The 56,489-nt window shown below is 74.8% G+C and carries 49 protein-coding genes (2 of these 49 running past the window's edge); 22 read left to right on the top strand and 27 right to left on the bottom strand.

From position 1 onward, the window contains the following. Positions 1 to 158: the 5' end (the start) of a roadblock/LC7 domain-containing protein gene (locus K7472_RS12540; protein WP_222977160.1), read on the bottom strand. The gene continues 247 nt to the left of window position 1, outside the view; the window shows 158 of its 405 coding nt (coding positions 1–158); it begins with the start codon at positions 156 to 158; the stop codon falls past the left edge of the window. Beyond that, positions 155 to 2,917 carry a nitrate- and nitrite sensing domain-containing protein gene (locus K7472_RS12535; protein WP_308013879.1) on the bottom strand — a complete coding sequence of 921 codons (2,763 nt, stop codon included), beginning with the start codon at positions 2,915 to 2,917 and terminating at the stop codon, positions 155 to 157. Before K7472_RS12535 ends, K7472_RS12540 begins: the two co-directional genes overlap by 4 nt. Before the next feature lie 411 nt (positions 2,918 to 3,328). Between K7472_RS12535 and K7472_RS12530 the strand changes: the two genes are divergently transcribed. After that, positions 3,329 to 3,865, top strand: coding sequence for a hypothetical protein (locus K7472_RS12530; RefSeq protein WP_252395474.1), 537 nt, complete (start codon positions 3,329 to 3,331; stop codon positions 3,863 to 3,865). 22 nt (positions 3,866 to 3,887) lie between these two features. Here K7472_RS12530 and K7472_RS12525 read toward each other — a convergent pair whose 3' ends face one another. From K7472_RS12525 to K7472_RS12495, 7 genes are all read right to left on the bottom strand, one after another. Next, positions 3,888 to 8,558 carry a hypothetical protein gene (locus K7472_RS12525; RefSeq protein ID WP_222977157.1) on the bottom strand — a complete coding sequence of 1,557 codons (4,671 nt, stop codon included), beginning with the start codon at positions 8,556 to 8,558 and terminating at the stop codon, positions 3,888 to 3,890. Positions 8,559 to 8,630: 72 nt separating this feature from the next. Further along, positions 8,631 to 9,512 (bottom strand): hypothetical protein, encoded by an 882-nt coding sequence (locus K7472_RS12520; RefSeq protein ID WP_222977156.1) that lies wholly within the window; start codon positions 9,510 to 9,512, stop codon positions 8,631 to 8,633. Next, positions 9,509 to 11,083, bottom strand: coding sequence for a hypothetical protein (locus K7472_RS12515; protein WP_252395527.1), 1,575 nt, complete (start codon positions 11,081 to 11,083; stop codon positions 9,509 to 9,511). Before K7472_RS12515 ends, K7472_RS12520 begins: the two co-directional genes overlap by 4 nt. A 164-nt stretch (positions 11,084 to 11,247) precedes the next feature. Then, the gene (gene pcp / locus K7472_RS12510) at positions 11,248 to 11,892 is read right to left on the bottom strand and encodes a pyroglutamyl-peptidase I (protein WP_222977155.1); all 645 of its coding nucleotides are present in this window, start codon (positions 11,890 to 11,892) and stop codon (positions 11,248 to 11,250) included. 73 nt (positions 11,893 to 11,965) lie between these two features. Next, positions 11,966 to 12,934: a DUF979 domain-containing protein gene (locus K7472_RS12505; protein WP_222977154.1), complete on the bottom strand. Its 969-nt coding sequence runs from the start codon at positions 12,932 to 12,934 to the stop codon at positions 11,966 to 11,968. Beyond that, positions 12,931 to 13,650 carry a DUF969 domain-containing protein gene (locus K7472_RS12500; protein ID WP_222977153.1) on the bottom strand — a complete coding sequence of 240 codons (720 nt, stop codon included), beginning with the start codon at positions 13,648 to 13,650 and terminating at the stop codon, positions 12,931 to 12,933. The genes K7472_RS12505 and K7472_RS12500 overlap by 4 nt, the downstream gene beginning before the upstream one ends. A 157-nt stretch (positions 13,651 to 13,807) precedes the next feature. Beyond that, on the bottom strand, positions 13,808 to 14,530 hold the full coding sequence (locus tag K7472_RS12495; protein ID WP_222977151.1) for a GntR family transcriptional regulator: 723 nt from the start codon (positions 14,528 to 14,530) through the stop codon (positions 13,808 to 13,810). A gap of 139 nt (positions 14,531 to 14,669) precedes the next feature. On the opposite strand from K7472_RS12495, the gene K7472_RS12490 reads away from it, so the two are divergent. The 3 genes from K7472_RS12490 to K7472_RS12480 are packed head-to-tail and all read left to right on the top strand — an operon-like array spanning position 14,670 to position 17,172. Continuing rightward, positions 14,670 to 15,449, top strand: coding sequence for a LamB/YcsF family protein (locus tag K7472_RS12490; RefSeq protein WP_222977150.1), 780 nt, complete (start codon positions 14,670 to 14,672; stop codon positions 15,447 to 15,449). 59 nt (positions 15,450 to 15,508) lie between these two features. Next, a complete protein-coding gene (locus tag K7472_RS12485; protein ID WP_222977221.1) occupies positions 15,509 to 16,168 on the top strand; it encodes a 5-oxoprolinase subunit B family protein in 660 nt (219 codons plus the stop codon). A gap of 20 nt (positions 16,169 to 16,188) precedes the next feature. Then, a complete protein-coding gene (locus tag K7472_RS12480) occupies positions 16,189 to 17,172 on the top strand; it encodes a 5-oxoprolinase subunit C family protein (protein WP_222977149.1) in 984 nt (327 codons plus the stop codon). Here K7472_RS12480 and K7472_RS12475 read toward each other — a convergent pair. Together K7472_RS12475 and K7472_RS12470 are read right to left on the bottom strand one after the other, a co-directional pair. Continuing rightward, complete coding sequence (locus K7472_RS12475; protein ID WP_222977148.1) at positions 17,151 to 20,756, bottom strand: hydantoinase B/oxoprolinase family protein; 3,606 nt, start codon at positions 20,754 to 20,756, stop codon at positions 17,151 to 17,153. The two genes, K7472_RS12480 and K7472_RS12475, sit on opposite strands and share 22 nt — an antisense overlap. 94 nt (positions 20,757 to 20,850) lie before the next feature. Further along, the gene (locus K7472_RS12470; protein ID WP_222977147.1) at positions 20,851 to 22,269 is read right to left on the bottom strand and encodes a HEAT repeat domain-containing protein; all 1,419 of its coding nucleotides are present in this window, start codon (positions 22,267 to 22,269) and stop codon (positions 20,851 to 20,853) included. Positions 22,270 to 22,824: 555 nt separating this feature from the next. Between K7472_RS12470 and K7472_RS12465 the strand changes: the two genes are divergently transcribed. Further along, positions 22,825 to 24,273 carry a PP2C family protein-serine/threonine phosphatase gene (locus K7472_RS12465; protein WP_222977146.1) on the top strand — a complete coding sequence of 483 codons (1,449 nt, stop codon included), beginning with the start codon at positions 22,825 to 22,827 and terminating at the stop codon, positions 24,271 to 24,273. Between the two features lie 6 nt (positions 24,274 to 24,279). Here the strand turns inward: K7472_RS12465 and K7472_RS12460 are convergent, their stop codons facing one another. Beyond that, entirely contained in the window at positions 24,280 to 25,770 is a 1,491-nt protein-coding gene (locus K7472_RS12460) for a DNA-binding protein NsdB (RefSeq protein ID WP_222977145.1), read from the bottom strand. A gap of 371 nt (positions 25,771 to 26,141) precedes the next feature. On the opposite strand from K7472_RS12460, the gene K7472_RS12455 reads away from it, so the two are divergent. Both K7472_RS12455 and K7472_RS12450 read left to right on the top strand, forming a co-directional pair. Next, entirely contained in the window at positions 26,142 to 27,323 is a 1,182-nt protein-coding gene (locus K7472_RS12455; protein WP_222977143.1) for an aminoglycoside phosphotransferase family protein, read from the top strand. A 123-nt stretch (positions 27,324 to 27,446) separates the two neighbouring features. Then, positions 27,447 to 29,483: an N-acetylmuramoyl-L-alanine amidase gene (locus K7472_RS12450; protein WP_372457953.1), complete on the top strand. Its 2,037-nt coding sequence runs from the start codon at positions 27,447 to 27,449 to the stop codon at positions 29,481 to 29,483. Positions 29,484 to 29,519: 36 nt separating this feature from the next. Here K7472_RS12450 and K7472_RS12445 read toward each other — a convergent pair whose 3' ends face one another. Beyond that, on the bottom strand, positions 29,520 to 30,020 hold the full coding sequence (locus K7472_RS12445) for a hypothetical protein (RefSeq protein ID WP_222977141.1): 501 nt from the start codon (positions 30,018 to 30,020) through the stop codon (positions 29,520 to 29,522). A gap of 216 nt (positions 30,021 to 30,236) precedes the next feature. Between K7472_RS12445 and K7472_RS12440 the strand changes: the two genes are divergently transcribed. Further along, a complete protein-coding gene (locus K7472_RS12440) occupies positions 30,237 to 30,728 on the top strand; it encodes a DUF2867 domain-containing protein (RefSeq protein ID WP_252395473.1) in 492 nt (163 codons plus the stop codon). 65 nt (positions 30,729 to 30,793) lie between these two features. Here K7472_RS12440 and K7472_RS12435 read toward each other — a convergent pair whose 3' ends face one another. The 3 genes from K7472_RS12435 to K7472_RS12425 form a co-directional block, all read right to left on the bottom strand. After that, positions 30,794 to 31,033 (bottom strand): DUF397 domain-containing protein, encoded by a 240-nt coding sequence (locus K7472_RS12435; protein WP_109453830.1) that lies wholly within the window; start codon positions 31,031 to 31,033, stop codon positions 30,794 to 30,796. Between the two features lie 191 nt (positions 31,034 to 31,224). Continuing rightward, positions 31,225 to 32,340, bottom strand: a complete 1,116-nt coding sequence (locus tag K7472_RS12430; RefSeq protein ID WP_222977139.1) for a serine/threonine-protein kinase — start codon at positions 32,338 to 32,340, stop codon at positions 31,225 to 31,227. Between the two features lie 83 nt (positions 32,341 to 32,423). Continuing rightward, positions 32,424 to 33,299 (bottom strand): oxygenase MpaB family protein, encoded by an 876-nt coding sequence (locus K7472_RS12425; RefSeq protein WP_222977137.1) that lies wholly within the window; start codon positions 33,297 to 33,299, stop codon positions 32,424 to 32,426. 254 nt (positions 33,300 to 33,553) lie between these two features. Here K7472_RS12425 and dhaK point away from each other — a divergent pair, with 254 nt between their 5' ends. The 3 genes from dhaK to K7472_RS12410 all read left to right on the top strand — a co-directional run bounded on the left by dhaK (position 33,554) and on the right by K7472_RS12410 (position 35,748). Beyond that, positions 33,554 to 34,546 (top strand): dihydroxyacetone kinase subunit DhaK, encoded by a 993-nt coding sequence (dhaK, locus tag K7472_RS12420; RefSeq protein ID WP_222977135.1) that lies wholly within the window; start codon positions 33,554 to 33,556, stop codon positions 34,544 to 34,546. A 93-nt stretch (positions 34,547 to 34,639) separates the two neighbouring features. Beyond that, positions 34,640 to 35,317 carry a dihydroxyacetone kinase subunit DhaL gene (gene dhaL / locus K7472_RS12415; protein ID WP_222977134.1) on the top strand — a complete coding sequence of 226 codons (678 nt, stop codon included), beginning with the start codon at positions 34,640 to 34,642 and terminating at the stop codon, positions 35,315 to 35,317. Continuing rightward, a complete protein-coding gene (locus K7472_RS12410) occupies positions 35,314 to 35,748 on the top strand; it encodes a PTS-dependent dihydroxyacetone kinase phosphotransferase subunit DhaM (protein WP_222977132.1) in 435 nt (144 codons plus the stop codon). The genes dhaL and K7472_RS12410 overlap by 4 nt, the downstream gene beginning before the upstream one ends. Positions 35,749 to 35,812: 64 nt before the next feature. On the opposite strand, the gene K7472_RS12405 is transcribed toward K7472_RS12410, so the two are convergent. The 4 genes from K7472_RS12405 to K7472_RS12390 all read right to left on the bottom strand — a co-directional run bounded on the left by K7472_RS12405 (position 35,813) and on the right by K7472_RS12390 (position 38,738). Next, the gene (locus K7472_RS12405) at positions 35,813 to 36,616 is read right to left on the bottom strand and encodes a 3-hydroxybutyrate dehydrogenase (RefSeq protein WP_222977130.1); all 804 of its coding nucleotides are present in this window, start codon (positions 36,614 to 36,616) and stop codon (positions 35,813 to 35,815) included. A 49-nt stretch (positions 36,617 to 36,665) separates the two neighbouring features. Continuing rightward, positions 36,666 to 37,148, bottom strand: a complete 483-nt coding sequence (locus tag K7472_RS12400; protein ID WP_222977129.1) for an NUDIX hydrolase — start codon at positions 37,146 to 37,148, stop codon at positions 36,666 to 36,668. Between the two features lie 107 nt (positions 37,149 to 37,255). After that, on the bottom strand, positions 37,256 to 37,843 hold the full coding sequence (locus tag K7472_RS12395; protein ID WP_222977128.1) for a hypothetical protein: 588 nt from the start codon (positions 37,841 to 37,843) through the stop codon (positions 37,256 to 37,258). Positions 37,844 to 37,928: 85 nt separating this feature from the next. Beyond that, complete coding sequence (locus K7472_RS12390) at positions 37,929 to 38,738, bottom strand: glutamate racemase (RefSeq protein WP_222977127.1); 810 nt, start codon at positions 38,736 to 38,738, stop codon at positions 37,929 to 37,931. 224 nt (positions 38,739 to 38,962) lie between these two features. Here K7472_RS12390 and K7472_RS12385 point away from each other — a divergent pair, with 224 nt between their 5' ends. Beyond that, positions 38,963 to 40,165 (top strand): glycosyltransferase, encoded by a 1,203-nt coding sequence (locus K7472_RS12385; RefSeq protein WP_222977126.1) that lies wholly within the window; start codon positions 38,963 to 38,965, stop codon positions 40,163 to 40,165. Between the two features lie 19 nt (positions 40,166 to 40,184). Here the strand turns inward: K7472_RS12385 and K7472_RS12380 are convergent, their stop codons facing one another. After that, on the bottom strand, positions 40,185 to 41,429 hold the full coding sequence (locus K7472_RS12380) for a TerD family protein (RefSeq protein WP_222977125.1): 1,245 nt from the start codon (positions 41,427 to 41,429) through the stop codon (positions 40,185 to 40,187). 342 nt (positions 41,430 to 41,771) lie between these two features. Between K7472_RS12380 and K7472_RS12375 the strand changes: the two genes are divergently transcribed. The 6 genes from K7472_RS12375 to K7472_RS12350 all read left to right on the top strand — a co-directional run bounded on the left by K7472_RS12375 (position 41,772) and on the right by K7472_RS12350 (position 48,233). After that, positions 41,772 to 42,284: a DUF6643 family protein gene (locus tag K7472_RS12375; RefSeq protein WP_222977123.1), complete on the top strand. Its 513-nt coding sequence runs from the start codon at positions 41,772 to 41,774 to the stop codon at positions 42,282 to 42,284. Between the two features lie 88 nt (positions 42,285 to 42,372). Then, positions 42,373 to 43,212, top strand: a complete 840-nt coding sequence (locus K7472_RS12370; protein WP_222977121.1) for an MOSC domain-containing protein — start codon at positions 42,373 to 42,375, stop codon at positions 43,210 to 43,212. Positions 43,213 to 43,386: 174 nt separating this feature from the next. Further along, positions 43,387 to 43,989, top strand: coding sequence for an Rv1733c family protein (locus tag K7472_RS12365; RefSeq protein WP_222977119.1), 603 nt, complete (start codon positions 43,387 to 43,389; stop codon positions 43,987 to 43,989). A 185-nt stretch (positions 43,990 to 44,174) separates the two neighbouring features. Continuing rightward, positions 44,175 to 46,637, top strand: a complete 2,463-nt coding sequence (locus K7472_RS12360) for a right-handed parallel beta-helix repeat-containing protein (RefSeq protein WP_222977117.1) — start codon at positions 44,175 to 44,177, stop codon at positions 46,635 to 46,637. Between the two features lie 180 nt (positions 46,638 to 46,817). Next, on the top strand, positions 46,818 to 47,666 hold the full coding sequence (locus K7472_RS12355) for a DeoR/GlpR family DNA-binding transcription regulator (RefSeq protein WP_222977115.1): 849 nt from the start codon (positions 46,818 to 46,820) through the stop codon (positions 47,664 to 47,666). Between the two features lie 87 nt (positions 47,667 to 47,753). Next, positions 47,754 to 48,233 (top strand): SRPBCC family protein, encoded by a 480-nt coding sequence (locus K7472_RS12350; RefSeq protein WP_222977113.1) that lies wholly within the window; start codon positions 47,754 to 47,756, stop codon positions 48,231 to 48,233. A gap of 27 nt (positions 48,234 to 48,260) precedes the next feature. Here K7472_RS12350 and cds1 read toward each other — a convergent pair whose 3' ends face one another. Next, on the bottom strand, positions 48,261 to 49,412 hold the full coding sequence (cds1, locus tag K7472_RS12345; protein WP_222977111.1) for an L-cysteine desulfhydrase Cds1: 1,152 nt from the start codon (positions 49,410 to 49,412) through the stop codon (positions 48,261 to 48,263). A gap of 176 nt (positions 49,413 to 49,588) precedes the next feature. On the opposite strand from cds1, the gene K7472_RS12340 reads away from it, so the two are divergent. Together K7472_RS12340 and K7472_RS12335 are read left to right on the top strand one after the other, a co-directional pair. Continuing rightward, positions 49,589 to 49,945, top strand: coding sequence for a hypothetical protein (locus K7472_RS12340; protein ID WP_222977224.1), 357 nt, complete (start codon positions 49,589 to 49,591; stop codon positions 49,943 to 49,945). 214 nt (positions 49,946 to 50,159) lie between these two features. Then, entirely contained in the window at positions 50,160 to 50,675 is a 516-nt protein-coding gene (locus K7472_RS12335; protein ID WP_222977218.1) for an ATP-binding protein, read from the top strand. A gap of 306 nt (positions 50,676 to 50,981) precedes the next feature. On the opposite strand, the gene K7472_RS12330 is transcribed toward K7472_RS12335, so the two are convergent. Then, on the bottom strand, positions 50,982 to 51,290 hold the full coding sequence (locus K7472_RS12330; protein WP_222977109.1) for an SHOCT domain-containing protein: 309 nt from the start codon (positions 51,288 to 51,290) through the stop codon (positions 50,982 to 50,984). A 156-nt stretch (positions 51,291 to 51,446) separates the two neighbouring features. Continuing rightward, positions 51,447 to 52,673, bottom strand: coding sequence for an ROK family protein (locus K7472_RS12325; RefSeq protein WP_222977107.1), 1,227 nt, complete (start codon positions 52,671 to 52,673; stop codon positions 51,447 to 51,449). A 202-nt stretch (positions 52,674 to 52,875) separates the two neighbouring features. Between K7472_RS12325 and K7472_RS33690 the strand changes: the two genes are divergently transcribed. Continuing rightward, the gene (locus tag K7472_RS33690; protein ID WP_222977105.1) at positions 52,876 to 53,220 is read left to right on the top strand and encodes a DUF6332 family protein; all 345 of its coding nucleotides are present in this window, start codon (positions 52,876 to 52,878) and stop codon (positions 53,218 to 53,220) included. Here K7472_RS33690 and K7472_RS12315 read toward each other — a convergent pair. From K7472_RS12315 to K7472_RS12305, 3 genes are all read right to left on the bottom strand, one after another. After that, positions 53,138 to 53,803, bottom strand: a complete 666-nt coding sequence (locus K7472_RS12315; protein WP_222977103.1) for a response regulator — start codon at positions 53,801 to 53,803, stop codon at positions 53,138 to 53,140. The genes K7472_RS33690 and K7472_RS12315 overlap by 83 nt on opposite strands. After that, positions 53,800 to 55,218 carry a sensor histidine kinase gene (locus K7472_RS12310; protein ID WP_222977101.1) on the bottom strand — a complete coding sequence of 473 codons (1,419 nt, stop codon included), beginning with the start codon at positions 55,216 to 55,218 and terminating at the stop codon, positions 53,800 to 53,802. Before K7472_RS12310 ends, K7472_RS12315 begins: the two co-directional genes overlap by 4 nt. A 193-nt stretch (positions 55,219 to 55,411) precedes the next feature. Then, positions 55,412 to 56,104, bottom strand: a complete 693-nt coding sequence (locus tag K7472_RS12305) for a TetR/AcrR family transcriptional regulator (RefSeq protein ID WP_222977099.1) — start codon at positions 56,102 to 56,104, stop codon at positions 55,412 to 55,414. A 179-nt stretch (positions 56,105 to 56,283) separates the two neighbouring features. On the opposite strand from K7472_RS12305, the gene K7472_RS12300 reads away from it, so the two are divergent. Continuing rightward, positions 56,284 to 56,489 carry the start of a nitroreductase/quinone reductase family protein gene (locus K7472_RS12300; RefSeq protein WP_222977097.1) on the top strand. Its footprint extends 277 nt past the window's final position, so the window shows 206 of its 483 coding nt (coding positions 1–206); its start codon is at positions 56,284 to 56,286; its stop codon lies beyond the right edge, outside the window.

The raw sequence follows: 56,489 nt of genomic DNA, 5'->3' as shown, positions 1-56,489 counted from the left end.
GCCAGGTGCTCGGAGTCCTCACGGGTGAGGTCCTTGGAGGCGCCGGTGGCCAGCCCGTCGCCGGAGAGCACCAGCGCCTTGCGGATGCTGGCCACCCTGTCGACCAGATCGTCCAGCAGCCAGTTCAGTTCGCCCTTCGGGCCCGTTGGCGCGGTCATCGACCGTCCCCCTCCGATGTCGTTCCTGTCGCGTCGCCGCCGGGGTCGCCGGGGGCGTCCGCACGGTCGGGTGTGGTGCCTGTGGTGCCTGTGGTGCTCGACGGGCCGGGGCCCGGCGCGTCCTCGTCGGCCTCGGCCCGGCCGCGTTGCCAGCCACGCTGCAACGAGGCCATGCGGGACCGCAGTTCGTCGGCGTCGCGGTCCGCTCCCGCCGGTTCCTGGGGAGCCGGCTGCCGGGTCTGCGTGGTGTCGTCGGCGCGCAGTTGCGGGGCGAGGCTGGCTTGGCGCACCCGCTTGGGCAGGCCGCCGCCGACCGGTGCCCCGGCGCCGGAGTCGGTGGCCGGGCGGTCCGCGTCGGCGCGGGGCCGGGCCGCCTGGGCCGGGACGCGCCTCCTGCGGCGCGGCAGCGGCGCGTCGTCCGGGGCGGGCCGCGCGGCGGGGCGGCCGTCGTCGTGGCGTTCGCCGCGCGGGGCGGGCACGGTGGCGTCCTCGGCCTGCTGGTGCTGCTCGGCGAGGCCCGCGTCGGCGCTGTCGGGGTGATCGCCGGTGCGGTTGCCGGGGTGACTGGCGGTGCCGGCACCGTCGGCGTCGGGCCGGTCGAAACGGCGGGCGGTGCGCGGCGGGCGGCGGCGCGGCAGCCGTGCCGCACCGGTGTCGTCGCGGGCGTGTGCGTCGTCGTCCCCGAGGGCGTCGGTGTCACCGGGCGAGCCGGGCAGCATGCCCCACTCGCGGAACGCCTCGCGCGACGCTCCGGCGGCCTCCACCCTGGCGGTCCTGACGGGCAGCACGATCTCGTCCGGCACGCCGTCGGCGTCGCCGACCCCGAGGGCGGGGCGGGCCTGACGGGCGGTGTGCTCGGCGCCGTCGGGAAGCGCCTGCTCGCCGGTGGCCGCGTCGTCGCCGGCCTCGGTCAGCAGCGCGGTCGGCACGAGGACGACCGCGGTGGTGCCTCCGTAGGGCGACGGGCGCAGCGAGACGCGCACACCCTGCCGCTGGGCGAGGCGGCTGACGACGAACAGGCCGAGGCGGTCGGTGTCCGACAGCTCGAACTCGGGCGTCTCGGCGAGCCGGAGGTTGGCGTCGAGCAGCGCCTCCGGGGTCATGCCGAGGCCGCGGTCGTCGATCTCCAGCACGTAGCCGTTGGCGACGTGCTGCCCGTGCACCTGGACGGTGGTGTGCGGAGGTGAGAAGACCGTGGCGTTCTCGACGAGTTCGGCCAGCAGGTGGGTGAGGTCGCCGACCGCGGGGCCCGCCACCGCGAGCCGGGGCAGCCGTCGCACCTCGATGCGTTCGTAGTCCTCGACCTCGGCGACGGCCGCGCGCACCACGTCCATCAGGGGCACAGGCTTGCGCCACTGCCGGGAGGGGGCGGCGCCGGAGAGGATGACCAGGCCCTCGGCGTGCCGCCGCATGCGGGTGGTCATGTGGTCGAGCTTGAACAGGTCGGCGAGTTCCTCACCGGCCTCGGTGCGGCGTTCCATCGCGTCGAGCAGGGTGAGCTGGCGGTGCAGCAGGACCTGGTTGCGGCGGGCGAGGTTGACGAAGACGTCGGAGACGCCGCGGCGCATGTCGGCCTGGCGCACGGCGGCCTCGACGGCGGCGCGCTGGAGGGTGTTGAGCGCCTTGCCCACGGCGCCCATCTCGTCGTCCGGGAACTCCAGGCGCGGCACCTCGGTCTCGATGTCGACGTCCTCGCCCGCGGCCAGCCGCCGCATGACGCGTGGCAGCCGGGTGCCGGACGCCTCCTGGGCCTCCTTGCGCAGCGCGGACAGGTCGCGGGCCAGGCCGCGGCCGACGCGGAAGGAGACGACGACGGAGATCACGACGGCCAGCAGACCGAAGCCGCCCGCGACGCCCGCGCGGACCAGGACGCCGACGGCGTAGGGGTGCACGCGCTGCTTGTAGTCGTCGCCCGCCTGCCGGTCCAGCGACGACAGGTCGGACAGCACGGAGGAGGCCGTGGTGCGCCAGTCGGCGGCGGTCACCTGGCGGGTGGCGTCCGACGGTTGCGCGTCGAGGACGCGTTCCTCGTCGTCGTGGAGCGCCTGCCCGGTGCTGGAGCGCCAGTAGTCGTCGAAGAGCGCGGCGTCGGCGGCGGTGAGCAGCTGCGGGTAGGTCGCGTAGATCAGGCGCTGTTCGGACACCGCGTCGGAGAAGGCGCGCTGGTCGGCGCGGGTCATCCGTCCGGCGACCAGCGCGGCCGAGTACAGGGAGTCCTCGCGGCTGACCGCCTCGCGGGCCATCGACAGCTGGGTGAGCACCCGTGACTGGCGGTCGAGTTGCACGTTCTGCAACGGGTTCAGGCCCAGGAAGAAGGTGAAGTACGGGTCGACGAAGCCGTTGTACGAGGCGTACGCGGCGGACGGCGACAGCTTGCCCGAGGCCACCTGGGAGCGCAGGCCCTGCAACTGGGAGGCCTGTGCGAGGAGCGCGTCGAGGCGTCGGCGCGAGTCGGGGTCGAGCTGCTGGGGGATGTGCTGGGAGCGGCTGTTGGTCCGTACCACCGCGATCGCGTTGTCGGTGTGCTGCCCGGCGGCGCGCAGGTCGGCCAGGGCGCCCGCGTCGTGCGGGTCGGCCAGGAAGACCATGGCGTCCTTGCGCTCGGTGGACAGCGCCTCGACGGCGTCCTCGACCGGGTAGCCGACGCGGTCGGTCACGTGCGCGACGTCCATCAGACGGACCACTCCACCGACCGAGATCATGGCGGCGAACGCCCAGAGCGCGATCAGCGACACCAAGGGCACCAGCAGCAGCGCCACGATCTTCCGACGGATCGGTTTACCGCGAAAGCGCATGGCCTCCCCAACGTCGGCCCCGAACAGGGGCGGTGGACCGTCAAACGGCGCGAGCCTACTACTGCCGGGTGACCAACTCGAATGCAAGTCCGCGCACTTGAGGCGCTTGACCAGGCCGTAATGTCATGATTCAGGCAGGGATAGCGGGTTTTACCGTGTGACGGACCGCGAGCGGCCCCGGACCGCTCTATGATCTTCACGGCGGCGAGTGGCTGAAAACGCACCCCCGCGCGGGAACCGGAACGGCTCGCCGATCGTGCGTCAGTACGGGAGGATCTTCCGGAATACCGGGGCGGAAACCGGGCAGTCACCCGTCAGCCGGGCGGTCCGCCCACGGAACATATCGGTCCGTATCCCCGAGGGGAGCGCAGCACCATGGACACCGAGTCGCGCCTCAGCACGCCCCGCGGCGCCACCGCGGCCCACGACGCCGGGGATTCGGCCGATCAGGCGCCGACGCGGAGGCGATCGGACGGTACGTCGCCTTCGGGACGGACGGCGGTGCGCGGCGCGGGTCCCGGGCTGTGGACCGAGAACCGGGTGGGCACCGCGAGAATGCCCGACCCGGTGCGCACCGCGGCGGTCCGCGCGGCCCTCATAGCCTCCGTCACCCTCATCGAGGCCGTGGTCGCCATGTTCGGCACCCTGGCCGGCGCCTGGGTCGCCGCTCCCGCGCTGCTGGCCACCGTGCTGTCCACGGTGGTCTCCACCTGGGCGGTGGTGGACGTGTGGGTGACCCGCCAGGTGTGGAACCAGCGGCACGGCGTGGTCTCCAGCCCCAGCAGCGCCGCCCGCGCGCTGCGCCGCGAACGGCGCCGCGAGCGCCGGGCGGCCCGGTCCTCGCGATCGTCGCGGTCGGCGGACCGGCCACGGGAGGACCGCGTCCGCGGCCACGTGGTCTCGCGCGCCTGAACCCCCCGGCGCGCCGTGCCCGTTATCCGGTGACCTCCGCGGGCCTGCGGAACATCCGGGTCGCGGTGATCTCCCCGTGCACCGGCTCGCCGTCCGGGTCGGGCTGCGGCAGTCCGGGGCGCAGGTGCTCCTCGACGCTGATGTACTTCAGGCCCGCCCGCAGGTCCGCGTCGTTGCGCAGCCGTACGACGAGGGGGAACTCGGCCAGCGCCGTCGTGTCGAACAGGCCGGTGGTGTAGATCAGCTGCACGCCCAGCGCGTCGGCGACCGCGCGCTGCAACTCCAGCAGGTACGTGGCGTTGGCCCGGCCGATGGGGTTGTCCAGGAAGAGCGTGCCCGCGTGGCGCTGCCGGTCGCGGCCGCTGTCGTTGCTGCGCAGCGCCGCCATCGTGCAGTACAGCGCGATGGCGGCGGTCAGCAGCTGGCCGCCGGAGAAGACGTCGCCCATCTGCCCGACCGGCACCCGCTCGGCGCGCAGCACGGCGTCCGGCTTGAGGATCTCCACCGCCACGCCGCGCGGCTCAAGGGCCGCGGCCACGCCGCGCAGCAGCAGCGTCATGCCGTCCCTGCGCAGGTCGGAGTTCTTGCGCACGGCGGCCCTCGTGGCCTCGTCGATGACCTCGCCGAGCCGCTCCACGAGGTGCGCGTGGTCGGGGTCCTCGAAGCGGATGCGCAGGAACTCCTGGCCCGACCACTCCCCCAGTCCCTCGGGCAGCCGGGACAGCCGCTGCGCAGAGCGCAGGGTGGCGAGCGACGCCTCGACCAGGCCGCGCAGCCGGTCCACGATGCTGTCGCGGTTGCGTTCCAGCTGCGCCAGCTCGTCGGTGAGGACCCGCAGCCGGGGGGCGAACGCGGCGGCCCAGGCGGCGGCGTGCTCGGGCAGCGCGGAGCCGGGCAGTTCGCGGATCTGCTGGCGGGCCGGGGTGCGTACCTGCTCGTAGCGGGTGGCGTTGGCGTGCCGCACCAACTGGTCGCACGCTTCCCGCAGTTGGGCCTCGGCGGCGGACAGGTCGGCGGCGCAGCCGCGCAGCGAGCGGCGGGCCTCCGCGGCGGCCTGCCGGGCCTCCTCGGGACCGCCCGGGTAGGGCTCGGGCGGCTCGGCGTCAGCGCCGTCCTGCGCGTTGTCCCGCAGCAGGTCGCGCAGGAGGGCCGCGGTCTCCTCGAACGCGCCGGCCGCGTCCTGCGCGGCGCGGTGCGCGTACTGGAGGTGGGCGTGCCGCTCGCGGGCCTGCTCCAGCGCCTCGTCCCGGGCGGCCAGTTCGGTGCCGACGGTGCGCAGCAGGGCCTGCGCCCGCTCCGCGTCCTCGGGGACCAGGTCCTCGGGCAGCTCGGCGTGCGCCTCGCCGTCGGCGGGGGCCAGGCGTTCGGCCTCGCCGCGCAGACGGCCCAGGTGTTCGCTGGCGGCTCCCGCGCGGGTCTCGATGCGCTGCACCAGCGCCTCGGCGCGGGCGGCTGCCGCCTGCCGGGACGGGCCGTCCGCGCCGTCCGGGCCTTCGAGCAGCTGGGCGGCGCGGGTGCGGACCTTGTTGGTGAGGCGGTCGAGTTCGGCGAGGGTGGCGCTCTCCTCGCTCTCCGCGCGGGCCTGTTCGGCCCGCAGGTCCGCGCCGACGCCGACCTTCTCGTACACCTGGGAGGCGGCCCGGTACGCCTCGCGCAGCGCGGGCAGCGGGGCGTCGACCGGGGCGCCGTCGTCGGGCTCGCCCTCGGGGGCCCCGGCGATCTCGGCGCGTTCGGCGCGCAGCGCCCGTACGGTGCGGCGGGCGTCGTCGGCGGCGCGCTGGGCGGCGCGGCGGTCCTCGTCGCAGGAACGGGCCCGGGTCAGGCACGCTTCGGCGCGTTCCTGCGCCTCGGCGGCCTCCTCGGCGAGTTCACGGGTCCTGCGCTGCCATCCGGCCCGCTCGCGCAGCCGGAACGCCAGCCCGGCGAGCGCGTCGGCGCGGCGGCGGGCGCGCTGGGCGGCGTCCTGGCGTTCGGCCTCGGCGCCGGTGGCCGCGGTGGCCGTCTCGTCGGCCTCGGCGCGCCGGGCGCGGGCGTCGGTGAGCGTCTGCTGCGCCACGGCCACCGCGTCGCGGGCGCCGGTCACGGCGGCGGCCAGCTCGTCGAGCCGGCCGGGCGGGCAGGAGGAGCGCCACGAGCCGAGCCGGGCGGCGAGTTCGCGATCGTGGCCGAGGCGCGCGGCCAGCTTCCGGATCTCCTCGTCGCGTCGCGCGGCGCGCGTGCGCAGCGCCTGCCGTTCGCCGTCGGCGGCCTGTTCGTCGTGCATGGCCGGGTTCGGCGGTACGAGGAAGACGTCGGCGGGCGAGTCGCCGGGGGTCGGGGCGAGCAGGGCGGCCGAGGTGCCGACCGCGACGGTGGACCGGGGCAGCAGCGCGGCCTGGGCCAGGATCTCGCGGGCCCGCTGGTGGGTGCCGGGGTCGGTGACCACGACGCCGTCGACCAGTTCGGGGCGGGCGGCCAGCACGGCGGCGTGGTCGGCCGGGTCGACCGCCTGGGCGAGGTAGCGCCAGCCGGGCAGCGCGGGCACGCCGTGCTCGCCGAGGTACTCGACGGTCGCCAGCACGTCGGGGCCGGGCGGCAACAGTCCGCCGTCGCCGAGGGCGGCGAGGATGCGGGAGTCGTCGGCGGCCGAGGTGCGCAGTTCGAACAGCTGGCGCTCGGCGGCGGCCACGCTCCCGCCGAGCAGTTCGCGCAGGGTCTCCGCGCAGCGGTCCAACTCCTCGACGGTGAGGGGCCCTTCGGCGGTGCGGCGGCGGACGGCGGGCGCGGACGGCGGGGTGGCCGCGTCGTCGGCCGTGTGCTCGGGCGAGTCGCCGCGCGGGGCGGGGATGTCCGGGGCGGGGCGGACGGCGGGCGGCAGGCTGAGGAGTTCGGCGAGCCGGTCGGCGCCGGTCAGTGCCTCGGCGGTGCGGTGCTCGGCGGCGTGCGCGGTCTCGGCGGCGGCCAGTGCGTCGGCGGCCCGGTGGGCGGCGAGTTCGGCGCGGCTCTCCTCGGCTGCGGCCTCCTTGGCCCGCTCGGTGGCGGTGCGGGCCGCGTCGCGGGCGGTCTCCCAGGCGGCGACGGCGGTCTTCTCCGCGTCGCTGGCCTCCAGCGCGGCCCGGGCGGGGTCGGCGTCGGGCGCGGCGTCGTCCAGCCAGCCGGCCCGTACCGCCTCGGCGGTCTCCTGCTCGACCTCGGCCAGCCGCTGCTGGAGGTGGCCCATCTCGCTGCGGGCGCGCTGGGCGGCGGTCGCGGCGGCGGTGGCGTCGCGGTGTGCACTGTCGGACTCGGACTGAAGGGTGACGCTGCGCTCCTCCTCCTCGTCCGCGTGCCGCTCGGCGCGGTCGGCGGCGGCGGCGAGGGCGCGCACCAGGTCGGTGGCGGCCTTGGCGCGGGCGGCCAGCGCGGGCGCGGCATCGCGTTCGGCGTCGCGGATGGCGGCGGCCACCCTGGCCGAGCGGTCGGCGGCGGCCCGGTGGCGCAGCACGGTCTCGGCGGCCTGCCAGGCGGAGTGCAGGGTGCGGGCGTCGACCAGCTCGCGGCGCAACGCGGCCGCGTCCTTCTCGGCGGCCGCCAGGCTCAACGAGGCGTGGCGGTAGGCGAGTTCGGCGCTGACGGAGGCGGTGCGGGCACGGGCCGCGGAGGCGTCGGTGACTCCTTGCGCGGCGTCGGTGACCTGCCGGTCGAGGTCGGCGGCGCGGCCGCGTTCCACGGTGGCGCGGGCCGAGAGCCGACGGGCCAGCTCACGGGTGCGCTGCTCGGAGCGGGTGTGCACCGACCGGGCGCGGTCGCGCTGCTCGGTGACCTCGGTGATGCGTTCCAGGTGTTCCAGCGAGCCCGCGGTGAAGTCGCGTTCGGCGGTGAGTTCGGCGCGGCGGCCCAGCTTGTTGGCGAAGCCGTGCACGAGGTCGGCGAGCCCGTCGGTGTCGCGGGTGTCGGTGACGGCGCGCAGCAGCAGGTCGGTGAAGTCGGAGTCCTTCTTGACCGCGAACAGGCCTGCGGCCTCGCCCTCGTCGGCGTTCATCTCCCGCTGGTAGCGGAAGAGTTCGGGGTCGAGTCCCAGGTCGCCCAGGTGCTCGTTCCAGCGGTCGTGGATCTCCTCCCAGACCACCTCCAGGTGCGGGTACGCCTTGCCCGCGTCGGTGACCGCGTCCCGGAAGCCCTTCATGGTGCGGCGGCGCCCGCGCGCCCCGGAGACGCCCTCGGCGGCCGGGCGGACGGTGGCGGCCTCGGCGACCGGCAGCGAGTCCAGCGACAGGCCGGGGCCGGGCCGGAAGGAGTACCAGGCCTCGGCGAACTTCCGCGGGTCGGAGGAGACCTGGCGGCCGCGCCACTCGCTGGCCTTGCCGACGACGACGAGTTCACCGGTGACGGTGTGCTGCCACTCCAGCGCCACGTGGCCGCAGTCGTCGGCGAGCAGGAACTTGCGCAGCACGCCGGAGCTGGCGCCGCCGAGGGTGTTGCGGTGACCGGGCAGCATGACCGAGAAGATCAGCTTCAGCAGCACCGACTTGCCGCCGCCGTTCTCCAGGAACAGCACGCCCGCGGGCGCGGGGCGGCGCGGCGGGCCGACCGGCTCGTCCTCGAAGAACTCCGCCTGCGCGGGCGCGGGGCGCGGCACCGGGTCGCCGACGCCCCGCAGGTCCAGCACGGTGTCGGCGTAGCGCGCGCCGGCCGGTCCGATGGAGTAGAGGCGGACCCGGGACAGCTCGTACATGGCGGCTCTCGTTGTCGTGGTGCGTGCGGGGTTCGGGGCGGGCGGGGTGCGACGCGGGTGGTGTCGGGCCGGTCAGGAGTGGAACGGCAGGCCCGCGTCGGCGACCAGGTCGAGGTCGGCGGCGTCGTCGTCGGGCGGCAGCAGGGTCGCCGAGCCGTCGCCGACCGGGACCACGCCCAGCTCCAGCAGTTCGGCCATCGCGGCGCTGCCGGCCAGGTCGCGCACCTGGAGCTGGTAGCGGGCGGTGGTGCGGTACGTGCCGCCGGACTCGTCGCCGGTGCGTTGCAGGAAGCCGGAGTCGACCAGGAAGCCCACCGCCTTGCCGACGATGCCGGTGGTCGAACCGGCCAGTCTGCGGGCGTCCTTGGTGGCGCCGGTGGCGCTGCGCCGCGCGTAGACCCGCCAGGCGGCCTCCAGGCCGGGGGCGTCGGTGGCCGGGTCGGTGTTCTCCCCGGTCTCCTCGGCGCGCTCCTCCAGCCTGCGGCAGGCCTGCCGTACGAAGGCGTCCACGCCGTTGACGGTGATGCGGCCGATGTAGCCGTCGTCGGCCAGGTCGGCGGGGCGCGGGAAGGCCATGGCGGCGACCGCGAGATGGGCCAGGCCGTGCAGGAAGCGGTCGGTGGAGTCGGAGGCGGCGCGCCGCGAGTAGTCGCCCATGCGCACGGCGAACACCGAGTCCTCGGCGGCGGCCACCGCCATGCCGGCACGCGGCGAGACCTCCAGCACGACCAGCCCCAGCCCGGCCGCGACCGCGTCGGCGAGCCGGGCGAACGCCGGGTCCTCGCGGTGGCGCCGGATCAGTTCGGCGTATTCGGCGTCCCGGGCGGGCAGCAGCTTGGGCTGGAGGCCGAAGGCGACGAGCCGGGCGGCGTCCGCCGTGTCGGCCGGGGTGACGGCCGCCGAGGGGCGGTGCTGCTCCGGTTCCCGCTCCGCTGGGTACTCTGCCTCGCTCACCTGGGGTCTTCCTCCTGCTTCGCGGTCGTCGCGGTGCGCTGCGCCGACGCCGCCCGTGGTGTACCGGCGCGGTGGGCCGCGCCCTCTCCCGCCGTGCGCTCGGCGGCCATGCCCGCGGCGTCGAGCAGGGCCGCGCCGACGATCAGGTCGGCGCCGCCGAACTCCGGGTCGTCCAGCGGTGTGCCGTCGTCCACGGCGAACAGCAGCCTGCGCTCGCCCTGCCGGTACGCGGTGCCGACCGGCGGGCTCGCGGCGTGCACCGCCAGCAGGGCCACCAGGTACGGCAGTTCGCTGTCGCGGCGGCGGGCCTCGGCGAGCAGGCCGGAGAGCCTGCGCGGCGCGTCGTGCGGCAGGTCGAGCAACTCCAGGGCGGCTTCGAGCTGTTCGTCGCTGAAGCGGCTGTCCTCCGGGGTCGCCACCAGATCCGGTTCCGGCATCTCGGCGCCGAGGTGCTCGCGTTCGACGGGCGGCGTCAGCAGCGCGTCCACGAGGTCGCCGACGCGGACGGCCGCAGGGGTGCGCTGGCCGGTGCCGCGGGCGAAGAACGCGTCGGTGACGCGCACGGCGCGTTCGACCGGCAGCGGCAGCACCGGGGCGATCAGCTGCCCGTACAGGTCGAGTCCGGCGCGCGCGGGCGGGGTGGCGAAGGCCTGCCGGTCCTGCTCGGCGCGGAAGAGCGGCCCGGCCTCCAGCAGCCGGGACTGCAACTGGGTGTGGCGGCGGATGCAGTCCTTGACGATGTCCACGAGTTCGGCGGCGCGGCGCTTGTGGTCGGGCTCGGTGGCCTCGTCGCGGGCCTTGCGGATGTTGGTGAGGATCGCGTTCTCGTGGCGGTAGCGGTCGGCCACGTGGTCGAGCGCCTCGTTGATCATGTCGGGGACCGTGCGCAGCCAGTCGACGGCCCGCACGTCGCGCCGGGTCGCCTCCAGGGCGCGGCGCAGCGTCTCCGCGTACTGCACGGTGCGGTAGCGGGCCTGCTCGGCGGCGAGCTGGGCGTCGGCGAGGCGGCCGCGGTTGATCAGCACCTCCAGCTTGACCTCGGCGGCGATCTGGGCGCTGGTGACGTCGGTGTCGAGGGCGCCGACCAGGACGTTGACGGCTTCGTCGGTGGTGCGCAGGTAGACGCTGCCGCCGGGTCCCGGGACCTCCTCGATCAGCTTGAAGTCGTAGTCGCGGCGCACGTAGGCACCGTCGGTGCCGAACGTGCCGTAGACGGCGCGGAAGCCGCGGTCGACGCTGCCGACGTTGATCAGGTTCTCCAGGACCCAGCGGGCGACGCGCTCGTGTTCCACGGCGGGGCGGCCCGGCGTCTGGGCGGCGACCCGGGGCTGGAGGCGGGCGACTATCTGCTCGTGGTCGGCGCCGGTGTCGAAGTCCATGGTCAGCGTGACCAGGTCGATGGCGGCGAGGGCGACCTCGGCCATCGCGTACGTGGAGTACTCACCGGCGAGGTTCGCCTTGCGGACGTCCAGGTCGTGCAGCGGGGCGGTGCAGGCCAGCGCCTTGAGCCGACGGGCCAGGCCCTCGTCGGCTGCCGGTCCCGGCGCGACGGGGCGCGGGACCGTGGTCATCTGGTGCGGCACGCTCTCCGCGGTGGACGCAGTCACGACGGACAGATTAGGCGGTCCCACCGACAACGCTCGAAACGGCACGGTTCGCGCGGGCCCGGCGGCGCGGTGCGCGGAGCCCGGCGGCGCGGTCCGCGGGGGCCGGACCCGGGGGCCGGGCGTCGCGGTCAGTGCAGGGTGCCGCCCGCCATGGCGATGTCGTCGGTACAGGAGGCGGCCGCGGTCAGCACCGCGCGCAGGCCCTCGGCGGCGAGGTCGACCGGCATCGAGGGGGCGCCGCCCTGGGTGACCTGGTCCGGCGCGTACGGAAGGTGGACGAAGCCGCCGCGCAGCCGGGGCCGTTCGGTGGCGATGAGGTGGGCCAGCCCGTAGAAGACGTGGTTGCACACGAACGTGCCCGCGCTGTACGACACCGACGCGGGCACCCCGGCCGAGCGTGCCGCCAGCACGCACGCCTTGACCGGCAGCGTGGCGAAGTAGGCGGCCGGGCCGCCGGGGACGACCGGCTGGTCGAGCGGCTGCCCGCCCTCGTTGTCCGGTATGCGCGCGTCGTCCAGGTTGACGGCGACACGTTCCACGGTGAGGTCGGGCCGTCCGCCCGCCTGGCCAACGCAGATCACGAGCGCGGGGTCCACCCGCTCGACGGCGGCACGCAGTTCGTCCAGCGCGGTGCCGAAGACGCAGCTCAGACGGACGGCCGTGACGTCGAGCCCGTCCGGCGGGAGGGCCGCGACGGCGGAGACCGCCTGCCAGGACGGGTTGACGGTGTCGCCGCCGAACGGCTCGAAGCCGGTGAGCAGGACGCGGATCACGGGGGTCCTCCTTGGAGAATCGGAGAGGCGGTCGAGGCGGTCGAGGCACGAAGGGCGGCCGCGCCGCGGGCCGTCAGAACGCGAAGACCGAGATGATGACGATGTTGCACGCCAGCAGCCCGACGGCGGTGGGCAGTTGGGCCTTGATCGGCCCGTACTGGTCCTTCAGTTCCAGCAGGGTCGCCGGGACGATGTTGAAGTTGGCGGCCATCGGCGTGCACAGGGTGCCGCAGAACCCGGCGAGCATGCCGGCCGCGAGCACGACGGCCGGTTTGCCGTGCGCCTGCTCGATCAGGACCGGCCAGCCGACGGCCGCCGTCATGACGGGGAAGGCGGCGAAGCCGTTGCCCATGATGACGGTGAACAGGGCCATGCCCACGCAGTAGACCACGACGGCGGTGTACGTCTGGCCGTGCGGCAGCACGTGTTCGGTGACCTTGGCGACCGCGGTGCCCACGCCCGCCTGCTGGAAGATCTCACCGAGGGTGGCGAGCAGTTGGGGCAGCAGCAGTGCCCAGCCCATCGCCTCCAGCATGCCGCGCCCGGCGTGCAGCGGTACGGACGGCCGCCGTTCGCGCAGCATCACCATCGCGACGACCAGGGCGACGATCGCGCCGATGCCCAGGCCCAGGATGGTCTCGCTGCCGGACTGGAGGACCGGGGTGCCGCCGAAGCTGATTTTCTTGACGCCGACCGCGCAGGCCATGGCGACCACGGGGATGGTCAGGGCGGGGACGAAGAGCCGGTTGCCGAGCCGGGCGGCGGAGGCGGCGCGCTCCTCGGGTGAGGTGGTACGGACCTGCCCGCGTCCGGTGAGCCCGAATCCGGCCAGGCAGACCGCCACCAGCACGGCCGCGCCCAGCGGTTCCGCCGGTGCGCGCTTGTCGGCGACCCAGGTGCTGTAGACGAATCCGGCGCCGATCACGCCCCAGAACGCGGCGGTGCCGAAGCGCTTGGGATTGCTGCGGTCGGTGAGCATCTGGGCGGCCATGGCCAGGAAGACCGCGCCGACCAGCCAGTAGAACCACTCGGCCCTGATCACGCCGCCGCCTCCTCGGTCCGCGCGCTCCCGGCGAGGGCGCCCGCGCCGCCGCCGAGTTCCCGCTCCAGCGTCCGGTCCAGGCGCAGCAGGCGCGCGCCGTGCAGCAGGAAGGCGCAGGCCGCGGTGGGCATCGCCCACACCGCGAGGTCCAGCGGTTCCAGGTGGGTGTGGTACGTGGTGTTGACGAATCCGGTGATCAGCAGGATGGAGCCGACGGCCAGGAAGCAGTCCTCGCCGAAGAACAGCCCGACGTTGTCGGCGCTCGCGGCGAACGACCTGACGCGTTCCCTGGCACGGTCCGGCAGCGTGCCGTAGCGGCGCTCCGCGGCGCCCTCGGCCATCGGCGCGACCATCGGCCGCACCGTCTGCGCGGGTCCGCCGAGGCTCACCAGGCCGACCGCCGCCGTGAGTTGACGCAGGATCAGGTAGAGCGCGAGGAAGCGTCCGGTGGTCAGCCGGGCGAAGCGGGCGACCAGGGCGCGGCCCTGCTCCTGGAGTCCGTAGCGCTCCAGCAGCCCGATCACCGGCAGGGTGATGGCGAAGACGGTCACCGAGCGGCTGTCGGCGAAGCCGGTGCCGAAGGCAGCCAGCACCGCGCGGGGCGACAGGCCGCCGAGCAGGCCGGTGGCGATGCCCGCCACGCCGACCACCAGGAGGGGATTGCGTTTCGTGGCGAATCCTGCGACCACCACGAGCACGCCGAGCAGAGCGAGCATGCGTCCGCCGCCTTCCGTGCGCGGGACCTCACGTGGCTCGCGAGGAGAGTGCATCGGAGGCTAGGCGATTGTTCAACGATCCCACAATGGTTCGGCGCCAGAATTCTCCCGGCCTACCCGAGGCCGTCGCTCGGGCCCGTCACCCGGGGCCGCGCCCCTACGCCTCGCGCTCCCCGCCCACCAGTTCCGCGTACGCGCCCGACAACTGCCGCTGGGAGTCGTCCAGGTAGGCCGTGAGCAGGTCCTGCGCGCGGGCCGGCTCGCCGTCGGCGAGGGCTTCGAGGATGCGGCGGTTGCGGGTCAGGTACGGCTCGTGGAAGCGGCGCGGGTCGTCCATCACGTGGAAGACCAGCCGTAGTTCGGCCAGCACGCCGCGCATCAGCTCGTCGGTGCGCGGGCTGCCGGCCAGGGCGACGAGGGCCTGGTGGAAGCGGATGTTGGCGGTGGACAGCTCCTGCCAGGACCGTTCCTGCGCGGCCCGCTCGCCCGCCACGACCGCCGCCTCGACCGCGTCCAGCGCGCCCGGCCGCTCCAGGTCGGCGGTGCGCAGGGCGGCGCACTCCACCAGCCGCCGCACCCGGTAGATGTCGTCCAGGTCGGCGACGCTGATCACGCGGACGAAGACGCCGCGGTTGAGCTGGTGGACCAGCAGTCGTTCGTGGGTGAGCAGCCGGAACGCCTCGCGCAGGGTGTTGCGCGAGACGCCGAGCGCACCGCCGATGCTCTCCTCCGACAGCCGGGTACCGGGCGGGAAGTAGCCTTCCGCGATCCGGTCGCGCAGGATGTCGGCCACCCGCTCCGCCGTGCTGGTGCGGCCGAGCAGCGCCCGGTCGGTCTCCAGGCCCGCCACCTCGTCCAGCCCCCGGTCCGCACCGCTCACGTCGCCCGCTCCGCCCTGTTCCGCCCGGTTCGTCGCGGGTCGCCGGACGGCGGCTCGCGGTGGCAGTCAACACCGGCCGCCGGGGCCGGGCCAAGCACACCCCTTGCCGGATTGTTCAACGATCCCTTACGTTACGGCGATGACCGACGACGCGCAGAACGCAGCGCCGATCGACCTCAACGCCGACCTCGGCGAGGGGTTCGGCCGCTGGACCCTCACCGACGACGAGCAGTTGCTCACCGTGGTCACCAGCGCCAACGTCGCCTGCGGCTTCCACGCCGGGGACCCGCGCACCATGCGCCGGGTCTGCGAACTGGCCGCGGCGCGCGGCGTGCGCATCGGCGCGCAGGTCTCGTACCGCGACCTGGCGGGCTTCGGCCGCCGCGCGATGGACGTGCCGCCGGACGACCTGGCGAGCGAAGTCGCCTACCAGATCGGCGCGTTGGAGGTCTTCGCGCGCGCCGCCGGTTCGGCGGTGAGCTACGTCAAACCGCACGGCGCGCTCTACAACCGCGCCGTCCACGACGAGGAGCAGGCCGAGGCGGTCGTCGCGGGCGTCCGGCTGGCCGGGGGCGCGCTGCCCGTCCTGGGTCTGCCCGGCTCCCGGCTGCACGCCGCCGCGGAACGGGCCGGGCTGCCGGTCGTCGCCGAGGCGTTCGCCGACCGCGCCTACACCCGCGACGGCACCCTGGTCCCGCGCACGCGGGCGGACGCCGTGGTCATCGACCCGGAGGCGGTCGTACGCCGGTCGGTGCGGCTGGCGGCGCACCACGAGGTGACGTCGGTGGACGGCGATACGGTCGCGGTCAAGGCGCGATCGCTGTGCCTGCACGGCGACACGCCCGGCGCCGTTCGCCTCGCGCGGCGGGTGCGCGCCGGGCTGGAGGAGGCCGGCATCCCGGTGGCGGCGTTCGCGTGACCGCCCTCACCCCCGCGGAAGCCACCGCGGAAACCGCCGCGGAACCGGCCGACGGGCGCATGCGCATGCTGCCGGTCGGCGACAGCGGGCTTCTGGTCGAACTGCCGGACGGCGCGGCCGTCGAGGCGCTCTACGCGGAACTCCTGCGCCGCACGGGCCGGTTGGCGGCCCCGGCGTCCGACGGCCACGACGAGGGCTTCGATACCCTGCCCGCCGTCGGCGAGATCGTCCCCGCCGCGCGCACCATCCTGCTCACCGGCCTCGCCCAACCCTCGCGATTCGCAGCCGAGTTGGCCACCTGGCGGATTCCACCGCGCGGGCCGTCCGCCGGGCGCGTGGTCGAACTGCCCATCCGCTACGACGGACCCGACCTCGCGGCGGTGGCCGCGCTGTGGGGGGTGAGCGAGCGCGAGGTGGCGCGGGAGCACGCCGCCACCGAGTTCCGGGTCGCCTTCTGCGGGTTCGCGCCCGGCTTCGGCTATCTGACCGGCCTGCCGGAACACCGCCACGTGCCGCGCCGCGACGTGCCCCGGACCAGCGTCCCCCGTGGCTCGGTCGGCCTGGCCGGGCCGTACACCGGCGTCTACCCGCGCTCCTCCCCCGGCGGCTGGCAGGTCGTCGGGACGACGGACGCGGCGCTGTGGGACCCGGCGCGCGAGCCCGCCGCCCTGCTCACGCCGGGGACCAGGGTGCGCTTCGTGCCGGAGGGCGGCGAGTGACCGGCGCGGGAGGGCAGCGGGTGACCGGCGGACAGCTCACGGTGGTGCGGGCGGGGGCCCTGACCACCCCGCAGGATCTCGGGCGTCCCGGCCACGCGCACCTCGGTGTGCCACGGGCGGGCGCGCTCGATCCGCCCGCGCATCGCGCCGCCAACCGCCTCGTCGGCAACCCGCGGGACGCGGCCACGCTGGAGACGACGATCACCGGCTGCGCGCTGCGGACGGACCGCGCGGTCGTCGTGGCCGTCACGGGTGCCCCCTGCCCGGTGCGCGTCGACGGGCGTCCGGCGGCGTGGGGCGAGCCGGTGCGTGTCCCGGCCGGCGCGGTGCTCGAAGCGGGCCCGGCGACCCACGGGGTGCGCTCGTACGTCGCCTTCGCGGGCGGCCTCGCCGTGCCGCGCGTCCTGGGCAGCAGGTCGGCGGACCTGCTGTCGGGGCTGGGCCCGGCCCCGCTGCGCGACGGTGACGTGCTGCCGCTGGGCGAGCCGGGCGACGCGGTGGCACGCCCGGAGCGGGTGCCGCTGCCGGGGCCGCCGCGGGAGTTGGTGCTGCCGCTGCTGCCGGGTCCCCGGGCCGACTGGTTCGCACCGGAGGCCCTGCGGGTGCTGGCCACCGGGGACTACCGGGTCTCCAGTGCGAGCAACCGGATCGGGCTGCGCACCGAGGGCCCGGCGCTGCCGCGTGCCCATGAGGACGAACTGCCCAGCGAGGGAATGGCGTCGGGGGCGCTCCAGGTGCCGCCGCACGGCCGCCCGATCCTGTTCCTGGCCGATCACCCCACGACCGGCGGCTACCCGGTCGTCGGCGTGGTGCCCGAGCGCTTCCTTGCGGCCGCCGCGCAGGCCGTGCCGGGCACGCCGGTCCGCTTCGTACCGCTGAGCCCCGCGCGGATCGTGTCACCGCGCCCGGCAGGGATCACGCCGCGAGTCGCCCTGCCATGCCCGCCGCAGGTGGCACCCCCGCGCCCGGCCCCGGCCGTGGCTCACTCCCCGGGCGGGCCGTAACCGCCGCCGCCCGGCGTGCGCACCACCAGCACGTCGTCGACGTCCACGTCGGCCGTGTCGCAGCCGCGCAGGGTCCGGGTACCGCCCTCCGCGTACTCGACGGCGTTCTCGCCGAGCGCGCCGGGGCCACCGCCCGCCATGCCGTAGGGCGGGACCCTGCGGTGGCCGGTGAGCAGGGCCACCGTCATCGGCTCCAGGAAGCGGATGCGGCGCACCACCCCGCACCCGCCGTGCCACCGGCCCGCTCCCCCGCTGCCGTCCCGCACGGCGAAGCCGTCCACCCGCACCGGGTAGCGCCACTCCAGGACTTCGGGGTCGGTCAGGCGGGAGTTGGTCATGTGGGTCTGCACCGCGTCCGCGCCGTCGAAGCCGTCTCCCGCGCCCGAACCGCTCGCCACCGTCTCGTAGTACTGCACGCGGTCGTTGCCGAAGGTGACGTTGTTCATGGTGCCCGAACCCTCCGCCTGCACGCCCAGCGCCGCGTACAGCGCGCCGGTGACCGCCTGCGAGGTCTCGACGTTGCCCGCGACGGTGGCGGCGGGATACGTGGGCGCCAGCATCGAGCCCTCGGGCACGCGCACCTCGATCGGCTTCAGGCAGCCGCTGTTGAGCGGGATGTCGTCGGCGACCAGGGTGCGGAAGACGTAGAGCACGGCCGCCATCACCACGGCGGTCGGCGCGTTGAGGTTGCCGGGCTGCTGCCGCGAGGTCCCGGCGAAGTCGATGACGGCGGAGCGGGCATCGCGGTCCACGGTCACGCGCACCGCGATGACGGCACCGTTGTCGGTCTCGTAGGTGTACGAGCCGTCGTCCAGCCTGGCGACGATGCGGCGCACCGACTCCTCGGCGTTGTCCTGCACGTGCCGCATGTAGGCGCGCACCACGTCGAGCCCGAACTGCTCCACCATGCGCCGTAGTTCGTGGACGCCCTTGGTGTTGGCGGCGATCTGCGCGCGCAGGTCGGCGAGGTTGGCGCGCGGGTCGCGGGAGGGGTGGCGCGCGCCGTTCAGCAGCTCCAGGGTCTCCGCCTCGCGCAGCCGGCCGTCCCGCACCAGCAGCCAGTTGTCGAACAGCACGCCCTCCTCGTGCACGGTCGTGCTGAACGCGGGCATCGAGCCCGGGGTGATGCCGCCGATCTCGGCGTGGTGGCCGCGCGAGGCGACCAGGAAGAGCAGCTCGCGCCCGGCGTCGTCGAAGACCGGGGTCACCACGGTCACGTCCGGCAGGTGGGTGCCGCCGTGGTACGGGTCGTTGACCGCGTAGACGTCGCCCGGGCGCAGCGAGTCGGCGTCCCGGCGCCGCAGCACCTCCTTGATGGTCTCGCCCATCGAGCCGAGGTGGACGGGGATGTGCGGGGCGTTGGCGATGAGGTTGCCGTGGGCGTCGAACAGCGCGCAGGAGAAGTCGAGGCGCTCCTTGATGTTGACCGAGTGCGCGGTGTTCTCCAGCCGCACGCCCATCTGTTCGGCGATCGCCATGAAGAGGTTGTTGAAGACCTCCAGCGTGACCGGGTCGGCCTCGGTGCCCACGGCGACGGCCTCCGGGCGCGGCCGGGCGCGGGTCAGCACGAGGTGGCCGGTGTCGGCGACCCGCGCCTGCCAGCCGGGGTCCACGACCGTGGTGGCGTCCGGCTCGGCGACGATGGCGGGCCCGGTCAGCACGTCACCGGGGCGCAGGGCGGCCCGCCGGTGGAGCGCGGTGTCCTGCCAGCGGTCCTCGGTGAAGACCTTGACTGTCTCCAACGGGCCTTCCTGTGATGCGGGTTGATCACCCGTCACGTCGGCCGCCGTCTGGCGTCCCGCCGCGCCGGTGGCCTCCACCGTGACCGACTCGACCACGAGTGGCTTGTCCGTGGTGAAGGCGTAGCGCGCCCGGTGGGTCTCCTCGAAGGCGCGGGTCATCGCGGCGACGTCGTCCAGTTCCACCGGCAGGCTGGAGTCGGTCCCCTCGTACCGCAGCAGGACCCGTGCCGTCGTGCGCACCGACGTCTCGGGCACGTGGTCGGCGCGCAGCTGTTCCCGGGTGCGCCGGTCCAACTCGTCGCACACATCGCGCACCTGACGCAGCGTCACATCGTCGAGCGGCGCCTCGACGGACCGCTCGCGCATCGCGGTGGCGTCGGCCAGCCCGATCCCGTACGCGGACAGCACCCCGGCCAGCGGCGGTACGAGCACCGTCTCGACGCCCAGCGCGTCGGCGACGGCGCAGGCGTGCTGGCCGCCCGCGCCGCCGAAGCCGACGAGGGCGTAGCGGGTGATGTCGTAACCGCGCTGCACGGAGATCTTCTTGACCGCGTTGGCCATGCCGAGCACGGCGATCTCCAGGAATCCGGCGGCCACCTGTTCGGGCCCGCGCCGGTCGCCGGTGGCTTTCGCGGCCTCATCGGCCAGCGCGGCGAACCGCTCTCGGACCACCTCGGCGTCCAGCGGCTCGTCGCCGCCGGGCCCGAACACCGCGGGGAAGTGGGCCGGTTGGACGCGGCCGAGCATCACGTTGGCGTCGGTGACGGTGAGCGGGCCGCCGCGCCGGTAGCAGGCCGGTCCCGGCACCGCGCCCGCCGAGTCGGGGCCGACGCGGTAGCGGGCGCCGTCGAAGTGCAGCACCGAGCCGCCGCCCGCGGCGACGGTGTGGATGTTCATCATCGGCACCCGCATCCGCACCCCGGCGACCTCGGTGCCCAGCGAGCGTTCGAACGCGCCCGCGTAGTGCGAGACGTCCGTCGAGGTGCCGCCCATGTCGAAACCGATCACCCGGTCGTACCCGGCCTGCGCGGCGGTGCGGACCATGCCGACGACGCCGCCCGCGGGACCTGAGAGCACCGCGTCCTTGCCCCGGAAGTGGTCGGCCTCCCGCAGTCCGCCGTTGGACTGCATGAACATCAGCCGCACACCGGCGAGTTCGGCCGCCACGCCCTCGACGTAGCGGCGCAGGATCGGCGAGAGGTAGGCGTCGACGACGGTGGTGTCGCCGCGCGGCACGAGCTTGATCAGCGGGCTGACCTCGTGCGAGCAGCTGACCTGGCCGAATCCCAGCTCCCTGGCCACCTCGGCGACCGCGCGTTCGTGCTCGGGGTGGCGGTAGCCGTGCAGCAGGACGACGGCGACGCTGTCGATGCCGTCGCGGCGCACGGCGGACAGCGCCTCGCGCACGGCGTCCACGTCGAGCGGGCGGACCGGCTCCCCGCGCGCGCCGATCCGTTCGGGGACCTCGACGACCCGGTCGTAGACGGCTTCGGGCAGCAGGATGCGGCGGTCGAAGAGCCGGGGGCGGTTCTGGTAGGCGATGCGCAGCGCGTCGCGGAAGCCCTCGGTGGTCACCAGGGCGGTCGGCTCGCCCGCGCGTTCCAGCAGCGCGTTGGTGGCCACCGTGGTGCCCATCTTGACGACGTCGATCCGCTCGGCGGGCACCGGTTCGTCCCCGGCGAGGCCCAGCGCGAGCCGGATCCCCGCCACCGCGGCGTCACGGTGCCTGCCCGGATCGTGGCTGAGGAGTTTGGCGGTCACCACCCGGCCGTCCGGCCGTGCGGCCACGACGTCGGTGAAGGTGCCGCCGCGGTCGATCCAGAACTCCCAGAGCCCGGTCATCCTTCCATTCTGGCAGCGGCGGTCCGGCCCGGCGCGTCGCTACCGGGCCCCTGCCGCGCGTCCGGCCCCGGCGGTCCGTGGCGGTCCGGACGCCTCAGGTCAGCGGCTCCGGCGTGCTGAGCCTGCCGCGTACCGCCGTCTGCACCTCGGCCTCCTCGGCGGGATCGGCGGCCAGGCTGCGCAGCCGCGCGAGGACCCGCACGTCCCCGGTGGTGGCGTACCGGGCGGCGAGCTCGCGGGTGGTCTCCTCGCAGTCCCACAGACACTCGATGGCGAAGCCCTGCGCGAACGACGGATCGGTGGCGGCCAACGCGCGGGCGGCGCAGCCGCGCAGGTGGGAGGAGGCGGTCTCGCGGTAGACGTGCCGCAGCACGGGGGCGGCGCAGCCGATGGACAGCCTGCCGACGCCCTCGATCAGCACGTCGAGCCCGTCCGCGTCGGCGCCGTGCGCGCGCACGGTGCGGCGCAGGGCGGACAGCACTCTCGCGGTGTCCTCGGGGCCGCCGAGCAGCGCGAGCATCCGGGCGGCGGCCCCGCCCAGCTCGTCGTCGCGGCCGGCCCAGGCCCGGGCACGTTCCAGCGCGGCGACGCTGCGCATCCGGGAGAACGACTCCAGCGCGGCGCGGGCGACCACCGGGGACGGATCGGCGCTCGCCGCCCCGATCAGCGCGAGGACGTCCGGATCCTGGCGGTCGGCGAGATGGCGCAGGGCGGCCGCGCGGGCCGCCTCGGGACCTCGGCGCGCGGCGTCCAGCAGCTCACCGCGGTGCTCGGGCCCGGCCACCGCGGCCAGGCAGCGCGCGGCGGGCGCGTCACGGTGTTGCGTCGGGTGGCCGTCGAGACCTTCCTGCGCCCATCGCAGGACGTCGCGGACGCTCCAGCCGGGCGTGGGACCGGCCGGGCGCATCTGCCGCTGCCAGCGGTCGAACGATCCGCGCTCCTGGGCGGCCCGCACCCGCTCGCCGTGCACCGGGTCCTCGGCCCACAGCCGCCAGGGGCGCGGTTCGTACGCCTCGCGGACGGCCCGGGCCAGCGCCGCGTCGCCCTCCGCGTCCCGCGGGAAGCGGTCGAGGACGGCGGGGGCCAGGGCGCGCAGGGTGGCGTCGTCGGCCCGCAGCGCCAGCTCGTCGAGCGCCCACTCCCAGTTGCCGCCGCGCGCCGCGTAGTCGCGCAGCAGTCGCAGTGCGTCACGGCGTCCGTACCCGGCGAGGTGGCCCAGGACGGACAGGGCGAGGCCGGTGCGCTGCTCGTCGGTGTCCAGGGGGTCGTCGGGGTGGAAGAGATGCTGTTCGATCCCGTCGAGCCCGCCCTCCAGTTCGGAGTACAGGCGGGCGTAGTACAAGGAGCGCGACTCGACCTGCCAGTCGCGGCGGGGGTCGCTCAGGACGCACCTCTCCAGGGCAGCGAGTGCCTCGCCGCGCTGTTCCGCGAGGGCGTGCAGGGTACCGTCCCCGCGCCCCCGCTGGAGGAGGCCGAGAAGGGTGCCACTGGGCGCTATGTCTGGGTCGAACATGAGGTCAGCATCCGGTGCGGAGGGTTACGGTGCAACGGGATTTCCGCTGCCGACTCCCGCATCCTTACCGCTGGACGCGGGCTGTATGCCTTGCGGTGTCGGCGTCGGCGGCGTGGGACCGCTTCCGCGACGCGGGTGCGCGAGCGCGCCGCAGCATACCGGCCGTAGCCGGCGGCGACCGCCTCGGCGGTGATCCACCGGCCACGCGGGGGCGCGCGGGCGGGCGGCGAAACGCCATGAAACGCCCGCGTCCCCATCCGCCGTCCCCGTCTACGTCCACCATCCCCGTCCCCGTCCCCCGTCCGCGTCGCCGCCGGACGTCGCTCTCCGTGCCCGGCGCGCGTCGACCCCGCGTCAACCTGGCGTCCTTCCTTTCCGGGCCTTTCCGGGTCGAGGATCGGCCCGCCGCCGGGCGGATATGCCAGGAGCACCACCGGATCGGGTATCGCGGAAACCCTTACGGTCCATCGCGCTGTGTGCAACAGTCGTCACTGGCCCGATTGCCGTCCGCGCCCCCGCAGGGCGCCGGAGCCCGAGCACCTTCCGGAGACAGTCATGCCGTCCCACCTGCATGAGGATCACGCCGCGCCCGCCCCGCGCCCCGGCGGAGTCGACTCCCTCATCTCCCAGGCCCGCCGGCTCCGCGGCCAGCTCGACGCCGTACGCCGTGACGCGCGGCCGGGACCGGCCGGGGAGGGCGACGACGCGCTGGGGCGCTGGCAGCGGGCGCTGTGCGATCTGGCGGCGCATCACCTGGACGATCTGGGCGACCACCTCGGCCAGTTGAAGGAAGGACTGCGGGACGACGAGGCGGCCGAGGGCGCGGCCTATCCGGCGCCCGAGGAGCAGCCGCGGCCCGCGCCCAGCGGGGTGCGCGCGCTGGGCCGGGCGGGCAGCGCGGAGTGGAACCTGCTCACCGACGAGGTGGAGTGGTCCGACGAGCTGTTCCGGATCTTCGGGCGGACCCGGCAGGACGGGCCGCTGACGCTGGACGAGCTGCCGTCCTGGCTGTTCACCGAGGACCAGGAGGCGATGACCGCGATGGTCACCGCCTGCCTGGTGGACGGCAGGCCGCTCGACGGTGAGTTCCGCATCGTGCGCCCGGACGGCTCGGTGCGCACGGTGCACATGGTGGGCGAACCGGTGCTGGGCGCGGACGGCGCCACCGCCTCGATGTGGGCGGTGCTGCGCGACGTCAGCGAACTGCGGCGCAGCCAGCGCACGGTGCGCGAGACCCGTGACTCGCTGCGCCGCGAGCGACAGGTGGCGCGCACCGAACACCGGCTCGCGGTGGAGTTGCAAGAGGCCGTGCTGCCGCCGTGGCGGGGCTCGGCGCTGCTGCCGTCCGGCGCCACCCCCGCCCTCGACCTCGCCGCCCACTACCTGCCGTGCGGCACCAGCGCGCTGATCGGCGGCGACTGGTACGACGCCATGCAACTCCCGGACGGCACGACGCTGTTGACGGTCGGCGACCTCACCGGCCACGGCGTCGCCGCCACCTCGGGGATGGCGATGATGCTGGGCGCGGTGCGCGGCATGGCGCTCGCCGGCCTGGAGCCCGGCCCGCTGCTGGCCCGGCTCAACCAGCTGATCGACCGCTCGGCGCAGCCGGCCCTGGGCAGCGCGCTGTGCTGCCGGTACGAGTCGGGCGAACGGCTGCTGACCTGGGCGCAGGCCGGGCACCCTGCGCCCCTGCTGTTCCGTGACGGTGCGGGTCGCGCCCTGGAGCCTCCGGAGGGAGTGCTGCTGGGCGCGACCCAACGGGCCGCGTACGGACAGCGGGTGGAGCGGCTGCGCGCCGGTGATCTGCTGGTGCTGCACACCGACGGCCTGGTGCCGCGCAGGGCCGGGGACGACGTCTGCGGGGCCGACCGGCTGCTGGCCCTGGCCCCGCGCTTCGCCGAGGCCCGCAGCGCGCAGGACTGCGTGCGCGCGATCGTCGAGGAGCTCGGCTCGCCGGAGCGCGACGACGACGCGTGCGTGCTCGTCGCCCGGGTGTCGTAGCGCCGGTCACACCTGCCGTGACGCGGCGTTCGGCGTCGCCCCCTCCTTCTTGGGCAGCGCCAGCCGGATCTCGTCGCGCAGGTCCTGGATGCCGTTGTACTCCGCGTACCGCCCGGTCAGCCGGTACATCTCGCGCAGCCGGTCCCAGGTGCGGTGCGACGACGTCTGGCCGATCGTCAGCAGCGCCAACCGCGCGTAGCGGTCCGCCTGTTCGGGGTCGTCGGCGATGAAGCAGGCCGACGCCATGGAGATGTAGTCGAAGATCTTCGACCGCTCATGGCCCGAGTTGCGCAGTTCCAGGGCGAGTTGGGCGTGCCGCTGCGCGGGGACGGCGGCGGCCGGGTCGTGCTCGGCGAGGGTGCGGTAGGCGAGCGCCTGCATGCCGTGCAGGTCGGCCTCGTCGAAGTTCTGCATCCAGCTGGGCGGCGGCACGTCGCGCTTGTCGGCGGTGAACAGCTCCTCCGCCTCGCCGAGGGTGCGGCGCATGGCCTGCCCCCGGCCCTTGGACGCCTGCGCCCACGCCTCGATGGTCTGGAGCATCGCCCGGGTGCGCGGCAGGGTCTCCTCGCCCGAGCCGGACTTGGCGAGCTTCATCAGGTCCAGCGCGTCGTCGGGGCGGCCCAGGTGGATCATCTGCCGGGCCGCACGGGACAGCGCCTCGCCCGCGCGGGGCCGGTCGCCGCCCTCCCTGGCCGCGTGGGCGGCGATGACGAAGTACTTCTGCGCGGTGGGTTCCAGGCCCACGTCGTGCGACATCCAGCCCGCCAGCACGGCCAGGTTGGCGGCCACGCCCCACAGCCTGCGTTGCAGGTGTACCGGGTGGCGGTACGCGAGCATGCCGCCGACCTCGTTCAACTGCCCGACGACCGCCTTGCGTTGCAGTCCGCCGCCGCGGGAGGCGTCCCAGGCGCGGAAGACCTCGACGGAGTGCTCCAGCGCCTCGATCTCGTCGGAGCCCACCGGAGCGGCCTCGTAGCGGTCGAATCCGGCGGCCGAGGCGTTCGCCGGGTGCAGGGGGTGGTCGAGGTCGGGGGCGTCGGCCGCCAGGGCCGGGTCGGAGTGCAGCCAGTCGTACATGGCAGAGCTGAGGGCGGAGCCGGCGGCGAGCGCGGCGCCCGCGCCCATCAGACCGCGTCGGTTGAGCATGAGGTCCATTCCCGTGAATTCGGTGAGGACCGCGGCGGTTCGCTCCGGTGGCCACGGCAGGCCGTCCTCGGCCTGCTTCCTGGCCGTACGCCGTCGCCGGCCGAACCCGAGGTCCTCGATGGTCACGACACGACCGAGACGCTCGGTGAACAGGGCCGCCAGCACTTTGGGCACGGGATCGCGCGGCGTCTCGCCGGTCTCGATCCAGCGGCGCACCCGTGAGGTGTCGGTCGACAGCTGCGGATGGCCCATGGCCGCCGCCTGCCGGTTGACCATCCTCGCCAGCTCGCCCTTGGACCAGCCGGTGAGGCCGAACAGGTCCGCGAGCCGGGTGTTGGCTTCCTTGGTCACGTCAAGCCCCCAGGTTCCTCGGCAGAGTTGACAGTAATGGCCTGATCCGGCCGTCGCGAGCATTCGCCAGGGTTCGCCAGGGTTCGCCAGATGGTCTGCCACCCGCGCGCTGGTGTCAGGTAGGAACGCGCCACCCCGGCCCGGCGGCGGTCGGCTCCCCGACCCCCGCCGGACAGGGCGCCCGGTACGCCGGGCGGCTCCGGCCGGCGGCCGCATTCCCCAGGGTGCGGTCACCGGCCGGTGCCGCCGGTCGTTCCGGTCGCGCCGTCCGGCCGGGAGTGCGCGGGGCGGCCCGCCGGGCCGCGCCGCGCACCAGCCACGCGCACGAGCCAGAAGCACCTCCGGCACACGAAGGGATCTGTCAGCAACCCATGTACTCAGCATCGTCCTCCGTGTCCGCACCTCCCCGGCCGTCCGCGCACCGCGGCACCGGCCTGATCGCCCCCCCCCGGGGCCTGCCCGCAGAACCGTTCCTGGACGCGGGGCGCGCCGCCGGGGCGAGTCGGCCCCTGCCGCCCGCCGCGGCCGCCGGACGCCCCGTGCCACGACCGCGCGCCACCCCGTCGGGCGCCGGGCACCCGCTCAGCGGCAGGCTCGACGTGACCGGCCCGCAGGGCGCGCAGTTGCGCACCGCGATCGCGGCCGTGCAACGGATCTGTCCGGAGTTCAGCCCCGCGCAGGTGCTGCGGCGCAGCGGCCGCTCGGTCCTGCTGGTGGGCGCGGCGGGCCGCGCTCCCGCCGTCGCCAAGTGCCTGCTGGACCACTCCCCGGTGTGGGCGGAGAACCTGCGGCACGAAATAGCGGCCTACCGGGCCTTCGTACGGCACCGCCCGCCGACCCGGGTGCCGCGGCTGGTGGCGGCCGACCCGGAGAGCTGCACCCTGGTGCTGGAACGGCTGCCGGGACGGGTCGCGGCGGTCCCCCGGCACCCGGTGGCGGCGCCGCCCCGGGCGGACATCAAGGCGGCGCTCGGCGCCCTGTGCAGGATCAACAGGTGGCAGCCGCCCCCCGGTGTCTTCGGCCGGCCGCTGCGGTACGCGGAGCAGATCTCCCGCTTCCACCAGCTGGGCCTGTTCACCGACCGGGACCGGGACGACCTGCGCAAGCTGCTGCGCGGCCTGGGCGGCGAGATCGTCGGCCACTGCGAGCTGCAGTTCTGCCACGGCGACGCGCTGCTCTCCAACGTGCTGCTGTCACCGACCGGTCCGGCGCTGGTGGACTGGGAGACCGCGGGCTGGTACCTGCCGGGGTACGACCTCGCCGTGCTGTGGTCGGTGCTGGGCGCGGACCCGCTGGCGCGGCGGCAGATCAGTCAGCTGGCGCAGAAGGACGGCCCGGCCGCGCGTGACGCCTTCCTGGTGAATCTGATGATCGTATTGACACGGGAGATCCGGCGGTACGAGACGGCGCTCCAGCGCTCCCTCCAGGGCACGGGACCCGTCACCACGGCCGCGATCGAGGCGGGCGAGGAACAGCGGCTGCTGCTGCGCAGGCTGCACGACGACTGCGGCATGGCACGCCGCGCCGTGCGCGCCGCGGTGGGGACCCGCTGAGCGCGGGGCGGACGCTGACGTGCGGAAACGCCGACATCCCAGGTATTTGACGCAACGTCAGGCAATCAGTACCTCTGTGGTCGCGCACGTCCCGCCCCACCCAGCACACCCACGGAGGCCGCTGTGCGACCGATCTGCGCGTCCCCCGCGCCCCGTCCGCCACGCCGCCCTCACCTGCGTCCGCGCCTGCCGCTGATCGCCGCGGTCACCGCCGCCGCGACCGCGCTGCCGCTGCTGGCGACCGTGCCGCAGGCGGCCGCCTCCGCTTCACCCGCCGCCTCCGCATCACCCACCGAGGCCGGCGCCCCGTCCGGCGCCGGGCCCGGTTCCGCCGTGCTCCAGGGCGCGTTCGCCTCGGCGGCCGCCCGATACCACGTGCCGCTGTCCGTCCTGCTCGGGGTGGCGTACCTGGAGTCGCGCTGGGACACCCACGACGGCCACCCGAGCGTCACCGGCGGCTACGGCCCCCTGCACCTCACCGACGCGGCCACCGCGCTGGACGGCCGCGCCGCGCCGACCCCGGAGGCCGTCGAGTCCGGCGAGCCGCGCGCGTTGCCCGCGTCCCTGGTGCCGGACGCGATGCCGGCCGTACTGGAGACCGCGACCCGTGCCGCCGCCCTGACCGGGCTGAGCACCCGGCGGCTGCGCACCGACCCCGCGGCCAACGCGGCGGGCGGCGGCGCCCTGCTGGCCGCGGCGCAGCGGGCGCTGGGCCGTCCGCTCACCGCCGACCCGGCCGGCTGGTTCGGGGCGGTCGCCCGCTACAGCGGTGCCGACGACACCGCGAGCGCGACCGACTTCGCCGCCGACGTCTTCGAGACGATCCGCACCGGCCGGTCCCGCACCACCGACAGCGGCCAGCGCGTCACGCTGCCCGCGGACCCCTCCGTGCGCCCCGACGCCGCGCAGGCCCGGGCGCTGGGCCTGCGCACCGCCGACACCCGGCACACCGAGTGCCCGCCGACGGTGGCCTGCGAGTGGGTGCCCGCGCCGTACACCCACTACGGGCCGGAGCCGTCGGACTACGGCAACCACGACCTGGCCGACCGGCCCGCCGACTCACCGGTCGACTACATCGTCATCCACGACACCGAGGGCGACTGGGCGGTGACCCTCAAGACCGTCCGCGACCCGAAGTACCTGGGCTGGCACTACACCGTGCGCGCGGCGGACGGCCACGTCGCGCAGCACATGGCGACGAAGGACGTCGGCTGGCACGCGGGCAACTGGTACGTCAACTCCACGTCCCTGGGCGTGGAGCACGAGGGCTTCCTCGCCGATCCGGACTCCTGGTACACCGAGGCGATGTACCGTGCGTCGGCCCGGCTGGTGCGCTACCTGGCGGCGCGCTACCACGTGCCGCTGGACCGGCAGCACATCCTCGGCCACGACAACGTGCCCGCGATGACGCCCGCGACGGTGGCGGCGATGCACACCGACCCCGGGCCGTACTGGGACTGGGCGCACTACTTCGAGCTGCTGGGAGCGCCCTTCACGGCCGCGCCCGGCCGGAACGGCGGCCTGGTCACCATCGATCCGCCCTACTCGGGCAACCGCCCGGCGTACACCGGCTGCGTCACCCGGGGCGCGCCCTGCGTCGCGCACGGTTCGGACGCGGTGCGCCTGTACACGGCGCCGAGCGAGCGGGCCGCGCTGGTCGCCGACCCGGGGCTGCATCCGGACGCCGCGACCACGACAGGGGTCAACGACACCGGCGCGCGGGCCTCGACGGGCCAGCGGTTCGTGGTCGCCGGGCGGCGGGGCGACTGGACGGCGATCTGGTACCTGGGGCACAAGGCGTGGTTCCAGGACCCGGCGTCGGCGCCGACCGCCCTCAACGCCCGCGGCCTGGTGGTCACCCCACGCGCCGGACTCGCGGCGATCCCGGTCTACGGCCGTGCCTACCCGGAGGCGTCCGCGTACCCGAAGGGCGTGCCGGTGCAGCCGCTCACCCCGCTCCCGTACAGCCTTCCCGTCGGGCAGGCGTACGCGGTCGGCGGGCGCGTCCGCGGGGAGTTCTTCTCCTCGCGCACCTTCGACCGGGCCGGGCAGCGCTGGGTGAAGGGCTCGCAGGCGTACTACGAGATCCAGTTCGGCCACCGCGTCGCCTTCGTCGAGGCGGACGACGTGGTGGCCGGGCCGTCGGACGCGCGACGCTGACGCGCGACGGCTCGGCCCTGCCGGAACGTCCCGGGCTCAGCCCTGCTGGAACATCTCCGCCGGGAGCGGCTTGAGCAGCTGGTACAGGTCGTCGGTGATCGGCCGGTCCCAGGTGGCGATGGTGACCTGGACGCCGTCGTCACGGTCGAACTGGGCGCAGGCCACGCGGCCCTCGCTGACCTTGATGCGGCGGACGATCAGCAGGCTGTCGCCGTGCATGACCGGGATGTCCTCGCGCTCCACCTCGTGCACCGGCTCGTCGTTGCCGAGGGCCAGCAGCAGTTGCGCCACCTCGAACGGCACCTCGCCCTCGCCCGGTTCGCGGGCCGGTGAGCCCTCGGGGAGGTTGCCGATCAGCATCGCGGGGCCACGGCCGCCGAACAGGTCGTAGCGCAGGAAGATGCCCTGGCAGCTGCCGTCGGGACCGGGGATCAGCCCGGCGCCCAGGTTCCCCGGCCAGTCGCCCGGATCCATGGCCAGGACGTCGAAGTCCGGACCGGTCGGCGTGGCTGCGCTGCGGCGGCGGAGGAAGGACATGCGCATATCGTACGGGCCCCCGACCCCCCGTGCGGCCCCGGTCCGAACGGTCACGGCGACGCCGCGGGCGGCCCTGTCCGAGGCGAGGGGAAGGAGTCGTGCGGCGATGATGGGGTGCGACGTGAGCCCGCCCCCGCGAGCCGCCCGAACTCCGCCCCCGCACCGGCCCGTTGCCGCCACCGGCCTTCCGCTGCCGACCCACCCAGGAGCCGCCCCATGAGCCGCCGCCCCCGCGCCCGCCGCACGGCCGTTCCGCGTGACCTCACGGCCCTCGTGACCGAGCAGGACCGTCTCCCGCCGCACTACACCTCGGCGTTCGCCGTGCCGGTCGCGGCGGAGGACTCGCGCTCGCCCGAGCAGTGGGCCCGGGCGGTCTTCGAGGAGGCTCCGGCGGCGGTGCGGTGGTCGATGGTGACCGGCTGGCGCCTGACGCTGCGCCTGCGGCTGGGCTCGGCGGGCTCCCCCGACCACGTACTGGGCTGGCACGTCGCCGGCCCCGGACCGCGGACGATCACCCTGACCGCCCCCTCACCGCTGATCACCGCGCGCAACGTCGTGGTGGTGGACGCGACGCGGGTCACCTGGGTGACCCTGGTCCGCCACGACCACCCGCTCGCCCGATGGGTCTGGGCCACAGCGGCACCGGTCCACCACCTCTTGATCCCCTACCTCCTCGGCAGGGCGGCGAACGGGCGGCGAACCACCTGACACGGGTTCCGTCCGGCGGCTCGCCGTCCTCGTGGGACGGCGAGCCGCCGGAGGGGTGGGCCGGGTCAGGTGAGGTCGAACTCGCCGTCGCGGGCGCCGAGGACGAAGGCGCGCCACTCGGCGGGGGTGAAGATCAGCGCGGGGCCGTCCGGCTGGCGGCCGTCACGCATCGCGATGTAGCCCTCCACGAAGGCGATCTGTACGTCGCCGGTCCCCTGGCTGCTGGACAGCCACTCCGCTCCCGTCAGATCGAGCTGCGGTTTCTTCCCGTTGGCCACGGGCTGTCCGATGGTGCTTTCGGCCACGTCCGCTCTCCTCCCGGCGTTGTCGTCCGGTGCCCAGCCTAGCGAGCCCGGACCAGCCTCGACAGCCCGTCCGCGCAGAGCACCCGGCGCCCCGCCCGCTCCGGCCCCACCAGCCACGTCACGCGGGCCGAAGGGACAACCCGTAAGCGTGACCCCACGCGCCGGGCGTCACCGGTCGCCGCGCGGCGGCCTCACGTCAACTGGGCGCGTGGGGCGACGACTTCCGACGAGCCGCGCACGTAGGCGACGTAGTACGCGTAGAACGGCGGCAACTCGCCCAGCAGGCGGTCGCGGTGGCAGCACGTCTCCGGGTGGGAGGGCCCGAGCCTGCGTTCCGCGTCGGCCAGCGCGCGGATCACCGGCGGCGCCCCGGCGGGCGGGGTGGAGCGGCCGCCGCCCCGTTCCCGCGCGCGGGGGCCCGCCGTCATCTCCCGCGCCCACACCGGCAACCGGGACGCCCCGGCCCGCGCCAGGGCCAGCCGTCCGGCCACCGCCGCCGCGTCGCGCGGGCGGTCGTCGGGGGACTTGGCCAGCAGGTCGAGGATCAGCCGGTCGAGCGCGTCGGGCAGGTCGGGACGCAGCAGGCGCGGCGGCGCGGGGTCGGTGTCACGGTGCCGCACGATGACGGCCCACGCGTCGTCGAAGTCGAACGGCGGCCTGCCGGTGGCCAGTTCGTACAGGACGCAGCCGAAGGAGTACAGGTCGCCGCGGTGGTCCACCTCGGTGCCCGCGATCTGCTCCGGCGACATGTAGTGCGGGGTGCCCATGGCCACGCCGGTGCCGGTGAGCTGGGAGGTGAAGCCGATGTCGCGGCCGAGCCGGGCGATGCCGAAGTCGCAGATCTTCACGGTGCCGTCGGCGGCCCGCACGATGTTGGCGGGCTTCAGGTCGCGGTGCACGACACCTTGCGCGTGGGTGTAGGCGAGGGCCGCCGCCACCTGCTCGGCGACGTCCAGGAGTCCGGGCAACGGGAGCGGGGCGCGTCGGCCGTCGCGCAGCACCTGGGCGAGGTTGCGGCCGTCGAGCAGTTCCATGACGAGGTAGAGCAGTCCGTCGTCGGCGCCGAAGTCGTGCACCACGGTGATGCCCCGGTGTTGCAGGCTCGCCGCGACCCTGGCCTCGCGCCGGAACCGCTCGCGCATCACCTGCGCCCGTCGCGCGTCACCGCCGGTGCCCGACCGCAGGCACTTGACCGCCACCCTGCGCCCCAGCTCCTCGTCGCGGCCGCGCCACACCTCGCCCATGCCGCCCCGGCCGATCCGCTCGATCAGCAGGTAGCGCTCCCGGATCAGCCGGTGCTCCCCCATCGCGAACCGTCGCTCCCGTCCGGTCGGTCCCCCGCCCGCGCCTTCCAGTATGACCCGGACGCCCGTCCGGCCGGCACGGCGCGTCAGGGCGCGGGCCGCGTCACCGTACGCCCCTGGCGCAGCCGGTACGCGGAGGGGTGGGTGCCGGGGCCCAGCCGTCCGACGGCCTTGACGATGCGGGCGGGCGGCAGTTGCCAGCGCACCGCGGCGGGGATCGCGCGCAGTCCGGCGCCGGTGACCCGCAGCGCCCGGTCCACCGTCGCCTCGGCGGGGGCGGGGCGGCCGTACAGCTCGTGGGCGAACGGCGGCAGGCTGTCGTAGGCGAGCCCGGCGGCCCGGCGCCACAGGACGTCGCGGGCCGGGGCGAGGAGGGTGCGGACCGGCGGTGACTGGATGAAGGCGAACACCTCGAACGCCTCACGGGTCGCGGCCAGTTCGGCGCGAACCTTGTCGAAGTAGGCGGCCAGCTGACCGGTGTCGCCGGGCACGTCGGCCGGGTCGAGACCCACCAGGCGGGCCGCCTGCCGCTGTTCCGCCACGTAGGCGTCGGCCAGGGCGGGCGTGAGCGGGAAGCCGGAGCGCCGGGCGACGCCGAGGTAGGAGTCGATCTCCGCGCAGTGCACCCACAGCAGCAGTTCCGGCGCGTCCACCGCGAAACGCGCGCCGGTGTCCGGATCGGTACCGGTCAGCCTGCGGTGGACGCCCCGGATGCGGGCGGCGGCGCGCTCGGCCTGGAGCGTCGTGCCGTAGGTGATGACGCCCACGTAGTCGGCGGTGCGCATCAGCCGTCCCCAGGGGTCGGCGCGGAAGTCGGAGTTCTGCAGGACGCCGCGGACCGCGCGCGGGTGGAGCGCCTGGAGGTACAGGGCGCGCACCCCGGCCACCCACATCATGGGGTCGCCGTGCAGTTGCCACGTCACCGAGTCCGGTCCGAACAGGCCGGGGTCCGCGTCACGCATGGGGCCTCCCTCAAAGCGCCGCGCTCCCCACGGTAGCCGCGCGCCGGTGGCCTGCCGAGGCCGCTGCGGGACATCCCGCGCCGGGTGCCGGACGGGACGCTCGCCGCGATCCCGCGTCACCCTGGGTGCCCGGGCGGTCGCGCAGGGGTGCCGACCTGCGCGGACTCGCCGTTGGCGGGGCCGACCCGGGTCCGGGGCCCTAGGCTGGAGGGGAGCCGGGGATGGCCGCTCTTCACAGCCGCGTGGAGGATCACATGAAGATGTTGATCAATGTGCCGGAGACCGTGGTCGCCGATGGACTGCGCGGACTGGCCGCCGCCCATCCCGATCTGAACGTGGACGTCGACAACCGGATCGTGGTGCGGCGCGACGCGCCCGTGGCGGGCAAGGTCGGCCTGGTCTCGGGCGGCGGCAGCGGCCACGAGCCGCTGCACGGCGGCTTCGTCGGGCCCGGCATGCTGGACGCGGCCTGTCCCGGCGAGGTGTTCACCTCCCCTGTGCCCGACCAGATGGCGCGCGCGGCGGCGGCCGTGGACAGCGGCGCGGGCGTGCTGTTCATCATCAAGAACTACACAGGCGACGTGCTCAACTTCGAGATGGCCGCCGAACTCGCCGGTGACGAGGGCGTGCAGGTCACCACCGTGCTCGTCAACGACGACGTCGCGGTCACCGACAGCCTCTACACCGCGGGCCGCCGCGGCACCGGCGGCACGTTGTTCGTGGAGAAGCTGGCCGGCGCCGCCGCCGAGGAGGGCGCGCCGCTGGACCGGGTGGCCGCGATCGCCCGTCAGGTCAACGAGAACTCCCGCAGCTTCGGCGTCGCGCTGAGCGCCTGCACCACCCCGGCCAAGGGCACGCCCACCTTCGACCTGCCGCCGGGAGAGCTGGAGCTGGGCATCGGCATCCACGGCGAACCGGGCCGCGAGCGGCGCGCCATGATGACCTCCCGCGAGATCGCCGACGCGGCGGTCGACGCGGTCGTGGAGGACCTGCGCCCGGACGGCCCGGTGCTGGCGTTGGTCAACGGCATGGGCGGCACCCCGCTGCTGGAGCTGTACGGCTTCAACGCGGAGGTGCACCGGGCGCTCGGTGAGCGGAGGGTGCCGGTGGTACGCACCCTGGTCGGCAACTACGTCACCTCGCTGGACATGGCGGGCTGTTCGCTCACCCTGTGCCGGGTGGACGACGAGTTGCTGCGCCTGTGGGACGCGCCGGTGCGCACCCCGGGCCTGCGCTGGGGCTGTTGACCCGTCCGCGCCGACGGCCGCCCCCCTGTGGCCGGGTGGCCGCATTCACCGCAATTCGCCGCAATCCGTCGTACGAGGAGGAACGCGACCCCCATGAACGCATCCGCACCCGCGTCCGGCGCCACCGATCCGGTGGTCGACGCCGCGTACGCCCGCCGCTGGCTCGCCCTCGCCACCGCGGCCGTCGAACGTGAGGCGGACCGGCTCACCGAGCTGGACTCCGCGATCGGTGACGCCGACCACGGCACCAACCTGCGGCGCGGCTTCACCGCCGCGTCGGCCGCCGTGGAGAAGGACCCGCCCGGCACGCCCGGTGGAGTGCTGGCGCTGGTCGGCCGCCAGTTGATCGGTTCGGTCGGCGGCGCGTCGGGGCCGTTGTACGGGACGCTGCTGCGCGGTGCGGGCAAGCACCTGGGCGACGCGGAGACGGCGTCGCCGGAGGAGTTGTGCGGCGCGCTGCGTGCCGGTCTGGAGGGTGTCGCGCGGCTGGGCGGCGCGGCGGCGGGTGACAAGACGATGCTGGACGCGCTCTTCCCGGCCGTCGACGCCATGGCCTTCTCCCTGGACTCCGGTGCCGGGCTGGTGGCGGCGCTGGGGGCGGCCAGGATCGCGGCCGACGAAGGGGCGGCGGCCACGGTGCCGATGCTCGCGCGCAAGGGCCGCGCCAGCTACCTGGGCGAACGCAGCGTCGGTCACCAGGATCCGGGGGCGACCTCGTCGGCGCTGCTGGTGACCGCGCTGGCGGAGGCGGCCGAAGGCGGTACGGCGTGAGCCCGCGCGAGGGCGACGACGGGGACGGCACGCCCGGCGGGGTCGGGGTGGTGCTGGTCTCGCACAGCGCCCCGGTCGCCGAGTCGGTGGCCGCGCTGGCGGTGCAGCTCGCGGGCGGCACCGCGTCGGTGGCGATCCGCGCGGCGGGCGGCACCGCGGACGGCCGGGTCGGCACCAGCTCCGAGCTGATCACGCAGGCCGCGCGGGCGGTCGACGCGGGGGCCGGTGTCGTGCTCCTGGCCGACCTCGGCAGCGCGGTGCTGACCGTCAAGGCGCTGCTGGAGGACGACGAACTGCCCGGCGGGGCACGGCTGGTGGACGCCCCGTTCGTGGAGGGCGCGGTGGCCGCCGTGGTCACCGCCTCGACCGGGGCGGACGTGGAGGCGGTGGCCTCGGCGGCGTCGGACGCGTACGCGTACCGGAAGACGTGAGCGCGTCCGCCGGAGGACGGGAGCGCGTCCACCGGAAGACGTGAGCGCGTCGCGGCTCAGCGGCTCAACTCGCGGTCCAGCCGCCGTCCATCGTGAGGGAGGCGCCGGTGACGAACGAGGAGTGCGGTGCGCACAGGTAGGCGACCAGCTCGGCGACCTCCTCCGGTTCCACGAGCCGTTTGACCGCGGCCTCGGCGAGCATCACCTCGGACACCACACGGTCCGGGGCGATGCCGTGCGCCTCGGCCTGGTCGGCGATCTGCCGCTCCACCAGCGGGGTGCGCACGTAGGCGGGGTTGACGCAGTTGGAGGTCACGCCGTGCTCCGCGCCCTCCAGGGCGATGACCTTGGAGAGCCCTTCGAGGCCGTGCTTGGCGGCGACGTAGGCCGACTTGTACGGGGAGGCGATCAGCCCGTGCACGGAGGAGACGTTCACCACCCGGCCCCAGCCGCGCTCGTACATCCCCGGCAGCGCCCCGCGCACCAGGCGGAACGGCGCCTCCAGCATGAGCCGCAGGATCAGGGAGAACTTCTCGGGCGGGAACTGCTCGATGGGGCGCACGAATTGGACGCCGGCGTTGTTCACCAGGACGTCGGCGCCGGCGCCGACGCGTTCCGCCGCGTCCAGGTCGGTGAGGTCCACGGTGACCGGCAGCAGCGTCCCGGTCAGGTCCGCGGCCTCGTCGGCGAGCGTGGCCAGGCCGTCCGCGTCGCGGTCGGCCGCCCGCACCTCGGCACCGGCGGCGGCGAGCCGCAGCGCGCAGGCCCGGCCGATGCCGGAGGCGGCGCCGGTGACCACGGCGGTGCGCCCGCCGAGGTCGAGGGCGACGGAGTGCGGTGGGTACGGGGTGCGCCGATCAGGGGTCATGACGGCAGCGTAGGACGCTCGTGGGCGGGACGGGAGCCGGGTGAGGCGATCACTCGGGCAGCGTGGGCTCCTCGAACCACGTCGGTCCGTCGGCGAGCGCCAGCTTGATGCGCGCGACGCCCCGCGCGCTCAGTGCCGGCAGCTCGTCCAGCGCGAACCAGCCGACCTCGGTGGACTCGTCGTCGTTCACCCGCGCCTCGCCGCCGACCGCGCGGCAGCGGAAGGTGGTCGACATGAACTGCACCTGGTCGCCGTGCGGATAGGTGATGGGCGGCTCGGCGTAGACCGCCACCACCCGCTCGACCACCGCCCGCACGGCGGTCTCCTCGTAGATCTCGCGGACCATGGCCTGCGCGGGCTGCTCACCCGGTTCCGGGATGCCGCCGACGATGGTCCACCGGCCGTCGTCGGAGCGGCGCACCAGCAGCACCCGCTGCTCGTCGTCGAGGACGACCGCGTTGACGCCGGGCAGACACAGCAGGCGCCGGCCCACCGTCTCCCGCAGGTCGCGCAGAAATTCGGGAATCGCCACACGCCGACCCTACGCCCCGCCGCCCGGCGCCCCGCCGGAGCGGTGGTCGCGGCGGCTCACGCGTCGCCCGGGAGCGGATCGCGGCGCACACGTCGCCGGACGGTGCCTCACACGTCGCCGAGGGCCCGTCGCGCGCCCCGCGGGCCCGCCGTGCGCAGCCGGTCGCGGATCGCCCGCACCGCGCCCTCCGGATCGTCCACGGTCACCGTGAACAGCCGTCCGCTGCCCAGGTCCACGACGATCCCGGGGCCGCGCCTGACGATGACGGCGGTGCCCATCTCGGGGCGCCACCGGTAGCCCCAGCCACCCCAGTTGCGCGGGCTGATCCAGGGCGCGAGCCGCGCGGAGTCCACCTGGTCCAGCGGGATGCGGCGGCGCGGCACCCCGATGTGGCCGCAGCGCACCTCGACGCAGTCGCCGTCGACGCGTACCCGCACATGGGTGAAGGCCAGGGTGCCGAAGAGCACCAGGACGCCCGCCGCCAGGCACCCGACGACCGACATCACCAGAGCGGTGAGCCCGGAGGCCCAGGACGAGTCGACGGCCAGCTCGACGCCGAGCGCCAGGCATCCGGCCCCGGCGACGGCCAGCAGCCACTGCGCGCGGTTGCTGGCGCGTCCGGTCCACACCTCGGCCGCGGACACAGGTGATGTCGCGCCCCCCGCGCCGCGGGAGCCGCCGGTGGAGTCCTCCATGCCTGGGAGCGTACTCGCGGGGCCGCCCGGCGGCACTCAGTGTGCGGCGACCGGGTGGACCCAGCGTGGCCGTCCGCCGGTGGGCTCAGCGCGCGTCGGCCGGGTGCGCCGCGACGGACGCGTGCGGGCCCGCCAGCGCGCGGCCCTGCGGATAGGCCAGGGCGGCGGCGGGCAGCTCGCCGGGCTCGCCGCCGAGCAGGACGGTCAGCCCGCCGGTCGGCTCCGCGTCGGGCCGGGCCACGGCGCCGGTGCGGCGCAGGACCTGGGCGGCGACCGCGACGGCCGAGCCGTGCAGCGCTACCGCCGGGCCGCCGGGCCGCTGGACGGCGGCGCGGATGCGGTCGGCGATCAGCTCGTAGTGGGTGCAGCCCAGGACGACGGTGCGCACGTCGGCGGGGGTGTGCTCGGCGGCGGCGGTCACGGCCGCGTCGATCGCCGCGTCGTCGGCGCGCTCCAGGCCGTCGGCGAGGCCGGGGCAGGCGACCTCGGTGACCTCGACGCCGTTCGCGAACTCGGCGATCAGGCGCCGCTGGTAGGGGCTGCCGGTGGTGGCCGGGGTGGCCCAGATCGCCACCGGGCCGCCCGCGGTGGCGGCGGGCTTGATGGCGGGCACCGTGCCGATCACCGGGATGGACGGCTCCAGACGGGCGCGCAGCGCTTCCAGGGCGTGCACCGAGGCGGTGTTGCAGGCGACCACCAGCGCGTCCGGGCGGTGCGCGGCGGCGGCCTCGGCGCAGGCGAGCGCGCGGGCGGTGAGGTCCTGCGGGGTGCGCGGGCCCCACGGCATGCCGGCGGGGTCGCTGGACAGCACGAGATCGGCGTCAGGGAGCTGGGCCCGCAGTACGGCGGCGGCGGCCAGCAGGCCGATGCCGGAGTCCATGAGCGCGATCTTCACCTTGCGTGCCCTTCCGGTGCTGCGCCGGTGCGTCCGCGTCCGCCTCGTCCGGCGGCGCGCACGTACCGGGATGGTTCGGTTACGTACGGGCGTGTCGTGGACCGCCCGCGCAACTTTACCGTGATCGTTTCCTGTCGGCTTCACCGTGATCGTTTCCCGTCCCCGTGGACGCGTTCGCGGTGGGGCGCGGTTCCGGTGGACGTGGTGTGGGGCAGACTGCGCCGGTGAGCGCTTTGACCGTGATCGCTGTCGTGTCGCTGCTCGGCTGGGTGTGGCTGCTGCTGGCGCAGGGGATGTTCTGGCGCACCGACGTGCGGCTGCCGCCGCGCGCGGTACCCCCCGCGTGGCCGTCCGTGGCCGTGGTGGTGCCCGCCCGGGACGAGGCCGAGGTGCTGCCGGTCAGCCTGCCGTCACTGCTGGCGCAGGAGTACCCGGGACGGGCCGAGGTGTTCCTGGTGGACGACGGCAGCTCGGACGGCACCGGTGAGCTGGCCCGGGCACTGTCCGCCGAACGCGGCGGGCTCCCGTTGACGGTGACCTCGCCGGGCGAACCGCCGGCGGGCTGGACGGGGAAGCTGTGGGCGGTGCGGCACGGTGTGGCCGCCGCGACGGCCGCGTACGCGCCGGAGTACCTGCTGCTCACCGATGCCGACATCGCCCACGAGCCGGATTCCCTGCGGGAGTTGGTGGCCGCCGCGCACGGCAGCGGGACGGACGTGGTCTCCCAGATGGCGCGGCTACGGGTGGCGACGGCGTGGGAGCGGCTCATCGTGCCCGCGTTCGTCTACTTCTTCGCGCAGCTGTACCCGTTCCGCTGGATCGCCCGGCCGCGCGGGCGGACCGCCGCGGCGGCCGGGGGCTGCGTGCTGATCCGGCGTGCCGCCGCCGAGCGGGCCGGGCTGCCGGACTCGATCCGGCAGGCGGTCATCGACGACGTCGCGCTGGCCCGGGCCGTCAAGCGGTCCGGCGGCACGGTGTGGCTGGGGCTGGCGGAGCGGGTGGACAGCGTGCGGCCGTATCCCCGGCTGTCCCAGCTGTGGCGGATGGTCTCGCGCAGCGCGTACGCCCAGTTGCGGCACAACCCGCTGCTGCTGGCCGGGACGCTGCTCGGGCTGGCGCTGGTCTACGTGGTGCCGCCGGTCGCGGCGGTCGGGGGCGCGGTCGCCGGGCGCTGGACGCTGTGCGCCGTGGGGGCGGTGGCGTGGGCGGTGATGACCGGCACGTATCTGCCGATGCTGCGCTACTACCGTCAGCCGCTGTGGCTCGCGCCGCTGCTGCCGTTCACCGCGTCGCTGTACGCGGCGATGACGGCGGACTCGGCCGTGCAGCACTACCGGGGTCGCGGCGCGGCGTGGAAGGGCCGCACCTACGCCAAGCCGGAGCGGGAGCGGGAGCCGGAAGGCCCGGTCACGACCGAACGCCCCTGAGAACGCGGCGGGTTCGCGCTCACTTGCGGCCCGGGGTCCAGCGCATGCCCCAGCCGTAGGCCTGGTCGACGGTGCGCTGGGGGCTGACGCCGCGGGCCGGGACGAGGTAGCGCGCCTCGCGCCGCACGACGAGTTCACCGCCCTCGTTGGTGATCAGGGCGAGCGCGCAGACGGTGGACGGGACGGTGCACTCGTCGAGGAAGAACTCCACGGGCGCGCCGTTCTGCGGCGTCAGGGTGGTCGTGGCGTGCAGCCCGGCGAAGCTGCGGGCGCCCTCGTAGACCGTGACGAAGATCAGGATGCGGCGGAACGCGGCGCTGTGGTCGAGGTTGACGGTGAGGTTCTCGCCGCTCGTGCCGCCGGTGCGGTCGTCGCCGTCGAGGTGGATGTACGGCGGGCGGTCCAGTGTGCCGAAGGCGTTGCCGAGCGCCTGCACGACGCCCCTGGTGCCGTCGCGCAGTTCGAACAGCGCGCACAGGTCGAGGTCGACGTCGGAACCGCCCGCGCCGGGCTTGCGCAGCCATCCCCTGGCCGGGGCGGCCTGCCAGCTGAGGTTCACCCTCATCACCCCGGAGATCCCGCCCTGTTTCGTCAGCGAGACGGAAGGAGCGTCCTTCGTCAGGGTGACTTTCGACAGCCTGACGGGGGCGGCTCGCGGCGCGGGCCGGACCGGGGCGGCGGGAGCCGGGGCGGGCGGCGCCGGGGCGGCGGCCGGAGCCGTCGGACGCACGGCGTCCGGCGCGACGCCGAACTGCTCGCCCAGGCCCGCGAGCCCGTTCGCGTAGCCCTGCCCGACCGCGCGGAACTTCCACTGGCCGTTCCTGCGGTACAACTCCCCCAGCACGAGGGCGGTCTCCACCGTCGCGTCGACGCTGTCGTAACGGGCGATCTCGGTGCCACCCGCCGCGTCCGTCAACCTGACGTACAGCCCCGGCACCCCCGCGAAGGACCCGCCGTCGGAGGTGGCCGCCAGCACGATCCGCTCGACGCCGGGCTCCACGCCGCCGAGGTCCACCGCGAGCACGTCGACCACCGACCCGCCCTCGGTCCTGTCGCCCTCGTGGCGCACCGCGCCCGAGGCGTGCACCGGGCGGTGGCGCTGGACCACGTCGCCGTCGTGGCGCACCCGGCCGTCGGACAACAGCAGCGCCGTGGCCTGCGCCTCCGGCACCCCGGGACCGGCCGCCCGGCCGACCTCGACCCGTACGCCCGACGCCGTGACCGGCGTGTTGGCGCCTTTGTTCATCGAGTTCGTCGCGTTCATCGACGTCGCTTCCCCCTCGTACCCGGTGCCCACCGCGTGCCGTACGCCCAACCTAGGCCCCACGCGTCCCGGGACGGAACACGGCCGCGCCCGTCGCTCACGCCGACCCGCGCCGCCACGGCACCCGACGACCCGTCAGACCGAGGGTAACCCCCTTCCGACACGGGCTTTTTCCCATGATCGAACACAGTGGAGGCTCAGCCTTTACACGATCGAAACGCCTCGGGGCGACCGATTTTCGCGGATTCGCATCGATTGGGGATCGCACTCCACACCGGACGCCACAAACAACCCGCTTATCGGGCTCCCCTAACAGCACATCGTGGGCTTAACTTATGCAGCATGACCACCCCCCGCGGCACCTACGGCGGCGGCTACTACGCCTCGTCGGCCTTCCCGGACACCCCCATCTACGACAGCCTGGTCGCGGAGCGGGGCACCCCTCAGATCGCTCCGATCCGGGTTCCTTCGCCGTACGACACCGGCAGCTCGCTCCCCGCGCTGCCGGCGCTCCCGGCGCTCCCCTCGGGTCCCTCCCACCACACGCCGCAGCAGGGCACGTACACCGGCCAGTTGCCGGCCGCGTACCCGGCCGCGGCCTACCCGGCGCAGCCCGCGCCCGCCGCGTACATCCCGCAGCAGGCGAGCGCTCCCCGTGGCTACCCCAACGGCTACCCGGCTCCGGGCCAGGCGCCGTACCAGGGCGGCGCGACGGGCTACGAGGCGGCGCGGCCGGTGCCGCCCCGCCCGGTGCCGCCGCGCCAGCCGGTCCCGCCGCGCCAGCAGGCTCCCGGCGGCTACCAGGGCTACGGCGACGACCAGTACCGCCGCCCGTACCAGGGGCAGGGCTACTGAGCCGAGAGCGGGGCACACGCCCCGGTGAGCCGCGGGTATCACCGTGCGTGACGGCCGCTGAGCGGTGCCGCACTGGCACCATGGCCGCATGACGACACCGCGGCTGAGCGCACTGCACATCTATCCGGTCAAGTCGGTCCAGGGACCGGCGCCCGGCGAGGCGGCCGTGGAGCCGTGGGGGCTCGCCGGGGACCGCAGATGGCTGGTGGTCGACAAGGACGGCCGGGCGATCACCCAACGCGAACAGCCACGGCTGGCGTTGGCGCGCGCCCGGCCGGTCCGCGGTGGCGGCGCGGCGCCCGGCGGGATCACGCTCGGCGCGGAGGGGATGGAGGAGCTGACGGTCGCCGTCCCGGGGGCGGGCGACGCGGAGCCGGTACGGATCTTCGGCGATCCGGTGGACGTGGTCGCGGCCGGTGCCGAGGCGGGCGCGTGGTTCTCCGAATTCCTCGGTGTCCGGGCGCGGTTGACGTATCTGGACGACCCGGCACGGCGGCGTCCGATCGAGCCGGAGTACTCACTGCCCGGCGAGACGGTGAACCTGGCCGACAGCCATCCGCTGCTGCTGGCCGCGTCCTCCTCCCTCGCCGCCCTCAACTCCCTTGTCGCGGACGGCGACCGGCCGCACGAGGGACCGCTGCCCATGGACCGCTTCCGGCCGAACATCGTCGTCGACGGGACCGGGGCGTGGGCGGAGGACGACTGGCGCGTGGTGCGGATCGGGGAGGTGGTCTTCCGGGTCGCGAAGCCCTGCGCCCGCTGCGTGATCACCACCACCGACCAGGCCACGGCGACGCGTGGCCGGGAGCCGCTGCGCACCCTCGCCAGGCACCGCAGGATCGGCGACGGGCTGATGTTCGGGGTCAAACTCATACCGCGGTCGACCGGAACACTACGCGTGGGTGACACGTTCTCCGTTCTTGAATGACCGAGCGAACTTGAATGACCGAGTGACTTGAGCGACCGAACGACCGAGCGGCCCTGTCGGCGTCCGGTGCCACCGTCGGGGTGACGCGTGCCGGACTCCGTCCGATTCCGGCCCGTTCTCGTGCATGCCTCGTGCCGTGCGCGGTACTTGGACCGGGTGAAGGGGTGTGGTGCGATGCGAGCGGTACCAGGACTGTGGCGGTGGCGGAGCAATCCGCTGCGACGCCGGGGCGATGTCGTCGAAGCGTGGGCGGGACTGGCCACCTTGGCCGTGGTCGCCGTGGGAGCGCCGACCGCCGGTCTCGTGGCGGGCGGCACGATCGGCTCCGAACTGCGCCACCAGGTCGCCGTCGAGCACGCCGACCGGCACCAGGTCCGGGCCACCGTGCTGAGCAGCACCCGCCGCACGCCGCCCGCCGCCGACACCGACCCGGCCACCGGGCAGTCGGTGTCGCGGATCGCCGTCGTGCGCTGGACCATGCCGGACGGCTCCGCGCACGACGCCACCGTGCGGCTGGTCGGCGGCCGCCCGCCCGGTGCGGCGATCACTCTGTGGGCCGACGACGCGGGGCGTCTGACCGACCGCCCGATGGACACCATGACGGCCGTCACCAACGCGGTGGCCGCCGGACTGGCCGCCGCCGCGGCGGTCACGGCGCTGGCGTTCGCGGTGCGCCGGGTGATCGGCTGGCGGATGATGCGGTCCCGGCTGGCCGAGTGGGAACGCGAGTGGGCCCGGGTGAGCCAGGACTGGGGCCGTGCGGGAGCCGAAGGCTGAGAAGGGCGAGGACCGGGCGGTTCGCGGCGCCGGGCGTGGACGGGCCGTGTCCACGACGCGGTCACGTCCGCCCGAACTCCCCCATCTGTACGGGTTCCTGAGGTCGCCCGTGCGGCTCCGCCCGTCACGCACGCTACCGTGGTCCCCCGGTCCGCAGCGGTACGAGGTGGGGGCGCAACAGCACCATGGCACAGGGCGTGGCTCAGGTGACGCACACCGGCTCTTCGCGGTGGCGGCGCCGCACCGGCGAGTACGAATCCCTCGCCGCGGCCCTGGAGGCGGCGGGCGACGGCGACGTGGTCGCGATCGTCCCCGGCACGTACCGGGAGAACGTCGTGGTGGAGCGGGCCGTCACGCTGCGCGGCGCGGAGGGTCCCGGCTCGGTGCGCATCGCGCCGCCCGGCGGGGTCGCGCTGACCGTGCGCGCCGACGCCGTCGTGCAGGACCTGCGCGTCGAGGGCCAGGACACCTCCGTTCCCGCGCTGCTGATCGAAGGATGCGCGCCGGAGCTGACCGACCTGCGGGTGGTGACCCGTTCCGCGGTCGGCATAGAGGTGCGCGACGGTGCCCGGCCGACGGTGCGCCGCTGCACCGTGGACAACCCGGCGGGCCTCGGGGTGAGCGTGCTGGACGGCGCCGGCGGGCTGTTCGAGGAGTGCGAGGTGGTCGCGGCGGGCCAGTCGGGGTTCGCCGCCCGTGGAGGTGCCGCGCCGCGTCTGGAGCGCTGCCGTATCCACCACACGGGCCGCGCGGGTCTGGAGCTGACCGGCGAGGGCACGGCGGCCGAGGCGATCGGCTGCGAGGTCTACGAGATCAACGGCACCGGGGTGCGGGTGGCCGCCCGTGCCGCGGGCCAGCTCACCGACTGCCGGGTGCACCGCACCACCGGCGACGGCGTCACGCTCGACACCGACGCGGTCCTGGCGCTCGCCGACTGCGACATCCACGACGTGCCGGAGAACGCGATCGACCTGCGGTCCCGCTCGGTGCTCACGCTGACCCGCTCGACGGTGCGCCGCTTCGGCCGCAACGGCCTGTCGGTGTGGGACCCGGGCACCCGTGCCGACGCCAACCAGTGCGAGATCCACGAGAGCACGGGCGACTACCCGGCGGTGTGGATCAGCGACGGCGCCGCGGCCGTGCTGGACTCCTGCCGGGTGCACGACGTGCCCGACGCGCTGTTCGTACTGGACCGGGGTTCGCGGGCCGACGTGCTCGACAGCGACATATCCCAGGTGCGCAACACCGCGGTCTCGGTCAGCGACGGCGCCACCGTCGAACTGGACGACTGCCGGATCAGGGAGGCGGCGACCGGCGCCTGGTTCCGCGACCACGGCAGCGGCGGCACCCTCGCCTCGTGCACCATCGACTCGACCGCGACCGGGGTGATCGTCACCAAGGGCGCCGACCCGGCCATCGAGCGCTGTGTCGTGGAGAACGCGGCCGAGTCCGGCTTCTACGTCTCGGCGGGCGCGCGCGGCACGTTCACCGGGTGCCGGGTCACCGGCAGCCGCGGCTACGGCTTCCACGTCATCGACGGCTGCCGCACCACGCTGACCCGCTGCCGCACCGAGCGCTGCGGGCGCGGCGGTTACGAGTTCGCCGAGCCGGGACCGCTGGTCGAGGAGTGCACCAGCGACGAGAGCGCCGAGCACCGCGCCCCCGCCCCGCTCGCGCCCACCACCGCGTCCGGTTCCTCCGCCGGACTGCCGCCGCACCCGGCGGCCGCGACCACCACCGCCACGGCGCCCGCCGTCCAGTCGTACGGCCTGCTCGGCGGCGTCCCGGGGCCGCGCCGCGGCGAGGAGCCCCCCGTGGCGTCCGCGCCGGTCGCCGGTCGCGACGCGGACACGGTGCTGGGCGAACTGGACGCCCTGGTGGGGCTGGAGAGCGTCAAGCGGGAGGTGCGCGCGCTGATCGACCTGATCGCGGTCGGCAGGCGCCGCCAGGAGGCCGGTCTCAAGGCGCCGTCGCTCCGCCGCCACCTGGTCTTCACCGGCTCCCCCGGCACCGGCAAGACCACGGTGGCCCGGCTGTACGGGGAGATCCTCGCGGCGCTCGGGGTGCTGGGGACCGGCCATCTGGTCGAGGTCTCCCGGGTCGACCTGGTCGGCGAGCACATCGGCTCGACCGCGATCAGGACGCAGGAGGCGTTCGAACGGGCCCGTGGCGGCGTGCTGTTCATCGACGAGGCGTACGCGCTGGCGCCTGAGGACTCCGGCCGCGACTTCGGCCGCGAGGCGGTCGACACGCTGGTGAAGCTGATGGAGGACCAGCGTGACGCGGTCGTGGTGATCGTCGCCGGGTACACCGCGGAGATGGAACGCTTCCTGGCCTCCAACCCCGGTGTGGCCTCGCGTTTCTCACGCACCATCACCTTCGGCGACTACAGCCCGCGGGAGCTGCTGCGGATCGTCGAGGCACAGGCGGAGGAGCACGAGTACCGGCTCGGCGAGGGCGCGGGCGACGCGCTGCTGACGTACTTCACCGCGCTGCCCAAGGGCTCCTCGTTCGGCAACGGCCGCACCGCGCGGCTGACCTTCGAGGCGATGGTGGAGCGGCACGCGGGCCGGGTCGCCCAGCTGACCGAACCGAGCCACGACGACCTCCAGCTGCTCTACCCGGGGGATCTGCCGGGACTGTCCTGATTCCCGCGTCTCGGGGTACGCGCCGACGCCGTACGGGAATCCCACCGGTGTGCGCCCAGGACCGCGCGACACGCCTCCCGCGTGGGAAGATGACCGGAACCATCGGGGTGTCACCGGTGCGGACACCGGAGCGTCACCCGGTGCGGGCAGTCGTGGGGTCGTGAGGAAGGACGGGCACGGGTGGGCGACAACCAGAACCTCCTGGCCGAGCAGCGGCGCGCCCTGATCCTCGACGAGGTCAGGCGGCGCGGCGGTGTCCGGGTCAACGAGCTGACCCGCAAGCTCAACGTCTCCGACATGACCGTCCGCCGCGACCTGGACGCCCTCGCCCACCAGGGCGTCGTGGAGAAGGTGCACGGCGGCGCGGTCCCGGTGGCCGAGGCCAGCACCCACGAGCCGGGGTTCGAGGCGAAGTCGGGTCTGGAGCAGGGCGCCAAGGAGGCCATCGCGCGCACGGCCGCCGCGATGGTGGCCCCCGGCAGCGCCATCGCGCTGTCCGGTGGCACCACCACCTACGCGCTCGCCCACCATCTGCTGGACGTGCCCGACCTGACCGTGGTGACCAACTCGGTGCGGGTGGCGGACGTCTTCCACTCCGGCCAGCGGCGCGCCGGGGCGGGCGCGCAGTCCACCGGCCGGCCGGGCGCCGCGACGGTCGTGCTGACCGGCGGGGTGCGCACGCCCTCCGACTCGCTGGTGGGGCCGGTGGCGGACCGGGCGATCCGCTCGCTCCACTTCGACCTGCTCTTCCTCGGCGTGCACGGGATGTCGGTGGAGGCCGGACTGTCCACGCCCAACCTGGCGGAGGCGGAGACCAACCGGCAGTTCGTGCGGTCGGCGCGGCGGGTGGTGGTGATCGCGGACCACACCAAGTGGGGCACGGTGGGCCTGAGTTCGTTCGCCTCGCTGGAGGAGGTCTCCACCTGGGTGACCGACTCGGGGATACCCCAGGGGCTCCGCGCGGAGATCGCCGAGCACCTGACGGACCTGGTCGTGGCGGACGCCCCCGGGACCGTGTCGCGGGCCTGATCCCGTCACGCGGCGCCCCTGACACGTGACAGTACGTCAGGTATCGTACGGTGGGTCACCGCCGTGTCCCTGTCCTGGAGGTTGTCGATGGTGCGACGCCTGCGGCCCGTCGAGCTGGACTTCATCGCCTCGGCCCCGGTCCGCCACCACTACGCGGCCGGTCTGGCCGCGCCCGCGGCGGACGTCTTCCACGCGCTGGCGAAGGACACCGCGGGCTGGCCCGACTGGTTCGGCGCGGTGGCCTCCGCCCGGCCGGTCGAGGCGGGGCGGCAGGTCGCGCTGGTGGGCGGGATCCGCTTCACCGAGACGGTGCTCGCCCGCGATCCCGACGAGCGGTACGCGTACCGCGTGGACACCGTCAACGTGCCCGGTCTGACGGCGATGGCCGAGGAGTGGCTCCTGACGGCGCTGCCCTCGGGCGGCACCCGCTTGCGGTGGACCTTCGCTGCGGACGGCCCGGCCGCGGTCCGGGTGTTGCTGCACGCCGGTCGCGCCGCGATGGGCCGCTCCTTCCACCAGGCGGCCAGGGCTCTCGACGCGCGGCTGACCGGGCGGATGGCGGCCTGACCCCCGGCCGGTGTGCGCGGCGCGGTCTCAGACGGGCCAGGCGCCGGTGGCCAGGAAGGTGTCGATGGTGGACGCGTACGGCGTGATGTCCAGCCCTTCCGCGGCCAGCCACTCGTCGGAGTAGTACTTGTCCAGGTAGCGGTCGCCCGGATCGCACAGCAGCGTCACCACGCTGCCCGTCCTGGACTGCGCCAGCATCTCCGCGACGACGCGCAGCGCGGCCCACAGCCCGGTGCCGGTCGAGCCGCCCGCCTTGCGCCCGATCGCGTGCTCCAGCGCGCGCACCGCGGCCACCGACGCGGCGTCGGGCACCTTCATCATGCGGTCGATGGCGCCCGGCACGAAGCTCGGTTCCATCCGCGGCCGTCCGATGCCCTCGATGCGTGAGCCGCGCTCGCAGTCGACGTCGGCGTCACCGCTGACCCAGCCGTCGAAGAAGCACGAGTTCTCCGGGTCCGCCACGCAGATCCGGGTGTCGTACTGGAGGTAGTGGACGTAGCGGCCGATGGTGGCCGAGGTGCCTCCGGTGCCGGCGGTGGCGACGATCCACGCCGGTTCCGGATGGCGTTCCCGCCGCAGCTGCTGGTAGATGGACTCGGCGATGTTGTTGTTGCCCCGCCAGTCGGTCGCCCGTTCGGCGTAGGTGAACTGGTCCATGTAGTGGCCGCCGGTCTCCCGCGCGAGCCGGGCGGAGACCTCGTAGATGGTCCGCGCCTCGTCCACCAGGTGACAGCGTCCGCCCTGGAACTCGATGAGCCGCTGCTTCTCCCGGCTGGTCGTGCGGGGCATCACCGCGATGAAGGGCACCCCGATCAGTTGCGCGAAGTACGCCTCGGACACGGCGGTCGAGCCGCTGGACGCCTCGATCACCGGCTTGCCCGGCCGGATCCAGCCGTTGCACAGCCCGTAGAGGAACAGGGAGCGCGCGAGCCGGTGCTTCAGGGAGCCGGTCGGATGGGTCGACTCGTCCTTCAGGTACAGGTCGATGCCCCAGTGCTCGGGCAGCGGAAAGCGCAGCAGATGGGTGTCGGCGCTGCGGTTGGCGTCCGCCTGCACCCGGCGGACGGCCTCCTTGAGCCAGGCCCGGTGACCCGCGTCGGAGCGGTCGACGTCCAGGGTGGGACGCGGTGCCCCGGGGTCCGTCCGGCCGTCCGTACCGGCCTGTCCGACGGTGTCCATGCGTTCCGCCTCCCGATCGTCCCCCGGCAGGTCAGGCCCGGCCGGATCGCCGGGGTTGCCACGATCATAGGCAGGCCCAGGTCAATGGGCGCGCCGCGATCCGGCATGCGCCCTGGTGCGCTCCCGCGGACCGGGGCAGACTGCCGCAGGACGCGAACCGCCTGAGGGGGTGTGCCGTGACGCAGCCGGAGTTCAGCGCGAGCGGGGTGCGGATCAGCAGATGGCCGCGTTCCCTGACCCGGGCCGGTGCGGTCGTGGTGCGGGACGGCAGGCTGGCGCTGCTGACCAGCCGGGGCCGCGAGATCGACAGCGCCCCGCTGTCCGACGTCCAGGCGAGCACGCCTCGCTGGTACGGCCCGCGCGGCCGGGCCAGGGTGGCGCTCGACGGCCGCCGCTACGCGCTGCGGCTCGACGGGAACGCGGCCTGGGACGAGGTGAACGCGGGGACCGACGCCGGAGCGCGGCTGCTGGGCGTTCTCGCCGGCGCGCGGGAGCACGCGCCGCGGGGCGTGCCGGGCACCGGCCGAGGCTGAATACCGCCGACCGCCCCACCCGTACGGAGCCGAAACCGAAGGGACTGGCGTGCCGGGAGTTGCGGAATGCCGTCACCGGGGTCAACCTGGTCACACACACGGAGTACAGACTCTGTCACTCTCAGTGTTTACCGCACAGGCTTTCCCAATCGAGCGGTACGGGGCACGGTCCCGGAACAAGGTCGGCCCCACCGCGGAGGGAGTCGCAGCCGTGATCACCACCCAGCGAACCCGACAGTGCGCCCTGCAACTCGAGGCCTTGCCGCACCGGATCGGGCAGGTACGCAGAATCGTCTCTGCGCAGCTTCGCTACTGGCAGCTCGATCCGATCATCGACACCGCGCTGCTCGGCATCACCGAACTGCTGGCCAACGTCCACCGCCACGCCCAGCCCGACAAGCACTGCACGGTCGAACTGTCCTACGGGGAAGGGCGCCTGACCGTCTCGGTCTTCGACCACGACCCGCGCCCGCCGCGGATCGGGCTGCGCACCGACGCGATGGACACCTGCGGCCGTGGTCTGGCGATGCTCGCCGCGCTCAGCGACGGCTGGGGCACCCGGCCCGGCGAGAACGGCGACGGCAAGGTCGTGTGGTTCACCCTCCGCGACCCGATCACCGCGCCGACACCGGTCGCCGTTCCCGCCCGCGCTCCCGTGGCGGCGGTGCCGACGCCGCACCCGATCGCGCTGGACGCGAGGCCGCAGCCGGTCGCGATCGCCACCGCCTGACGGACGGCGATCGCGACCGGGGGGGGGAGCACCAGGAGCGCCACCACGTTTCCGCGCCTCCACGCCCCATCGGTTTCCGCGCCTCCACACCGCATCGGCCGGGGAGCCCGACGGCCCGACACCGGCCGAGGGCTCCCCGCCGGGCCGTTCGGACGCGGCCCGCCGCCGGGCCGTTCGGACGCGGGGCTGCCGCCGAGTCATCCAGGTGCTGGGGCTTGCCGCCGAGTCATCCGGTCGCGGGGCGACGCGCGCCCGGGCCCGCTCACCGACACCGCTGCCGTCAACTCACCTGAGCGCGACTCCCGTTCAGCGCTCCTCGCCCCGATGCGTACCGAACTCCGGGTCGAGCACGGAGAGCCTGCGCCAGTACTCGTCCTCGTCGATCTCCCCCGCCGCGAACCGGCGCCCCAGCACCGCCAGCGGCGACTGCTCGTCGGGCCGCACCGGGCGCGGACGACGGTCCCAGGGGCCGCCGCGCTCCCACGGGCCGCGACCGTGCCAGGCGACGCGCCGCACCACGGTGACGACGCCCACGATCACCGCCGCCCACAGCAGCGGGACCAACAGGATCCACGGTCCGGGTCCGCCATGACCCCACGACGCCAGCGTGTTCATTCCGGTCAACTCCTCGATGTGCCGGGTCCCTTTCCGGACCCTTCGAGCGTCGCCCGGCACGGCCGCGAAGTCGTCGTACGCACGGCGCCACCCGCGATACCTCCCGGGGAGTAGGCGGGCTCCCGGGAGTGGGCGGGGGCGTGTCCGCGGGCGGCCTCAGACCGACAGGGCGCCCAGCGGATCGTCGAGCACCGGCTGCCAGGCCAGTTCTGCGGCGCCGACCAGGCTGTTGTGGTCCAGGCCGCACGCCAGGATCGGCACCGAGCCGCTGCGTCCCCACAGGCTGCGGTCGGCGACCACCGCGCGCAGCCGCTCGGGATCCGCCTCGAACAGACGCCGGTGCAGGCCGCCGAGGGCGATCCGGTCCGGGTTGAGCACGTTGACCAGCCCGGCCAGTCCCAGCCCCAGGCGGTCGACAAGCGTCTCGGCCGCGACCCGCACCGAGGGGTCGTCGTACTCCTCGCGCAGCAGGGCCGCCGACTGGTCGAGCAACGAGACCTCGGGGCCGGGCACGCGTCCGGCCGCCTCCAGGAAGGCCAGCGGGTCCACCTCGACGTCCAGGCAGCCGCGGCTGCCGCAGTGGCACGGCCGCCCGCCCTCGGGGTTGACGGTGAGGTGCCCGACTTCGAGGGCGAGACCCGAACTGCCGGTGTGCAGGCGGCCGTCGAGTACCAGCGCGCCGCCGACGCCGCGGTGCCCGGTCGCGACGACGAGCAGGTGCTGCGCGCCACGCCCCGCACCGTGCCGGTGTTCGGCGAGCGCCGCGACGTTGACGTCGTTGCCCACGAAGGAGGCCACGGGGGTGCCGCCCGGCCCGGTCACGCCGTGCGCGCGGACCTGCTCGGCGAAGACCTCGCGCACCGGCGCACCGGCGGGCCAGGCCAGGTGCAGCGGGTTGAGCGCCGTGCCCTCGGGTTCGGCGACCGCGGACGGCACGGCCAGCCCGGCGCCCAGGCAGACGCGTCCGGTCGACTTCAGCAGGTCGGCACCGGCCGCCACGACGAGCCCCAGCACGTGCGCGGGGTCGGCGGGCACCGTCATGCAGCCGGGCGTGGTCGCCACGAGGGAGCCGCCGAGCCCGACCAGCGCGGCCCGGAAACCGTCCGCGTGCACCTGCGCGGCCAGCACGACCGGCCCGTCGGGGTCGACGGTCAGCCGGTGCGAGGGCCGCCCCTGGGCGCCGGCCGCGACGGTGGGCCGGGTGTCCACCCTGATAAGCCCCAGCAGCTCCAACTCGGCCGCGACCGCGCCGGCGGTGGCCCGGGTCACCCCCAGTTCCGCGGTGAGCACCGCGCGGGTGGGAGCGCTGCCGGTGTGCACGAGCGTCAACGCGGGGCCGAGCGCCGCGCGTCCCCTCTCAAGCCTGGTGCGAGTCTGCGTCACGGTCCTATTCTTACTTTGTACCCAGGCTGAACAAAACAGGGTCGGCAGGTGGACCGGGGCTCGGCCGCCAAAGCCCACGTCGGCGCAGGCGGCGGCGGTTCCGTCGGCACGTGTTCGGCGTGTCGGCCGCGGTGACCGTCCCGTGGCCGGAATCCGGCCGCGCGAGGGCGCTTCGTGCCCCGCCGTCTGCCACGGTGACACCATGACGCATACGGGGAACGGGGCGACGCACACGGGGAACGCGGCGGAGCGCGACGGCACGACCGTGGAGATCGCGTTCGCGTTGCTCACCGGCGCACTGCTCGGCGCGCTGGTCGTGCTCGTCCTGTCGGCACCGGTCCTGCTGGGGCAGGCGCACGGCCGCGCGGCGGCGGTGTGGTCGACGACGGCGGTGATCACCGGGTGCGCGATCGGCGTGGCGCGGGCCGTCTCCGTACTGTGGCGCTACGACCGGCGCCGCCGCCTCAGCCGAGCCACCCCGGCCGCACCAGCCCCGATTCGTAGGCCAGCACGACGAGTTGGGCGCGGTCGCGGGCCCCGAGCTTGACCATCGTACGGCTGACGTGGGTCTTGGCGGTGAGAGGGCTGACGACCAGGCGCCGGGCGATCTCCTCGTTGGACAGCCCGATGCCGACCAGCGCCATCACCTCCCGTTCGCGCTCGGTGAGCTGTTCGAGCGCGGTGGCCGCGGCGGGTTCCTTGGAGCGTGCGGCGAACTCCGCGATCAGCCTGCGCGTCACCCCGGGGGACAGCAGCGCGTCGCCCGACACCACGGCCCGTACCGCGCGCAGCAGTTCGTCCGGTTCCGTGTCCTTCACCAGGAACCCCGAGGCACCGGAGCGGATCGCCTCGAAGACGTACTCGTCGAGCTCGAAGGTCGTGAGGATGACGACCTTGACGTCCGCGAGCCGCGGGTCGGCGGTGATCCGCCGCGTCGCCGCGAGCCCGTCGAGCACGGGCATGCGGATGTCCATCAGCACGACGTCGGGCGTCAGCCGCACGGTCTGAGTCAGCGCCTCCCCGCCGTCCGCGGCCTCGCCGACCACCTCGATGTCCGGCTGCGCGTCCAGCAGCGCCCGGAATCCGGCGCGTACGAGCAACTGGTCGTCGGCCAGCAGCACCCTGGTCATCGCTCCCCTTCTCCTGCGGACGTTTCGGCTGCGGGCGTTTCGGCTGCGGGCGTTTCGGCTGCGGGCGTTTCGGCTGTCGGCGCGTCGGCGTCCGGGAGCGGCAGGGTGGCGACCACCCGGAACCCGCCGTCGCCGCGCGGGCCCGCCTCTACGGTGCCCCCGAGCGCCGCCGCCCGCTCCCGCATCCCGATCAGCCCGTTGCCGCCGCCGGAGTCGCCGTCCCCGGTGGCCGGACCGTCGTCGTCCACCGAGAGCCGCAGCGCGCCGGCCCGGTAGCCCACGTGGACGCGGGCGGAACGGGCTCCGGAGTGCCGGACGATGTTGGTCAGCGCCTCCTGGACGATGCGGAACGCGGCCAGGTCCGCGCCGGGCGCCAGCCGCCGGGGCCCGCCCTCCGTGGTCACCCGCACGTCCAGGCCCGCGGCGGCGGCCTGGCGGGCGAGTTCCGGCACCCGGTCCAGGCCCGGCGCGGGAGCCTTCGGAGCCGACCCCGGCGACCGCAGCGAACCCAGCACCTGCCGCACCTCGCCCAGCGCCTCCTTGCTGGTCGCCCTGATGGTGGTGAGCGCGGTGCGCGCCTGCTCGGGGCGCTCGTCGATGAGGGCGAGGCCCACGCCCGCCTGCACGCTGATGACCGACAGGCTGTGTGCCACGACGTCGTGCAGCTCACGGGCGATGCGCAGGCGTTCCTCGTCGGCCCGGCGACGCTCGGCCTCGGCCCGCTCCCGGCGGTTGCGGGCGAACTGCTCGCGGCGCACCCGGCCGAGTTCGACGGCGGCCCCGAACGCCAGCAGCCAGGCGGCGAACGCCGACTCCGACACCCAGCCCGCGCCCGCGTCGCCGGACGGCGGCAGCCAGCGGTAGAGCCAGTGGCTGAGCAGCAGATGGCCGCCGTAGAGCCCGACCGCTGCGGCCCAGGCGTGCCGCCGCCGGCCCGCGTAGACCGCCGAGCCGAAGGCCACCGCGAAGCTCAGGAAGAACGGGCCGTACGGATATCCGGCGGCCAGGTAGCCGAGCGTCACGGCGGCCGTCGCGTACACGACGGCGGTGGGCCGCCTCAGCCGGAACGGCAGCAGCGCGGGCCCGAGCAGCAGCAGCACGTAGCCCGGAGCGTTGAGATGCACGCGTTCGGTCTGGTGCCCCTGCGCCTCGGTCGAGCCGACCACCTGGACGAACGCGACGACCAGCGCGGCACGCCACGGCAGTCGCGGCGCCGACCCGCCGTCCGCACCGCTCCACCACCGCCGCAGGGGGCCGTCCCGGAGCGGGCCTCTTCCGAACGGGGAAGGCCGGTCGCGGAGGGTGCCGCCGGGCCAGGGGCAGTCGCCACGGTCACGGCGTTCGCGGTCACGGCGTTCACGGTCGCCGAAGGGCCCGTTGGCGTCCGGCCGCAGTCCTCCCTCTCCCTGGCTCATGACGCCACGCTAGACCGGCGCGGGCGCCGCGGCGTCCCACCGGCGCGGTGCGTGTGTGTACTCCGAGGGCAGTACGCGCACGGCCCGCGCAGTACGCGCACGCGCCATCCGGGGGAATCGACCGGTCCGGAGACCGACCGGGGCCGGTCAGCGGAATCGGCCGGGGCCGGTCCACGGAGATCGCCCGGTCCGGTCACAGGCCGACCTGGTGGGCCAGCGCCGCGCAGGAGTGGTCGAAGAACTCGTCGCGCGCCTCGACGACGTTGTGGAAGTGGCCGAAGACCTCGAAGCCCACGAGCCCGAAGAGCTGCGACCACGCGGCGGTGAGCCCGGCCACGGCGGGCTCGGGCAGGTCGGTCCCGAGGTCGGCGGCTATCCGCTCGGCATCCGTCCGCACCCGTTCCGGCAGGGCCTTTGCCGCCGGTGACCTCAACTCGCCCGTCGCCTGGGCGTCCCGCGCCACCGCGGCCAGTGCCAGCCCGACCCGGGCGGCGGGAGCGACGGTGTCCTGGGGGGCGCGGTAGCCGGGCACGGGCGAGCCGTACAGCAGCGTGTACTCGTGGGGATGCGCCAGCGCCCACTTCCGCACCGCGCGGCAGACCGCGGTCCAGCGCTCGGCCGCCGAGGCGTTCGCGGATTCCGCGAGCGCCGCCTCGGCCGCTTCACCCAGCGAGTCGTACGCGTCGATGATCAGGGCGGTCAGCAGGTCGTCACGGCTGGGGAAGTAGCGGTAGAGCGCGGAGGAGGCCATGCCCAGCTCGCGGGCGACCGCGCGCAGCGACAGCCGGGCAGCGCCCTCGGCGGCCAGCTGACGCCTGGCCTCCTCCTTGATGGCCGCCGTCACCTCGACGCGGGCCCGTTCCCTGGCTCCCTTGATCACGCTCATGGGAACAGTGTGCCACGTTCCGGAGCAGCGACCAACAACGAGAGCACCGCTCTTGCTTTTCGGGTGCGAGCGGTGCCACACTGATCGCAAGCGAGAGCACCGCTCTCACTTCATGGAGCGTCACGAAGACGGCCCGAAGAAGACAACACGAGAAGACAGCACGAACAGGAGAGCCCGCCATGTCCGCGAACACCGCATCCCCCATGCCCCCGGCGCAGCACGCCCTCAAGCCCGGGTGGTTCACGGTCAACGTCCTCAACCGCGCCGTCGGATGGCTGACCCGGCACGGCGTCAGCGTGTGGGGCTCCCGCGTCCTGGCGGTCCGGGGCCGCAAGACCGGCGACTGGCGCCGCACCCCGGTCAACCCGCTGACCCTCGACGGCCG

The organism is Streptantibioticus parmotrematis (genome assembly GCF_019890615.1).
GTDB lineage: Bacteria > Actinomycetota > Actinomycetes > Streptomycetales > Streptomycetaceae > Streptantibioticus_D > Streptantibioticus_D parmotrematis.
Note: the sequence above shows the minus strand (reverse complement) of the source record. Positions and strands in the feature narration are given on the sequence as shown.

What these genes read in the sequence shown, in the direction of transcription:
- K7472_RS12455 (WP_222977143.1), top strand. Translation starts at nt 26,142, where the DNA reads ATGTACTCAGCATCGTCCTCCGTGTCCGCACCTCCCCGGCCGTCCGCG.
- K7472_RS33690 (WP_222977105.1), top strand. Translation starts at nt 52,876, where the DNA reads ATGACGCATACGGGGAACGGGGCGACGCACACGGGGAACGCGGCGGAG.
- K7472_RS12395 (WP_222977128.1), bottom strand. Translation starts at nt 37,843, where the DNA reads ATGGAGGACTCCACCGGCGGCTCCCGCGGCGCGGGGGGCGCGACATCA.
- K7472_RS12475 (WP_222977148.1), bottom strand. Translation starts at nt 20,756, where the DNA reads ATGACCGGGCTCTGGGAGTTCTGGATCGACCGCGGCGGCACCTTCACC.
- dhaL (WP_222977134.1), top strand. Translation starts at nt 34,640, where the DNA reads ATGAACGCATCCGCACCCGCGTCCGGCGCCACCGATCCGGTGGTCGAC.
- K7472_RS12380 (WP_222977125.1), bottom strand. Translation starts at nt 41,429, where the DNA reads ATGAACGCGACGAACTCGATGAACAAAGGCGCCAACACGCCGGTCACG.
- K7472_RS12445 (WP_222977141.1), bottom strand. Translation starts at nt 30,020, where the DNA reads ATGTCCTTCCTCCGCCGCCGCAGCGCAGCCACGCCGACCGGTCCGGAC.
- K7472_RS12430 (WP_222977139.1), bottom strand. Translation starts at nt 32,340, where the DNA reads ATGGGGGAGCACCGGCTGATCCGGGAGCGCTACCTGCTGATCGAGCGG.
- K7472_RS12525 (WP_222977157.1), bottom strand. Translation starts at nt 8,558, where the DNA reads ATGTACGAGCTGTCCCGGGTCCGCCTCTACTCCATCGGACCGGCCGGC.
- K7472_RS12350 (WP_222977113.1), top strand. Translation starts at nt 47,754, where the DNA reads ATGGTGCGACGCCTGCGGCCCGTCGAGCTGGACTTCATCGCCTCGGCC.
- K7472_RS12365 (WP_222977119.1), top strand. Translation starts at nt 43,387, where the DNA reads ATGCGAGCGGTACCAGGACTGTGGCGGTGGCGGAGCAATCCGCTGCGA.
- cds1 (WP_222977111.1), bottom strand. Translation starts at nt 49,412, where the DNA reads ATGGACACCGTCGGACAGGCCGGTACGGACGGCCGGACGGACCCCGGG.
- K7472_RS12315 (WP_222977103.1), bottom strand. Translation starts at nt 53,803, where the DNA reads ATGACCAGGGTGCTGCTGGCCGACGACCAGTTGCTCGTACGCGCCGGA.
- K7472_RS12370 (WP_222977121.1), top strand. Translation starts at nt 42,373, where the DNA reads ATGACGACACCGCGGCTGAGCGCACTGCACATCTATCCGGTCAAGTCG.
- K7472_RS12440 (WP_252395473.1), top strand. Translation starts at nt 30,237, where the DNA reads ATGAGCCGCCGCCCCCGCGCCCGCCGCACGGCCGTTCCGCGTGACCTC.
- K7472_RS12465 (WP_222977146.1), top strand. Translation starts at nt 22,825, where the DNA reads ATGCCGTCCCACCTGCATGAGGATCACGCCGCGCCCGCCCCGCGCCCC.
- K7472_RS12425 (WP_222977137.1), bottom strand. Translation starts at nt 33,299, where the DNA reads ATGCGTGACGCGGACCCCGGCCTGTTCGGACCGGACTCGGTGACGTGG.
- K7472_RS12515 (WP_252395527.1), bottom strand. Translation starts at nt 11,083, where the DNA reads ATGACCACGGTCCCGCGCCCCGTCGCGCCGGGACCGGCAGCCGACGAG.
- K7472_RS12405 (WP_222977130.1), bottom strand. Translation starts at nt 36,616, where the DNA reads ATGACCCCTGATCGGCGCACCCCGTACCCACCGCACTCCGTCGCCCTC.
- K7472_RS12470 (WP_222977147.1), bottom strand. Translation starts at nt 22,269, where the DNA reads ATGTTCGACCCAGACATAGCGCCCAGTGGCACCCTTCTCGGCCTCCTC.
- dhaK (WP_222977135.1), top strand. Translation starts at nt 33,554, where the DNA reads ATGAAGATGTTGATCAATGTGCCGGAGACCGTGGTCGCCGATGGACTG.
- K7472_RS12500 (WP_222977153.1), bottom strand. Translation starts at nt 13,650, where the DNA reads ATGCTCGCTCTGCTCGGCGTGCTCGTGGTGGTCGCAGGATTCGCCACG.
- K7472_RS12490 (WP_222977150.1), top strand. Translation starts at nt 14,670, where the DNA reads ATGACCGACGACGCGCAGAACGCAGCGCCGATCGACCTCAACGCCGAC.
- K7472_RS12330 (WP_222977109.1), bottom strand. Translation starts at nt 51,290, where the DNA reads ATGAACACGCTGGCGTCGTGGGGTCATGGCGGACCCGGACCGTGGATC.
- K7472_RS12530 (WP_252395474.1), top strand. Translation starts at nt 3,329, where the DNA reads ATGGACACCGAGTCGCGCCTCAGCACGCCCCGCGGCGCCACCGCGGCC.
- K7472_RS12360 (WP_222977117.1), top strand. Translation starts at nt 44,175, where the DNA reads ATGGCACAGGGCGTGGCTCAGGTGACGCACACCGGCTCTTCGCGGTGG.
- K7472_RS12310 (WP_222977101.1), bottom strand. Translation starts at nt 55,218, where the DNA reads ATGAGCCAGGGAGAGGGAGGACTGCGGCCGGACGCCAACGGGCCCTTC.
- K7472_RS12375 (WP_222977123.1), top strand. Translation starts at nt 41,772, where the DNA reads ATGACCACCCCCCGCGGCACCTACGGCGGCGGCTACTACGCCTCGTCG.
- K7472_RS12485 (WP_222977221.1), top strand. Translation starts at nt 15,509, where the DNA reads ATGCGCATGCTGCCGGTCGGCGACAGCGGGCTTCTGGTCGAACTGCCG.
- K7472_RS12305 (WP_222977099.1), bottom strand. Translation starts at nt 56,104, where the DNA reads ATGAGCGTGATCAAGGGAGCCAGGGAACGGGCCCGCGTCGAGGTGACG.